At 42.2% G+C, this 45620-nt stretch carries 35 protein-coding genes and 1 tRNA gene; 23 read left to right on the top strand and 13 right to left on the bottom strand.

Annotated features, from left to right (window positions below; all coding sequences use genetic code 11):
• Positions 1-76: 76 nt before the first annotated feature.
• A complete protein-coding gene (locus IQ246_RS11775; RefSeq protein ID WP_194003166.1) occupies positions 77-946 on the bottom strand; it encodes a DUF5895 domain-containing protein in 870 nt (289 codons plus the stop codon).
• A 500-nt stretch (positions 947-1446) separates the two neighbouring features.
• Here IQ246_RS11775 and IQ246_RS11770 point away from each other — a divergent pair, with 500 nt between their 5' ends.
• Positions 1447-1812 carry an alr0857 family protein gene (locus IQ246_RS11770; RefSeq protein ID WP_194003164.1) on the top strand — a complete coding sequence of 122 codons (366 nt, stop codon included), beginning with the start codon at positions 1447-1449 and terminating at the stop codon, positions 1810-1812.
• A gap of 144 nt (positions 1813-1956) precedes the next feature.
• On the opposite strand, the gene IQ246_RS11765 is transcribed toward IQ246_RS11770, so the two are convergent.
• From IQ246_RS11765 to IQ246_RS11755, 3 genes are all read right to left on the bottom strand, one after another.
• Positions 1957-5619, bottom strand: coding sequence for a response regulator (locus IQ246_RS11765; protein ID WP_194003162.1), 3663 nt, complete (start codon positions 5617-5619; stop codon positions 1957-1959).
• 735 nt (positions 5620-6354) lie between these two features.
• A complete protein-coding gene (locus IQ246_RS11760; RefSeq protein ID WP_194003160.1) occupies positions 6355-7302 on the bottom strand; it encodes a general stress protein in 948 nt (315 codons plus the stop codon).
• A 59-nt stretch (positions 7303-7361) separates the two neighbouring features.
• A complete protein-coding gene (locus tag IQ246_RS11755; RefSeq protein WP_194003158.1) occupies positions 7362-7640 on the bottom strand; it encodes a GlsB/YeaQ/YmgE family stress response membrane protein in 279 nt (92 codons plus the stop codon).
• A 292-nt stretch (positions 7641-7932) separates the two neighbouring features.
• On the opposite strand from IQ246_RS11755, the gene tnpB reads away from it, so the two are divergent.
• Complete coding sequence (tnpB, locus tag IQ246_RS11750; RefSeq protein ID WP_208492126.1) at positions 7933-9159, top strand: IS200/IS605 family element RNA-guided endonuclease TnpB; 1227 nt, start codon at positions 7933-7935, stop codon at positions 9157-9159.
• A 68-nt stretch (positions 9160-9227) separates the two neighbouring features.
• Here the strand turns inward: tnpB and IQ246_RS11745 are convergent, their stop codons facing one another.
• The gene (locus IQ246_RS11745) at positions 9228-10343 is read right to left on the bottom strand and encodes a hybrid sensor histidine kinase/response regulator (RefSeq protein ID WP_194003156.1); all 1116 of its coding nucleotides are present in this window, start codon (positions 10341-10343) and stop codon (positions 9228-9230) included.
• 725 nt (positions 10344-11068) lie between these two features.
• Between IQ246_RS11745 and IQ246_RS11740 the strand changes: the two genes are divergently transcribed.
• Positions 11069-11788 carry a response regulator transcription factor gene (locus IQ246_RS11740; RefSeq protein WP_194003154.1) on the top strand — a complete coding sequence of 240 codons (720 nt, stop codon included), beginning with the start codon at positions 11069-11071 and terminating at the stop codon, positions 11786-11788.
• Positions 11789-11834: 46 nt separating this feature from the next.
• Here IQ246_RS11740 and IQ246_RS11735 read toward each other — a convergent pair.
• Positions 11835-11906, bottom strand: a tRNA-Gly gene (locus IQ246_RS11735).
• 607 nt (positions 11907-12513) lie between these two features.
• Between IQ246_RS11735 and IQ246_RS11730 the strand changes: the two genes are divergently transcribed.
• From IQ246_RS11730 to arsC, 14 genes are all read left to right on the top strand, one after another.
• On the top strand, positions 12514-13389 hold the full coding sequence (locus IQ246_RS11730) for an Npun_R2479 family HD domain-containing metalloprotein (RefSeq protein WP_194003152.1): 876 nt from the start codon (positions 12514-12516) through the stop codon (positions 13387-13389).
• 141 nt (positions 13390-13530) lie between these two features.
• Complete coding sequence (locus IQ246_RS11725) at positions 13531-14646, top strand: ABC transporter permease (RefSeq protein ID WP_194003151.1); 1116 nt, start codon at positions 13531-13533, stop codon at positions 14644-14646.
• Positions 14647-14823: 177 nt separating this feature from the next.
• On the top strand, positions 14824-15666 hold the full coding sequence (locus IQ246_RS11720) for a YaaW family protein (protein WP_194003149.1): 843 nt from the start codon (positions 14824-14826) through the stop codon (positions 15664-15666).
• Positions 15648-16994 carry an O-antigen ligase gene (locus IQ246_RS11715; RefSeq protein ID WP_194003147.1) on the top strand — a complete coding sequence of 449 codons (1347 nt, stop codon included), beginning with the start codon at positions 15648-15650 and terminating at the stop codon, positions 16992-16994. Before IQ246_RS11720 ends, IQ246_RS11715 begins: the two co-directional genes overlap by 19 nt.
• A 1021-nt stretch (positions 16995-18015) precedes the next feature.
• Entirely contained in the window at positions 18016-18537 is a 522-nt protein-coding gene (locus tag IQ246_RS11710) for a Ycf51 family protein (RefSeq protein WP_194003145.1), read from the top strand.
• A 695-nt stretch (positions 18538-19232) separates the two neighbouring features.
• Complete coding sequence (locus tag IQ246_RS11705; RefSeq protein ID WP_194003143.1) at positions 19233-20531, top strand: iron-containing alcohol dehydrogenase family protein; 1299 nt, start codon at positions 19233-19235, stop codon at positions 20529-20531.
• On the top strand, positions 20528-21760 hold the full coding sequence (locus IQ246_RS11700; protein WP_194003142.1) for an aspartate aminotransferase: 1233 nt from the start codon (positions 20528-20530) through the stop codon (positions 21758-21760). Before IQ246_RS11705 ends, IQ246_RS11700 begins: the two co-directional genes overlap by 4 nt.
• Before the next feature lie 85 nt (positions 21761-21845).
• Complete coding sequence (locus IQ246_RS11695; RefSeq protein WP_194003140.1) at positions 21846-22130, top strand: hypothetical protein; 285 nt, start codon at positions 21846-21848, stop codon at positions 22128-22130.
• Entirely contained in the window at positions 22127-22522 is a 396-nt protein-coding gene (locus IQ246_RS11690; RefSeq protein ID WP_194003138.1) for a type II toxin-antitoxin system VapC family toxin, read from the top strand. The genes IQ246_RS11695 and IQ246_RS11690 overlap by 4 nt, the downstream gene beginning before the upstream one ends.
• A gap of 450 nt (positions 22523-22972) precedes the next feature.
• Entirely contained in the window at positions 22973-23296 is a 324-nt protein-coding gene (locus IQ246_RS11685) for a helix-turn-helix transcriptional regulator (protein ID WP_194003136.1), read from the top strand.
• A 196-nt stretch (positions 23297-23492) separates the two neighbouring features.
• Complete coding sequence (locus IQ246_RS11680) at positions 23493-24551, top strand: PstS family phosphate ABC transporter substrate-binding protein (RefSeq protein ID WP_194003134.1); 1059 nt, start codon at positions 23493-23495, stop codon at positions 24549-24551.
• Positions 24552-24554: 3 nt separating this feature from the next.
• A complete protein-coding gene (locus tag IQ246_RS11675; RefSeq protein ID WP_194003132.1) occupies positions 24555-25250 on the top strand; it encodes an MIP/aquaporin family protein in 696 nt (231 codons plus the stop codon).
• 90 nt (positions 25251-25340) lie between these two features.
• Positions 25341-26009, top strand: coding sequence for an arsenical resistance protein ArsH (arsH, locus tag IQ246_RS11670; RefSeq protein WP_194003174.1), 669 nt, complete (start codon positions 25341-25343; stop codon positions 26007-26009).
• A 39-nt stretch (positions 26010-26048) separates the two neighbouring features.
• Entirely contained in the window at positions 26049-26444 is a 396-nt protein-coding gene (gene arsC, locus IQ246_RS11665; RefSeq protein ID WP_194003130.1) for an arsenate reductase, glutathione/glutaredoxin type, read from the top strand.
• A 248-nt stretch (positions 26445-26692) separates the two neighbouring features.
• Here arsC and IQ246_RS11660 read toward each other — a convergent pair whose 3' ends face one another.
• Complete coding sequence (locus IQ246_RS11660) at positions 26693-31204, bottom strand: PAS domain S-box protein (RefSeq protein ID WP_194003128.1); 4512 nt, start codon at positions 31202-31204, stop codon at positions 26693-26695.
• A 1-nt stretch (position 31205) separates the two neighbouring features.
• On the bottom strand, positions 31206-31535 hold the full coding sequence (locus IQ246_RS11655) for a helix-turn-helix transcriptional regulator (protein WP_339379261.1): 330 nt from the start codon (positions 31533-31535) through the stop codon (positions 31206-31208).
• Between the two features lie 228 nt (positions 31536-31763).
• Here IQ246_RS11655 and IQ246_RS11650 point away from each other — a divergent pair, with 228 nt between their 5' ends.
• Positions 31764-32801 (top strand): 1-acyl-sn-glycerol-3-phosphate acyltransferase, encoded by a 1038-nt coding sequence (locus IQ246_RS11650; protein ID WP_194003126.1) that lies wholly within the window; start codon positions 31764-31766, stop codon positions 32799-32801.
• Here the strand turns inward: IQ246_RS11650 and IQ246_RS11645 are convergent.
• Together IQ246_RS11645 and rppA are read right to left on the bottom strand one after the other, a co-directional pair.
• Entirely contained in the window at positions 32771-33139 is a 369-nt protein-coding gene (locus IQ246_RS11645; protein WP_194003124.1) for a Uma2 family endonuclease, read from the bottom strand. The two genes, IQ246_RS11650 and IQ246_RS11645, sit on opposite strands and share 31 nt — an antisense overlap.
• A 481-nt stretch (positions 33140-33620) precedes the next feature.
• Positions 33621-34319, bottom strand: a complete 699-nt coding sequence (gene rppA / locus IQ246_RS11640) for a two-component system response regulator RppA (protein ID WP_194003170.1) — start codon at positions 34317-34319, stop codon at positions 33621-33623.
• A gap of 135 nt (positions 34320-34454) precedes the next feature.
• Between rppA and hisG the strand changes: the two genes are divergently transcribed.
• The 4 genes from hisG to IQ246_RS11620 all read left to right on the top strand — a co-directional run bounded on the left by hisG (position 34455) and on the right by IQ246_RS11620 (position 40345).
• A complete protein-coding gene (hisG, locus tag IQ246_RS11635) occupies positions 34455-35099 on the top strand; it encodes an ATP phosphoribosyltransferase (protein WP_194003168.1) in 645 nt (214 codons plus the stop codon).
• A 727-nt stretch (positions 35100-35826) separates the two neighbouring features.
• Positions 35827-37638, top strand: coding sequence for a GAF domain-containing protein (locus IQ246_RS11630; protein WP_194003122.1), 1812 nt, complete (start codon positions 35827-35829; stop codon positions 37636-37638).
• A gap of 17 nt (positions 37639-37655) precedes the next feature.
• The gene (locus IQ246_RS11625) at positions 37656-38081 is read left to right on the top strand and encodes a response regulator (RefSeq protein ID WP_208492127.1); all 426 of its coding nucleotides are present in this window, start codon (positions 37656-37658) and stop codon (positions 38079-38081) included.
• 5 nt (positions 38082-38086) lie between these two features.
• Positions 38087-40345 carry a response regulator gene (locus tag IQ246_RS11620; protein WP_194003118.1) on the top strand — a complete coding sequence of 753 codons (2259 nt, stop codon included), beginning with the start codon at positions 38087-38089 and terminating at the stop codon, positions 40343-40345.
• A gap of 111 nt (positions 40346-40456) precedes the next feature.
• Here the strand turns inward: IQ246_RS11620 and ychF are convergent, their stop codons facing one another.
• The 3 genes from ychF to IQ246_RS11605 all read right to left on the bottom strand — a co-directional run bounded on the left by ychF (position 40457) and on the right by IQ246_RS11605 (position 43561).
• Positions 40457-41548, bottom strand: a complete 1092-nt coding sequence (gene ychF / locus IQ246_RS11615; protein ID WP_194003116.1) for a redox-regulated ATPase YchF — start codon at positions 41546-41548, stop codon at positions 40457-40459.
• A 32-nt stretch (positions 41549-41580) separates the two neighbouring features.
• Complete coding sequence (locus tag IQ246_RS11610) at positions 41581-41766, bottom strand: hypothetical protein (protein WP_194003114.1); 186 nt, start codon at positions 41764-41766, stop codon at positions 41581-41583.
• Positions 41767-41989: 223 nt separating this feature from the next.
• Entirely contained in the window at positions 41990-43561 is a 1572-nt protein-coding gene (locus tag IQ246_RS11605; protein ID WP_194003112.1) for an alkaline phosphatase, read from the bottom strand.
• A 185-nt stretch (positions 43562-43746) separates the two neighbouring features.
• On the opposite strand from IQ246_RS11605, the gene IQ246_RS11600 reads away from it, so the two are divergent.
• Positions 43747-45219, top strand: a complete 1473-nt coding sequence (locus tag IQ246_RS11600; protein ID WP_194003110.1) for an aminotransferase class I/II-fold pyridoxal phosphate-dependent enzyme — start codon at positions 43747-43749, stop codon at positions 45217-45219.
• The last annotated feature ends 401 nt before the right edge of the window (positions 45220-45620 follow it).

Raw genomic sequence — 45620 nt, 5'->3', positions numbered from 1 at the left:
GGCATGGGGTATGGGGCATTGGGCATTGCTTCTTCTTCCCCACTCTCCGACTCTCCAACTCCCCAACTTTCAGTCCCTAATACGGCGGATAAGCGAAATCATCTTCATCAGCGTAAACGTAAGAGCTAGAAACCCCAGCCATCGCCATCTTGGGTGTTTCTAGTTTTACGACTTCCTTACCAAAATCTTTGTGTTCTTCAAAAGTCTTGCAGATTATTGCAGACTCAAGCGAATCTGAAGCAATCAGGTATTGTGTTAACGTCCCAACTGTAGGATGTTTGTAATCCACAGTTGAAGCAACTAGAACTGTATTTGGTTCAATGCCTCTTTCTTCACACTCAATTATGGGAGAAAAAATCCCGTGAGCGTGGAATAGGGGGCCTTTTGGCGTTAAAGGTTGCTTGCGGTATACAGCATAAGCCTTTTCTAGTTCAGCAACAAACCCACCGACGACTTTACCTTGTTGGAATTCGCAATAGGTTTTGCTGAAACTCGCTCCAGCTACGCCATTAAGAGTTAATTGTAGTGGTGATTCATGTAAAAACTTTTTATTTTCGCCTACTAAAAAAATTAGATAGCGAGTAAAGGTTTTAAACTTAAGTTTATCTGCTAAAAAAGCATCATAATTCTCTTTCAGCGTACCCAGTTTTAGACCAGTTTCTCGATCTTTGACAGACAATGGGCCTCTACGCACTATAACTAATTGGGGAGTGCTCGTGATCAAGACAGTCTCGACTCCAGAGCTAAATTCATGCTCCACCTGCTGCCAATTATCATCTGGTTGAAAGCCAACAGCATGGGCATTATCCAGCTTAATCGCCAAACCATGAGGCTGAATGCCATCTGTGCCATACCGAGGATTAATCATCTGACACCAAGGGATGACTTGAGAAGGCGGTGCATTAAATTTTTCGTCTTCAAAGTCGAAATTAGCAGATGCTTTCATCGTTTTAGGCTATACAAGAAGTGTTTTGTTGAACAAGTTTATCGGTGGGGTACTGATGCTGGGGAGCCAGCTGGATGCAAAAAGAAGTCTGAGCGACTTTCTAACCATTAAAACTTTGGCAGTTTTCCATTTTAGCAAGTGGCGTCAAACTGGTATAGTAATTTTCCCAGAGTAAGTCAGAATTAATCTCTGTTGCAATCCCTGTTTAGTTTTTTTACAACGTCTTTGAGGAAATCTGCAAATCACTTCAGGGCTTCTTTGATAAGAGGCAGGGGGTAGGGGGAACTAAAGGTACAAAGCTCACCCGCAAGTGGCGTGATTTTTCCCCCTGCTCCCTTGCTAAGAGCGCCCCTGCTTTTCATTTACCCGGCGTTTATCCAGTGAAATTACTCAGGTCATTCTGTATTTATATTTATAAATAAGGAAACCAAAGCATAGAAACCAGAATTCCAACTGATAGATAGGTAAACAACTAAAAATTTCGATATAAATTAGCCCAGATGTTGAAACTAACCTACACAGAAAATAGCTTTAGCTTAGAGATACTCAACGAATCTTTAGAAAATTGGGTGAATACACGAGTAATCCTGGCTCTGCGATCGCATACAAAGATTTATATTGAACCAAGTACGGCTACTTTTCTACTTCCAGCGAACTTGCCCTATCTGGCTGATGTCGCTCAAGAACATGTTGTGCAACTCTGCTCTTGTGATGCTGATTCTGTAGAAGTTATTCTTAAAGGTACTTGGTTGACATCTGACGCAGACAGTGAAGTAGGTATTTTTGTGACTGCACTGAGTGAATCTGCTGAGTTATTGCTTAACCATCTTTCACAAAGCGAGCAATTTTGTCAACTGGGAGTATGAGGGTTGTAAAAGTTCAAGTCTGTGCCTCTACGACGCGCAGAGGCACAGTTTTGCGTAGTAAAACCTCTTAGAGGCCTTTATGACTCGTTGAACTCACGTTAACTCGTAAAAAAGCGGGGCATAGCCCATTACGAATGACGAATTCTACCGATACAGCCAAACCCGCAGTAGTGAAAGCAGTTGCTCAGTATCCACAGGTTTGGTAATGTAATCAGAGGCTCCAGCTTCGATGCACTTGTCGCGATCGCCTGGCATGGCTTTGGCAGTTAAAGCAATAATTGGCAGTGAGCGGAACTGCTGTTGCTGGCGGATGGCGCGAGTTGTTTCGTAACCATCCATTTCTGGCATCATTACATCCATTAAAACTACATTAATATCGGGATTAGCTTGCAGCATGTCAATGCCATCTCTGCCATTTTCTGCAAATAGCACCTGCATTTGATAACTTTCTAAGAAACTAGTGAGAGCAAAAATATTACGCAGATCATCATCCACAATCAGAATTTTCCGATTAGCTAGCACTGGATCGGTTTGGCGCAGTTGCTCTAATATCTGACGTTTAGGTGCGGGCAAATCTGCTTGCACTCGATGCAAGAATAAGGCAGTTTCATCTAATAATCGCTCTGGCGATCGCACATTTTTAATGATAATGGTCTCTGCCAGTCCCTTGAGCTTGCTTTCTTCTTGCCGATTTAGTTCTTTGCCAGTGTAGATGATAATTGGCAGTTTCAAAAGGCTGGATTCTTGCTTAATCTGCTCAATCAGTTCAAACCCGCTCATATCGGGCAAACCTAGATCCAGTACAATACAATCAAAGCGATTTGCTCGCAGAACTGAGAGTGCTTCTGCTCCGGTACCCACTGCCGTACTCTGGACATCGCTATTGCCGATTAGTTCGATAATACTTTGGGCTTGTACAGGGTCATCTTCTATAACTAAAAGATTTTTTACCTTACGCTCAATAAAGCCTTTAATTTCAGTTAATACCTGAGTTAAATCTTCTGGAGAGACAGGTTTTTGCAGGTAGGTAATCGCTCCTAGTTGTAATCCCCGTTGCTGTCTATCATCACCAGAAAGGATGTGTACTGGTATATGTCTGGTGTCTGGATCGCGTTTTAGACGATCCAGTACCGACCAACCGTCCATTTCTGGCATGTGAATATCCAGTGTAATCGCATCGGGCTTAAACTGTTGCGCTAGTATTAAGCCTTGTTTACTATGTAGAGCAACAAGCACTTTAAAGCCTTGCTGACGTGCCATTTCTAGTAAGATGCGGGCGAATTTGTCGTCATCCTCAATTACGAGCAATATGCGATCGCCACTTTGAATTGTTTCCCGATCATCTGCGACTTCATTAGGCCAATTGGGGAGTTGCTTCCCTGATAGAGATGAGTCTGGGGGTTGGCTTCGTGTATGTGAGATTTCGGAAATTGCAGGCTGATGCACAGAAGTCTGAGGCTTAGTTTCCTCCCTTTTCCATTGCTCCTGAGTAGTTTCTCCACTTTCTGAATAAGTCTGCGGTAGGTAAAGAGTAAATGTGCTTCCCTCTCCTGGCTGGCTGACTAGCCCAATTCTCCCTCCCAACAGCTGAGCAAGCTCCCGGCTGATTGACAAACCTAAGCCAGTTCCCCCAAACTTGCGGCTGGTTGTGCCATCTGCTTGCTGAAATGCTTCAAAAATAATCTTCTGTTTCTCGACTGGAATGCCAATACCTGTATCGCTGACTGCAAAGGCTATCGTCTGATTGCTGCTTTGTCCTTTGCCATCGAGTTGTGCAGCCTCCGCAGCCATGCTAATTTGTAGCTTTACGCCTCCCTGCTCAGTGAACTTTAAAGCATTAGCCAGCAAGTTTTTCAGCACTTGTTGGAGGCGTTTCGGGTCATTATAAATTGCATCTGGCAAGTTATCGTCTAATTCAATTGCAAAACTGAGTCCTTTTTTCTGGGCAACTTGACAGAAAGTCTGCTCTAAAGAACTCTGCAAATCCCTCAAGTGTATTCGTGAAATCTCTACCGACAAAGTTCCTGACTCGATTTTTGCCAAATCTAAAATATCATTGATCAACTCCAGTAAATCAGTTCCAGCAGAGTAGATTGTCCGACTATATTCCACCTGCTTGTCTGATAAATTGCCCCCAGAGTTATCTGACAATAGTCGTGCTAAAATCAGCAAACTATTGAGCGGTGTCCGTAACTCATGGGACATATTCGCTAGAAATTCTGATTTATATTTTGAAGACAATGCCAGTTGCTCAGCTTTATCTTCCAAAGACTTTCTTGACTGTTCAACTTCCTGATTCTTGCGGGCGACTTCTCGGTTTTGCACCTCTAACAATTCTGCTTTTTCTTCTAACTCTTCATTTAGCTGCTGTAATTCCTCGTTAGATTGCTTCAAGAGAAATCTTGATTCCTCTAAATCGTGTGCTTGTTCTTCTAAGCGTTGATTGCTTTGCTGTAGTTCTTCTTGCTGGGTCTGCAATTCCTGTGTTAAATTCACTGATTCTTGTAGCAGTTGCTGAGTTTTCTGGTTGGCAGCGATATTATTCAAAAATACACCCAGAATTTCAATAAATTGCTCTAAGAATGTCAAATATAACTCGCTAAAAGGCTGAAAAGACGCAAGCTCAATTACGGCTTTCACTTGCGTCTCAAACAGTATAGGCAACACAATAATATTGAGCGGTAAACCTTCTCCCAACCCAGAACTGATGCGAATATAATCACTGGGAACTTGAGTCAAAAGAATTCTTTGTTTTTCTAGAGCACACTGTCCCACCAGTCCTTCACCCAAGCGAAACTCATTTGATAGGTGTTTGCGTTCTTTGTACGCATAGCTACTCAATAACTTCAGCATAGGCTGGTTGTCTACTGAGTCCATTATGTAAAAAACACCCTGTGGTGCTCTAAGCAGTGGGGCAAGATTTGATAATATCAATCGAGACACACTTTCTAGATTTCGCTGACCCTGAAGCATTTGGGTAAATTCAGCCAAATTAGATTTGAGCCACTTTTGCTCCTCATTTTTCTGAGTTGTATTTTGCAGATTAATAATCATCTGGTTGAAAGTTCGCGTTAATACGCCAATTTCATCCTGGCGATCGCTGTGTGGCAAACTTACTGATAAATCCCCATCCCGAATATTTTCCGCCATATCAGAAACTTGTTTCAACGGTTTTGAAATATGTCGGGTTAGGAAGAATCCTACTAAAGCTAAGATTAAAAAAGATGAGGGAATACCATAGACAATGCTAGCGATAGTTTGTTGGGTAGCTACTTGTGCTTTTTCAGAACGCTGCTTCAGCAGTACATTTTCCTCATTTTCCATCGCCTGGAACAGTTTCTGAATCTGATCCATTAACTGCTTGCCACTGTCTGTCAGAATAGCTTTCTGAGCCGTTTCCAAGCCTTGGCTTTGCCGTATATTAATCACATTCTTCATCACAGCCATTCTTTTGGTTATCAATGGCTGTAACCTATCAAGCCGATTTTGTTGATTAGGATTATCTGCTGTTAACTTCTGAAGTTCTCTAATTTGTTGATCTAACCTTTCGATAGCAGCGCTGTAAGGTTCCAGATAGCGCTGTTCGCCAGTAATGATGTAACCGCGTTGGCCAGTCTCAGCATTTATGAGCTGAGAATTCAGCTTATCTAGCTGATTTAAAACCTGGTAAGTATGTTTTTCTTGGTCTGAAGTTTCAATTAATTCATTGGTGCTTTGGTAAGAGATTAGACCAATTGTGGTAAGAATTGCCAGGCTCAATGCAAAACTTACTCCAATTTTGGTTCCAATCTTCAAACTATTTAACATTTTATAAGGTAATTATTTACGCTATCTCTCTTGATATTATGACTATTCTAATTAACTCTATAGTAATCCGATTTGATTCGTGAACTGACTCGTAGAGACAGGGAATGGAGAATAGGGAATGGGGCATGGAGAAGAAGTAATAAAGATGTACTGAATTTTTTTCATAAATCAAATATGATTCCTATAGAATCCGAAAATATGTAATACTTCGTTTAATTGTGATTAAGCTAAATTTTTAAAGATATTTGTAATATCTTTTCTCACATTTCTTGGCAATTGTCAATTTTGTTTAGTATATTATTCTAGATATAGCATTTCCTAATCTGCTGAGGTACGAATTTATCAGTGTTTATCTGTCTTGGAAAGTTTCCTAGGTTGGAAAACCCGCCTACAGAGCTTTTCACTGTTTTGAAAAGTTTTGCATTCCTGTTAACCGGACGCGCAAATTTTTAATAGATTATAATTATAACGGACAGGAAATTCATAGATAAAGTTGCGATCGCTTTGTCTTAATTTATATATATTTATATAAATATACTATAGCAATTCTCATTTGAATAAGTACACGGGTAGGGGCACGGCAATGCCGTGCCCTGTGCTTAATTATTTTTTTATACCTTACTCATGCGGAAACCGCTATTATATAGAAATCCTAATTTAAATATGTTTAAAAATTATGAAGAGCAAACTGCTTATCCATCATACCCCTACACCAATTTGGAATTTATCACTTAACTAAAAGTAAGTTTTGTTATTAATAACCTGGTAATCATTTTTAGTCGCATTAACTATGGGTCGGCTATAAATGCGAAAATATTGAGCTCTATGACTTTCTAAAATAGTTCTTGCACCTGCTATATGAATATCAGTACCATTCAGCAATACTAGATAATCACCAAGAGTCACTCGATGTTCATAATATTTGGCTAAATCGTCAGGAATTTTTAATGCAGCATAGTTATCCTTGGAACTGCTGATATATACTTCAGTAAGACCAGTAAGAGTACCAGTATCTTTCGCAACTACTGTGACATGACTCATCGGAAAGCCGGCCGCTTTGAGTTCAGTAAGTGCTTTTTGGGCATCTTGGCGCGTAGAAAAAATACCAATTCCATATTTATAGCGGCTACTTGGGGGTAGAGTTATCTCATAAACACCCCACTTTTGAATGCCCCGATGGTGGAATATGTTTTTAGAAAACTGAATCTCTGCTTCTGTAGCTGTGACTATTACTAAATAGTAACCTTTCGATACTAGATCGCTGTAAGCCTGGGCTTGCGCTTCAGGAATTCCTAAACCTATCAAAGCCCCTGTCAAACTCCCTGCGGCTGCACCAATCACACCACCAGCCAAGGCAGTAGCGATCGCTGTCGCTTCAGCCCCGGCTAGCATAATTGGCCCTATTCCAGGAATTGCTAAAATACCTAGACCAACTAGTAAGCCAGTCAGACTCCCTAATGCACCTCCAGTAACTGCTCCAACAGCAGCACCCTCCTCAGATATATTGCCAGTATTTTCTTTAACTTCAACACCAGCAATATTGCTTTGCTCTTCTGCATTTCGCGCAATTACAGAAACTTTATGCATTGGAAAATTAGTAGCTTTTAGTTCCTGAAGCGCTAATTCTGCATCCGAACGTCTAGCAAAAATGCCTACAGATCTTCGCTCTTTTTCTAACGTCATTTTATCTGTTTATTGCTGACTAGCAATTTTTCACAATGGTGTTAGCTAAGCTAAGAAAATTACACAGCTCTGCGAGTCAGTAAACCCCAAATAAAAATTAGTAGCATCGCACCAAGAACAGCAAACAAAACACTTCCAATCGATAAAGCTCCTACGGATGCTGCTGCTGCTGAACCACTTCCCAGTAGGACTTGTCCTAGATAACCTCCAAGTACCGCTCCTAAAATTCCCAATATAATGGTAGACAAAATGCCACCACCTTGGTGTCCTGGATAGAAGAATTTGGCTAACGCACCTGCAATTAACCCTAAAACCAACCAAGCAATTATATTACCCACAACAAATGTCTCCTGTTTTCGTGTAAGTGCGGTTTGAATCGCTTTTGACTTTTTTATCTTAGAATTTAGCTGCAAAATTATTGATCTATCTAGCGAACTAATATCGAAAATCTTTAGATATTATTTGAATCCTCATAGGTTTCAGTGTTCACAGATATTATCTGTGAACACTATTTTATTTTTGATGCCTTCAAGCCGCACACTCGTGACTTTCAGTCATGAGTTAGGCGCTCTATCTATATTAAGTGTGACTTGGTGTTAAAATTAAAACGTATTCAGCAAATTCAAGAAATTGTCATCCATCCAAAAAGCATTTAAAGTTGCTCTCATACCCACACACAATCAAGAAGTCTTAATCAATAAGACAATTGGTTGTGCCAGATATGTGTACAACCGCTTTTTGGCGCTGAAGAAAGAGTTATATGCAAGTGAGGGAAAAACTTTAAACTACAACACTTGTAGTCAACAGCTAACTATACTCAAGAAAGAAATTGAATGGTTGAAGGAAGTAGATAAGTTTGCTTTACAAAATTCACTGAAAAATTTAGAGACAGCATACAAAAACTTTTTTGCTGACTTCAAGAAGATTAAAGGGAAAAAGGGTGTAGGTTTTCCTAAATTTAAAAAGAAGCATGGGTGTAAACAGTCTTACAAAACTAATCTCACCAACGGCAACATTCAAATTATAGAGAATCGTTTAAAGCTTCCGAAAGTAGGTTGGGTAAGATTCCACAAGTCTCAATGCATTACCGGAAAGCTTGTAAACGTTACTATTAGTCGCACTTCATCTGGTAAATATATTGCTAGTATCCTGTGTGAAGCTGAGATAGATAAATATCCCCAGGTAACACCAAATATTGGCTTAGACTTAGGGCTGAAGTCTTATCTAACTACTAGTAATGGTGAAACAGTAGATAACCCGAAGTATTACAGAACTCAAAAAAGAAAACTACGTAAGGCACACAAAAAGCTATCCCGCAGTGTAAAAGGTAGTAGTAATAGAGTCAAAGCGAAAATCAAGCTGGCTCATACCTACGAACGGATTACGAATTTGAGAGATGACTTTCTGCACAAGCTGTCAACTCGGTTAATCAAAGAAAACAGCATTATTTGTATCGAGGATTTGCGAGTTGCCAACATGGTGAACAATCACAGACTAGCACTGAGTATTTCAGACGCTAGTTGGTCTAAGTTCGTTACCATGCTTGAATATAAAGCTTTGTGGCATGACAGAATTGTGCAGAAAGTTGGTACTTTTTATCCCTCATCTCAAACTTGTAATCATTGTGGTTTTATCAATCCACTAGTCAAGGATTTAAAGTTGCGTGAATGGTCTTGCCCTAGTTGTGATAACTACAACTTGAGAGACGTGAATGCAAGTTCAAATATTTTAAGTGAGGGGTTGAGAATTTTAACAGCCGCCGTGGGTATCCCGGAGGCTCTAAACGCCTGTGGAGAACTTGTAAGACCTGGAGCAATTCAGGCAAAGATCGTTGAAGCAGGAATCACGCGACTTTGAGTCGTGTGAGGTTCAATGAAAAATACTTATTAAGCCGATACGTTTTTTCATCATTTGCTTGGGTATTTCTATTTGTTGGCAGCCACAGGTAGACGTATAGTGAATGTACTACCCTGTCCTGGTTCAGATATTACATGAATTGTGCCTTGATGTGCTTCGACAATGCAGCGAGATAGATATAATCCCAAACCACTACCGGAACGCTGGTGTTTACCCTGGCGAAATCGCTCAAATAATATTGCCTGGTCTTGTTTAGAAATTCCCGGCCCTGTATCTTGAATATCAATAGTCACATTAGATGCAGTGACATGGCAGTGAATATCTACAAAACCTTTATCTGTAAATTTGATGGCATTGCCTACAATATTTGTCAGAACTCGCCGCATCTCTACGCGATCGCTCATTACAATGCTTCCAGGTTCGTCTTGATCAATTGTTTTTTCTGCTAATTCAATGTTTAGAGCTAATCCTTTTTCTTCTGCTAAGGGAGTTAACTCCTGAGCAACTTCACTAACCAATTCTTGAATATTGCAGGGAGAAATTTTTAAAGTTTTACAGCCAGCCTCATGACGATAAACTTCTAGCAAAGTGTTTACCATTTCCAGCAAGTCTTGGTTACTGCCAATCATGGTACTAATTATTTCTTGCAATTGTGGTGAAACATCGCAAAACCTACCTTCTAGCAGTAATTTTAATATCCTGTTGGAGGCTACTAGAGGTATGCGTAAATCGTGAGTAAAACGGGAGACAAAATCGGCTCGCAGATTAGCCATCTGATCTCGTTCGTCGATACTATGCTTGAGGCGGAGGAGCGATCGCACCCGTGCATGTAGTTCATCTGGATCGAATGGTTTACGAATGAAGTCATCTGCACCAGCATCAAGTCCTTCCACAACGCTAGACTCATAGTGAGCTGTAATTAGCAGAATCGGGATAAACGGTAACGCCTGATTCTGTCGGATGCGTCTAGCAAATTCATAGCCATCTATTTCAGGCATCATCACATCTAACAGTATTAAGTCTGGCGGCGATTGCTCAACCATACTCAAAGCAGTTTTACTGTCTTCCACCAAGATAAGTTCATAGTTCTTATCCTCTAGGACTGCTTCTAAGATCAACAAATTGTCAAAAACGTCATCTACAACGAGAATTCTATCTTTTTTGGAAGTTTTGGTTAAAGACATGGCTAATAAAAAAAAGAAGTGCTTGGCTATCCCTAGCAAATCTAGTAATAGCTTACTTCACCAGCGTTAATATCATCATGATCCATAAGTTCGTTTAAAGTTTTCGGAATTGAGAATCATATTTTTCTCAATATTTTCACTGTATATTACAAATAATACGTATTAAATATAACAACGCAAAATATTTTAGATTATTCCTCTAATTGACTAACCAATATTTGTATTTTAGTCTTTGCTTGAGGTAGTTTAGTCCATTTTATATTCATGGTCTTAGAGGATGTTTGAAAAGTATTAGGCGAATAGAATTCGCTACTACACAAACGAACGCGAACAGCGTCTCGCAGAGAAGTCCACCTCCGTGGACTAATGAAAATCAAGGGTTTTTAACTCACAGAGGTGGGTTTTGATTGTGTAGCCGCGACTTCCAGTCGCCCGGTGAGTAATAAATTAGACTTTTCAAACAACCTCTTAGGTATATTAATAGTCATCATTTTCTAGTCACTTTACATGAGAATAATGTATAAAAATATTTTTTGACGAAATTACCTTCTTATATTCAAGCACTACCTTAAAAAAGGTTATAAAATTATGTCGTTTGTAACTGATGATATATGAAGTTTTGTGAACAATACCAAACACCTTTCTTTTCGGATAAAATCCCGAATAGAAGAACCAAGCTATTTTCATCTGTAGTTTTAGATAGATAACAGTCAAAATAACCATCCATGAGTGAAATAAAGATCCTCGTAATTGAAGATCACAACCTTACCAGAATCGGCTTACGGGCTGCTTTACAAACCCAAGCAGAAATGAGCATTGTTGGGGAAGCAGCTAATGCAGCAGAGGGAATAGAGCTTCTGAAAACTCTCAAGCCAGATGTCGCCACCATTGACATTGGTTTGCCTGACATGGATGGTATAGAACTAACACGTACATTTAGGCAATACCAAGCAGAGACTGAAGACTACACAACAAAGCTGCTGATTTTAACAATGCAAAATAGTGAGCAGGCTGTTTTAGCGGCTTTTGCAGCAGGTGCAGATTCTTATTGTATGAAGGATATTGAAAGTGAGAAATTGGTAGAGGCAGTGCAAACGACCTACGCAGGTAGCTCATGGATCGATCCAGCGATCGCAGATCTCGTACTGCGCCAAATACGTCAGGATTTTCCTGATGGCAATAGTGGGACATCTGGGAAAAGAGTTTTAATTGACGGTATTGACCCAGAAATTGAAAGAACTATAGAAAGCTATCCCCTAACTCATCGGGAAATGGACGTTTTGGAGTTAATTGTTGCTGGATGTGACAATGCAGAAATTGCTAAAAGGCTTTACCTAACTGTCGGTACTGTAAAAACTCATGTTCGAGGTATTCTAAATAAACTCTGTGTTGCTGACCGCACGCAGGCTGCTGTACTTGCTTTGCGTGCTGGGTTAGTACAGTAAGTTCAATACCTCTTTAAGTTTAGATAGCAATCACTAATTATTTGAAAGCGGGTGATGGGACTCGAACCCACGACGTTCACCTTGGGAAGGTGACATTCTACCACTGAATTACACCCGCAAATAACTGTTGGTTTTATTTAAACCAATGGCTATCATACCACAATTTGGCAACTCACTAATTTAGAATTATTTAGATTTTTAGCTCGTAGGTGGCAGACTGATAACTTTATATGGGTTTGGTGGTTTATTACCAAACCATTATTGCGCTGACACATGACATTAAATGAGATTTTTTCATAGTTTTTAGTAGCTATTTATACGAAAAACACTTATTGATCTAAATAACTTGATCGCCTCGTATACACTTTGTAAGTCACACACCTTATGTATCTGGATCACCGCGAACCAGTGATTAATATGAAAAACTGATTAAGCTAATGTACATTTATGCAATCAGAGTAATACAGCAAATAGGTAATTTAATATACTGTTGTTCACCTGTCAATACGCCCTTGAGAAGTCCTTTGAAACCTTTACTCTACAAGGCAAACGCAGCATATTATCTAATCTAAGTATACAGAAAACTAGCGCCCACACCTATACCTGAGTTACAAATAAGCAATCTGTATTGTCTTAAATTCCAGCAAGGGCGACCGTAAATTATGAAGTTTTGAAATCAATCAATAAAATCAGTAAATAATTGCTATCTACTTGAGTAACCAGATATGTTCAATGCCACTGAAATTCTAATTGACGCCTTTGTAAATCAAATCCGCGAAGGTTATCGCCGCACCTATGGCTGCTTAAAAAACGAATATGAGGATATTATAGCTTGGGCTGGTAATATGGCTTTGGAAAACATTGCCAATAGTGACGCCCTTTATCACAACGTTGAACACACTGTTCTAGTCACCCTCGTGGGTCAAGAAATTTTACGTGGCAAACACATCAGGGAAGGTGGTGTTTCTACTGAAGACTGGTTGCATTTTATCATCTCCTTAGTATGTCATGATATTGGCTATGTTAAGGGAGTTTGCCGACAAGACCGAGAGGCATCAAGCTTGTACGCCACAGGCAAAAATGGCAGAATGATTACTCTAAATCCTGGGGCTTCGGATGCTAGTCTTACACCATATCATGTTGATAGAGCAAAGCTGTTTATTGATGAGCGTTTTGGCGGTCACAAATTGATAGACGGTGAGGTAATTAAGAGCAATATTGAATGGACTCGGTTTCCCGTACCAAGGGCAGAGGATCATCAAGATACAAATAGCTTTGCAGGGTTAGTACGTGCTGCGGATTTGATTGGGCAATTAAGTGATCCGCGTTACTTAAAGAAAATTACTTCTTTATTCTACGAGTTTGAAGAAACGGGTATGAATAAAGTTTTGGGCTATCAAACCCCTGCCGATTTACGCCATAATTACGCCAAATTTTACTGGCATGGCGTCTATCCTTATATCAAAGATGGACTGCATTACTTATCACTAACGCAGCAAGGAAAACAAATTCTTGCTAATTTATACTCAAATGTGTTTGTTGTAGAACACGAAAAACAACAAGAAGAACAGCGGTATTTAGTTGAGCAGCTACATGCTTAAATATTAGTCAAGAGTCAAGAGTCAAAAGTCAAAACTTTAAAATCTACACTAAGCCAGCTGATTGATCCTTGACCCTTTTACAGACGCGATTAATCGCGTCTCTACTCTTGACCTTTGACCCTTAGCTATTGACTCAAAATTATGGATTGGTGGCGACGACTCAAGAAAAATCCTTTGGCACGATTTGGGGCAATCTTACTGCTAGTTTTCTATTTTGCAGTAATTGCGGCTGATTTCGTGGCTCCCTACGACCCTTATGCTTCTCAACCCAATGGTTCGCTACTGCCACCAACTAAGGTATACTTGGTTTCCCAATCAGGGCAGTTTATTGGCCCTCATATTTATCCGACGACTCAGGGAGATACAAATCTAGAAACAGGCGATCGCCAACTGATCGTAGACTTCACAAAGCCCTCACCTTTGCGTTTACTTGTCTCTGGGCCAGAATACCGTTTGCTGCAAGTAAGTTTACCTGTACCCCCCACCTGGGATGAAGCCACAATTATTCCCGGTATACCCTTGAATTGGCATTTATTTGGCGCAACAGGTACAGCAAAATTTAACATTTTAGGCACTGATGATCAAGGTCGCGATCAATTTAGTCGCCTGCTGCATGGCGGTCGCATCAGTATGTTTATCGGGATTTTTGGTATTATCATTACCTATCCCCTTGGTCTGCTGATAGGTGGAATTTCCGGCTATTTTGGCGGTGTTACCGATAGCATTATCATGCGTTTAGCAGAAGTGCTAATGACTTTCCCCAGTATTTATCTTTTAGTTACCTTGGGAGCAGTCTTGCCATCTGGTTTAAGTAGCACCCAGCGTTTTGTGTTGATTGTGGTGATTACTTCGGTTATTAGCTGGGCTGGCTTAGCACGAGTAATTCGCGGACAGGTATTATCAATAAAAGAGCGAGAATTTGTGCAAGCAGCACGCGCAATGGGTGGGAACCCACTATATATCATACTCCGCCACGTTTTGCCGCAAACAGCCACCTATGTAGTTATCTCCGCGACTCTTGCGGTTCCTAGTTTTATTGGCGCAGAAGCGATACTAAGTCTCATCGGCTTGGGCATTCAACAACCAGACCCCTCTTGGGGTAACATGCTTTCTTTGGCAAGCAATGCTTCTATTTTGGTGCTGCAACCTTGGCTAATCTGGCCGCCAGCAGTGCTAATTATCCTCACAGTATTAGCATTTAACCTACTGGGTGATGGGTTGAGAGATGCACTAGACCCCCGTAGTTTGCGAAGATAGGCTCAGGGCCGCTGCACAATCTCAACAAGAGCAGTCTATTATCAATAGAGTTGAAATCAAATGACAAAGCGCAAAGTCTGATCTAAGGCTTCCTTACATCAGACTTTGTAACAGAGGACAAAATAGCTAATAGTAGAATAGGGTACAGAAACGCTGCACAGAAGGGAGGAAAGGAAATTGGATGAGATGAGGATGGCGCTAGAGCTAGCAACCGAAGAAGAATTGCAAGATTTAACGGCAATTTTATTTAGTCGTAAGTTCAATCCCCTAGACTATGTTCACACACCGGAACCTATCGAGGTGCAAAGCCAAGACCGTAAAGCTTGGCTAGACGCACTAGAAGATCGCTTCCGCTTTTTGGCGGCAGATGGGATGACGGTATTGCGGGGACGCACAGAGCAGGTAACTTACCGACAAGCTCTAATTCAAGTATGTAAATATCTAAAAATTCCCTATTCTAATCAACTAGGAACTGTTGATTTAGAAGCAGAGGTATTTTTGCATCTGCTTGGACAGGTGTGGAAAAAATTGCCGGAACAGGAAAAGCAAAAATTGACTGTACGTGTGCAACGTCAGCTTATTAAACCAGAATTAAAACAGCCGCTACCACTTTTATTGCAACGTGACCCTTTGGGATTGCTTTTTAAAGGAGGTAGTGCGATCGCTGTCACTTCCCTGCTCCAACCACTGGTGCTCAAACAAATTGCCCAGCAATTTGCCATACACTTTGCCACGTATGAAGTAGCTAAACAAACAGCACTTACAGGATCAAATGCGGCTAAAGCGCAGTTTCAAAACTATGTAGCTATGCAAATGGCCCGGCGGGGTATGACTTTGAATGCAGCCCGTTATGGCGCAGTTCGTAGTATGTTCGCCGTGATTGGGCCGATGATGTGGGCTTGGTTTTTTGCAGATTTGGGGTGGAGAGCGATCGCTACTAACTACGGTCGAATTATCCCTACTATTTTCGCTTTAGCACAAATTCGTCTCACTCGTGCTGAATGTTGGGAGCCAGCTTGAACAAGGCTTTTTATCATCCTGATCCTAGTTTACAATCCTCTTGGAACTTAACTCAATTGGGACTTTTGGTTTTTCCATTGAGTCCATTTTTGGGGGCTGTGGGTTTAGGTTTTGCAGTGTTACTAACTTGGCTGCAAAAATCCCGCACAATTAACCGCCGCCCCCTCAACTGGGGATTTGCTCTTTTGAGTGTATTACTGATCATTACCGCTGGATTTGCCCATAACAAAACAGAGGCTTTCCTTGGCTTATTTAATTTCTTACCATTCTTTTTAGTTTTCGTTGGCCTTAGCGCCCTAATTCAAACACCTGCTCAATTGCGCCAAATGGCTTGGATTTTGGTGCTCGGTTCCTTACCACTGACAATTATGGGTTTGGGACAGTTGTTTTTAGGCTGGACTTTGAAATTACAGTTTTTGTGGATTGTCTTAGAGTGGACGATCGCACCAGGAGGAGAACCATTCGGCCGCATGGCCTCAATCTTCATGCACGCTAATAGCTTTGCGGCTTATCTGGTGATAGTTTTCACTCTGGGATTAGGGTTGTGGCTGGAGAACTATCAGCAATTAAGGGTCAAGGGTCAAGAGTCAAGGGTTAAGGGTCAAAATTTTCTCCCTCTCCCTCTCCTCTTCCTAACTGTGGCGGAGATTTTAAATTTCATCGCTTTGATTTTTACCAACTCGCGGAATGGATGGGCGATCGCTATTTTTGCCTGTTTAGCTTACGCATTCTATCAAGGTTGGCGCATTATTGTGGGTAGCGTTGTCGGTATAGTCACTAGTGTCCTTTTGGCGGCTTTTGCTCCCTCACCAGTCGCTCAATTATTTCGCAGAGTTGTTCCTGCTTTCTTTTGGGCGCGATTAAACGATGATATGTATCCAGATAGACCAGTCGCTTTAATGCGAAAAACTCAGTGGGAATTTGCCTGGTCTTTGACTCAGCAGCATCCCTGGACTGGCTGGGGCTTACGCAGCTTTACCACACTATATAAAGCGCAAATGCAGATTCCCTTGGGTCATCCCCACAATTTGTTTTTGATGCTATCTGCTGAAACTGGTTTTCCAAGTACTCTCTTGTTTTGCGGCTTACTAGGTTGGATTTTAATTACAGGTTTTCAACTGCTGCGAAAGTCAAAATATATAGATAAACAAGACAGATTAATATTTTTCAGTTATCTTTTGGTCTTTATCGGTTGGGTGCTATTCAATACAGTAGACATAACTCTATTTGATTTTCGTTTGAATATGCTCTCATGGTTACTTTTAGCTGCTATTTGTGGAATAGTTTATCACTATGACAAAGATATAGTAATCCCATTTGATTCGTGAATTGATTCGTAGAGACAGGGAATGGAGAATAGGGAATAGGGAACAGGAAAAAAGGGAGTTAGAGGTGTACGCAGTTTTTTCACTTAATCAAATAGGAATCCTATAGTAGGCTTGTAGATCATTAAAACTAGTCAGTTAAACAATGGCAAGCAGCAATGATATTTAGAATAACCCTCAGTTGTTTTTCCGTGTATGCACGGGGGACAGTTAGAGTTTTAAGTTAATATTATTACTATATTCACGCCTGTGAGTGTGGCTAATGTCGAATTAGCCACTGTTGCTGATTGTTGGGAAGGTGTAGGAACAATCCTTCTGGGGTTTTCTTGCATGACGGGCATCTCTTGTAGATGCCCTTTTGTATGTCTATTATTTTTACTCAATTAAGCATATTTTTAACAAAATTATATTAATAAAACTAGTATAAAAATTCTAATAATGCAGCAATTATGTGTGAACAAAGCACAGTTATAGGACTAATGTCTTGCTTAGTGCGAAAAAGAAAAAACCTTATCTTTTCAGAGTGGAAATGGAAGCTTAAAAACATAGTGCATTTGCACTGCTGTTCCAACGAGACCAATGTGGATATTTGAGTGGTTTATTAGACACACAAACGAGTGATTTTGACACTCTACAGATGTACGGAGCTTATTCAAAAATCAAATAGGATTCCTATACCATCTCAGGTAAGTAATTCATCCAGGACTTACGCAAGTGTCATATTTTTAACGCCAGAGGTTGTCCAGAGTCAAAGGTCAAAAGTCCAAAAAACCTTGATTATTGAACGCCACTTGCTTCTCCTGTGGTCGCCGCTGCGCGAACAAGTCAAAAGAGCGCAAGGGCGCAGTGGCTCCCCTTGACCCTTGACCCTTGACCCTTATACCAGAAGCCTTGTGTGCCAGTTGCGTAAGTCCTATCATCAATAACTTCCATCAAGTAATGGCTGCGGCAATACCTATGGTGTAAGCAATCGGTAAAATGAGTGTGTCGGTAATGAAAAAAAGACGCCTCAGTAACCAACCTTATGCTCACAACAGCTAACTTTCTTCAGTACACCCAATGGTCGGGTATTGCTACCTTGGTATTTGCGGCTCTAGCAGTTCTGGCTTTTATTCTCAAATGGGGCATCCGCTTTCGGCTTGTGGGTACGACTGGCTTTATGCTGGTGCTGACGGGTGGTTTATTTGCACTCTCCATAGTCCCTTTGAGTCGTACTGTCATTCCCGGAGCAGTGCGGTTCACTCTAGTTTATGACAATGGGGCAACACAAGCAGTAATCGCCGTATCACCCCAAATTTCCCCTACACAATTAGAAGCGACTTTACGTCAAGCAGCTAGTAATCTATATTCTTATGGTCGCTTGGGTACAAGAGAAGATAACCAGCTGACAGTTCGTGGCCGTACCATTATCCACCCAGAACCAGGCATTTCTGTACCAGTTTACTTGGGTGAGGTAAAGCGATCGCTCGTTTCTCGTGAAAGTTCGGAAATAGCAGTCGAAATTTACCCGGATAAATTCGCCCTATTGCCAAAATCCACTGCTTAATTCCGTGCTGGGGTGATAGGGTACGCCCAAAGGGCGACGCCAAAGGCGAACGAAGTCACAAGCGTCACCCAGAGGGCTGGTCGCCAGATATTACCAAACTTATAGATCTGCTGCTACTTGGTAAAAACAATTTACTTTTACCAGGATGATATAATTTTTTGTAATTTATAATACAATAATTAATATTTTTCGATTAAAATATGAATTATGCATTGACAAAAAATACAAAACATGATTTAAGCTGAGAAACCATATCTTTCGTAAGGGCACAGCATGGTCTATTTGCGATCGCAGGATAATTAAGAAAAGCCTGAAACAACCTATTTTAGTTAATCCACATCAGGATGCATTTGTACAGTAATGAATGAGCTTACTTCTAACGCATAACACCTAATTAGCAATTCTCGATAACTTTTCTTAGGAATCTGAGAGTGGTAATGTTAATTAATTATACGGTTATTCAAAACTTTGATATTGATAGTTCGGAATTTAAGGCGAATGACAATCCTAGATTCAAGCCACTTATTAAACGGCTCAACCAGTCAGCAAGAGCCTTTGTATATTTCATCGACAACTAAAACCTAGTTGAGTTAGGTGCAAGCTAGTAGCCATCCTGGAATCAGCGTGGCAACAAAAATCCCTAACTGTAAATTTAATTTGATTAAGAAATATCAAGTTTTTGCCAAACTAGTTATATGCCTAATCAATCTTCTACTAAAATGCCCCCTACTCAAACTTCTAGTTCGTTATTTACGCTCACAGTTTCCCCAGCCAAGGTAATCCGCGGTTGCAATGTGCTGCAAGCAGCTGCAAAAGAGATCGCCCTTTTGGGAAATCGTCCCTTAGTTGTGACAGGTGATATATCACGGCTAGTCCTTCGGGGGTTCGCAATTGACGGAAACCGCCTTGGTGTTGGCGGAGCCTCTGGTAGAGAAGACTGCGATCCACTTACTGCTGGACATTTACGTACTCTTGACAACAGCCAAAAGAGTTGGCGAGAAAGTTTAGAAGAACATCAGTTAGATATTGCTCAAGCCTCTTATGGTGTGGATTGTTGCGAAGCTAGTCTGAAATCTTTACAGAAAGCCGCAACAGAACATAAAGCTGATGTAATTATCGGTGTTGGTGGCGGTAAAGCACTAGATACAGCTAAATTAGTCGCGCAGCAGTTGCAGTTACCAGTAGTGACAATTCCTACCTCAGCTGCTACCTGTGCCGCGTGGAGCGCTTTGTCAAATGTTTATTCGGAAACAGGAGCGTTTCTTTACGATGTTACATTGTCTCGATGTCCCGATTTACTGATACTTGACTACGACTTGATTCAAACTGCACCACAACGCACCCTAGTAGCTGGAATTGGTGATGCGATCGCCAAGTGGTACGAAGCTTCAGTTAGCAGCGGACACTTGCAAGACACCTTAATCATTGCCGCAGTCCAACAAGCAAGGGTTTTGCGAGATATCCTCTTGCAAAAATCAGTCGCCGCCCTCAAAGAACCTGGTAGCGAAGTTTGGCGAGAAGTTGTAGACGCCACCGTTTTACTCGCTGGGGTAGTTGGGGGACTAGGAGGGGCGCAGTGTCGCACCGTTGCTGCCCATGCTGTGCATAATGGTTTAACTCATATTTCGGGACATGGCAGTATTCACGGTGAAAAAGTTGCTTTTGGGATCTTGGTGCAATTGCGGTTGGAAGAAATGCTACAAGGCAATCAACTAGCAGGCTCGGCGCGGCAACAGTTATTAAAGTTCTATACAGAAATTGGACTGCCGCAAAAATTAAGCGATTTGGGATTGGGCAATATCACATTAGGCGAGTTGCAACGGTCGACTGAAATTGCCCTATCTCCTAATTCTGACATCCATCGACTACCATTTAAAGTCGCACTGGAACAATTGATGGCTGCAATGGTTTCCACCACTGCACCAATAGAAAGCAGAGACTCGATTAATAGTCGAGTCTCGACAAGAGGAAAGAGTGATGAGGTTGAGGAATGAGTTTGAATTGGATAGTCCCAGCAGAACGCATACAGACATTGCCACCTTACGTGTTTGCCCGTCTAGATGAACTCAAGGCTAAGGCACGGGAACAAGGGCTAGATTTAATTGATTTGGGCATGGGAAACCCCGACGGCGCAACGCCACAACCAGTGGTAGAAGCAGCGATCGCGGCTTTGAGAGATCCCGCTAATCACGGTTATCCTCCTTTTGAAGGCACTGCTAGTTTCCGTCGTGCCATCACTAACTGGTATCATCGCCGCTATGGTGTGATTCTCGATCCCGATAGCGAAGCTTTGCCCCTATTGGGTTCTAAAGAAGGATTAACCCATTTGGCGATCGCCTACATCAATCCTGGTGATGTCGTTCTGGTTCCTTCTCCCGCTTATCCAGCACATTTTCGCGGCCCAATAATTGCTGGTGGTAAAATCCATAGCCTGATTCTCAAACCAGAGAATGACTGGTTAATTGATTTAGCTGCCATTCCTGACGAGGTTGCAAGACAAGCCAAAATTCTCTATTTCAACTATCCCAGCAATCCCACTGCTGCCACTGCACCCCGCGAATTTTTTGAAGAAATCGTCGCCTTTGCCCGCAAGTATGAAATTCTGCTGGTGCATGATTTGTGTTATGCCGAGTTAGCTTTTGATGGTTATCAGCCAACTAGCTTGCTAGAAATTCCCGGCGCCAAAGAAATTGGTGTGGAATTTCACACCTTATCTAAAACCTATAATATGGCTGGTTGGCGTGTAGGATTTGTGGTGGGGAACCGCCATGTAATTCAAGGTTTGCGAACTCTCAAAACCAACTTGGATTATGGCATTTTTGCCGCTTTGCAAACAGCAGCAGAAACCGCCTTACAATTACCAGATGTCTATTTGCATGAGGTACAGCAACGCTATCGTACCCGCCGCGATTTTCTGATTCAAGGATTAGGACAGTTGGGTTGGGATATTCCTAAAACTAAGGCGACGATGTATCTTTGGGTGAAGTGTCCTGTTGGTATGGGTTCAACAGATTTTGCTCTCGATGTATTGCAGCAAACTGGTGTTGTCGTCACTCCAGGAAACGCCTTTGGAGTTGCAGGTGAGGGGTATGTGCGGATAAGTTTGATTGCAGACTGCGATCGCTTGGGTGAAGCTTTACATCGCTTTAAGCAAGCTGGTATCCGCTATCAGCCGGAAACCACAGTTTCTAATTCCGAAGCGATCGCCGATCTCGTTAGTTGAATAGAGTCAGAAAACCCAACATTACATGACTAAAATTTTGGCTGCTCATGTTTGATATCATGTAAAAAAGTAGAAAGAGTTAAAAATGATTGGTACGAATATTTACATCAGTCAAGAAACTCAAGAATCTCTAATTAAAGCTGCTGCTTTAAAAGAAATGTCTGTTGAAGAACTAGCTTCTTCTATTTTGAGGGAAAGTATTGAAGAAAAATTTGGGCAAATTAGGTATTCTTCTGAGAATCAAGGCAAATTTGCCGTTAATCCTCTTGTAAGAATGCAACCCTATGCTTATTTGGCAGATCCTAGTGAACCCGTTATTTCTCCTGATGATTGGGAAATGAATCAGAATTTTGAAGTGAATGATTTGTGATCATTCTTGATACTCATATTTGGGTTTGGTGGAATCACAATGATTCAAAATTGACGTCTCCCCACCATGAAGCAATAAATAGGGAAAGACCTCATGGTTTAGGTGTTTGCTCTATAAGTTTGTTAGAGATTAGCAGACTAGTTACCCAAAATAAGTTAATTCTTCCCTGTTCGATTCAAGAATGGTTTAATATTGCTTTTGCACAAGAAGGAGTACTTCTTCTATCAATCACTCCCCAAATTGCCATTGATTCATACTCACTTCCAGGTAATTTTCATAAAGATCCAGCCGATAGAATTATCGTTTCAACAGCAAGAATGTATGATGTTCCTTTGGTGAGTGTAGATGAAAAAATACTTGCTTATTCTAATGTAAAAAGAATTCTCCCCTGAGATGACAGCACATTTTAGGTAAATGAAGTACACATAATAAAACCCGAAACCCTGTAGAGACTTTACATCTACGGTCTCTACTTATGATTCATGAAAATGCCAACTGCTGTAAGTGCGTGAACCGCTAATTTTACAGTGTAGGCGTTGCTCTCAAAAATTGGTAAATCCATAGAAGCTAGGACTTACGCACTGTACAAATAGACCATCATGTGTATTAACTAAATTTGGTTGTTTCAGGCTTTTTATAACTACCCTTTGATGGTTGGCGATCGCTTCAAAAGCGTCGAAAAACCAATCTCTAATGGCTGAAATTCATATCCCATGTTTGGTATTTTCTGTCAATGCGTAAGTCCTAGAAGCATAAACAGCAATGCCCACGCTACAATCTCTGAATCTGTATTTTCTACTTCAGAATAGAGAGAGCATCCTTTTATCGACGAAATTGAATTCATGCAAACTTCCGTTACTACTATCCCTCATTTAATTGCTGTGGGATTTCATGCTCTTTCCGAACCACTCAGGATTAGTGTGCTAGAACTGCTAAGACAGCAAGAACTGTGTGTATGTGACTTGTGTGAAGCCTTGGGAGTAAGTCAGTCGAAACTGTCTTTTCACTTGAAAACTCTTAAGGAAGCTGGCTTAGTTCACACCCGTCAGGAAGGGCGCTGGATTTATTACAGCTTGAATATTTCCCAATTTAGGGTTTTAGAAGAATATTTAGCAAATTTTCACCATAGTAGTGTGGCTACGCCCGCACTTTCTCGCTGCGATTAGTTAATACTCCCACTTGGGGATACCTCTGCGGTGTTTGCAAATATTGGTGCAATCATGGTTAATGACCTTGGTAAAGATAATGCATCAAGTTTTATTGATGAATTTTTGTGTATAGTAGCGGCATACTTATTGACATATCAATTTTTTTTGAAATGATATAAATATACCTTTGATATCAGCTATACAGGTGAGGTCAATGAAAGCAGTAGCAAGAAAATTGGCTCTCGCAGTTGGAATTTTGGCTTTTGCGACAAGTTGCACAAGCACATCCAATTCATCTACTCAAACTCAGCAATCGCCAAATGTCACACAAGTTAGTGATTCCACGAAGGCAAGGACGATCAAGATTGATGGTTCGAGCACAGTTTATCCGATAACGCAGGCGATCGCGAAAGAGTTTCAAGCCGACCCCAGGAATAACGCCCAAGTTCAAGTTAACTTTTCTGGAACTAGTGGAGGATTTGAAAAATTCTGTACTGGAGAAACAGATATTAGCAATGCCTCTCGACCGATTTTGAAAGCAGAGATGGAAGCTTGTAACAAAAATGGCGTAAGGTATTACGAGTTCCCCATTGCCTTTGATGCGCTTACCATCGCCGTTAATCTACAAAACGACTGGGCAAAAGATATCACCATCGCAGAATTGAAAAAGATTTGGGAACCTACTGCTGAAGGGAAAATCACCCGTTGGAACCAGGTACGTGCGTCTTGGCCAGATCGTCCACTTTCTTTGTACGGTGCAGGTAAGAAATCTGGTACTTTTGACTATTTCACAGAAGCAATAGTAGGAAAAGTTAGAGCTGGTCGCAACGATTATACAGCTAGCGAGGATGATGAGGTTTTAGTAAAAGGGATTAGCAAAGACCCAAATGCTTTAGGTTATTTTGGCTACGCTTATTACGAAGAAAACCAAGGTAAATTAAAAGCTGTTGCTGTAGACAACGGCAAAGGGGCAGTGTTGCCATCACGTCAAACAGTGGAAAAAGTCCAGTATCAGCCACTGTCTCGACCTTTGTTTATCTACGCTAATTTTGAGTCTGCACAAAAGAAACCGGTAGTGAAAGACTTTATAAATTTCTACATTGAGGAAGCACCAAAGATAGTAACCTCCGTAGGTTATGTACCCTTACCATCTGAAGGCTACCACCTGAATAATGTTCACTTTTATGATGGAAAGGTGGGAACAGTTTTTGATGGTGAAGCTCAGCTAAATCTGACGCTTGGGGAGTTATTACGAAAACAAGCGAAGTTTTAGATAATGAAGTCATTTTTAAAGGAAGTTTCCCAATGCAGACGGGAGGCTTTAGCGGAAGGAATTGGCACTTTTATTTTGGTTTTTGCAGGTACTGGCGCAGTCATGGTAAATGACCTCAGCCAAGGTGCTGTTACCCATATTGGTATCAGCTTTGTTTTTGGTGCAGTCGTTGCGGCGTTGATTTACGGAATCGGGCATATTAGCGGCGCACACTTCAACCCCGCGGTGACATTAGCATTTTGGACAAGTGGTTTTTTCCCTAAACAGCGAGTTTTGCCGTATATTTTGGCACAATCAGTAGGTGCGATCGCAGCTTCAGCTTTTCTGCTAATTAGTTTGGGACGAGTTGCCAATTTGGGGGCTACCTTACCACTGAATGACAATTGGTTGCAATCTTTGCTGTTAGAGTTTGTTCTCACCTTCATTTTGATGTTGATCATTTTTGGTTCTGGACTTGATCGCCGCGCACACATCGGTTTTGCTGGGTTGGCGATCGGGTTAACTGTGGGAATGGAGGCGGCGTTTATGGGGCCAATTACTGGTGCAAGTATGAATCCGGCGCGTTCATTGGGCCCTGCTCTTGTGGGAGGAATTTGGCAGCATCACTGGGTTTATTGGGTTGCACCAATTTTAGGAGCGCAATTAGCAGTCATAGTTTATGGGCAACTTTCTAATGGTTTTCGAGATTTCAATGAATAAAGAAAGCTGTCATTTGTCACCAACGAATGAATACGAAGTCTGATTTCAACAAAGAAGAATTACGTGATTTAGAAATGATTAATGATTTCCATGACTCCTTTTGATCATCCACCAAGAATATTGTTTTTATATGGCTCTTTACGAGAGCGTTCCTATAGCCGCTTGTTAGCAGAAGAAGCTGCAAGAATTATGGAGGGATTTGGTGCAGAAGTCCGGTTTTTTAATCCTCTGGAATTACCTATTTATGGTAGTGTGCCGGAGACTCATCATCAGGTACAGGAATTACGCGAATTGAGTATATGGTCTGAGGGTCAAGTGTGGTCTACTCCTGAGATGCACGGCAATATTACTGGCATTCTCAAAAACCAAATTGATTGGATTCCTTTAAGTTTAGGAGCAGTTAGACCAACTCAAGGTAAAACTTTAGCAATCATGCAAGTAAGTGGTGGTTCTCAATCTTTTAATGCTGTGAATACGCTGCGAATTTTGGGGCGTTGGATGCGGATGTTTACGATTCCCAATCAATCTTCGGTGGCGAAAGCTTACCAAGAGTTTAACGAAGATGGAACTATGAAAGATTCAGCTTACCGCGATCGCGTCATCGATGTGATGGAAGAACTCTATAAGTTTACCCTGCTGTTGCGTGACCAGGTTGACTATCTAACAGACCGCCATAGCGAGCGTAAGGAAAAAGCAGCGCAGGAAGCTATCAAGGTAGCGAATAGCGCGCTGGAAGTTAATGCAAATAAAAGTTCATAAAAGTTTTCTATTATCAAATGATCAACAACTAAAAATATCATGAAACGAGTAATGTTTGTTTGCAAGAAAAATTCCAGACGTTCCCAAATGGCAGAGGGTTTTGCTCGTACTTTAGGAGCAGGTAAAATTGCTGTTAGTAGTTCTGGGTTGGAATCCAGTCATGTAGACCCCAAGTCGGTTGATATTATGTCGGAAATTGGCATTGATATCAGCAATCAAACATCGAAACCTTTAAGTGATTTCAAGCCCGAAGATTACGATGCAGTGATTTCTTTATGCGGTTGTGGGGTAAATTTACCAGAAGCTTGGGTGTTAAGAGATGTATTTGAAGATTGGCAACTTGATGATCCAGAAGGGCAATCAATTGAAACTTTTCGCCGGGTTCGTGATGAAGTTAAGGAACGAGTTGTCAAGTTAATTGAGTCTCTTGGTTAGCTGCTGCTTTTATTGTAACGTCAGGCGGCAGCCCTCTTTAATTCATTCCCATGCTGAGCATAGAAACGAGAATAAGGTGATACCAATTTAAAAAAAAGAATGTGACAGATAAATGACGTAGAGACGTTGCATTGCAACGTCTCTACTACCAAAATATTTGTTGCAATCATTAATTGAATCGGTATGAGTTAATTTTTGTCAGTCGATACGATCGCATTGCAAAGTTTATTAGAGGTATGAATTATAGTCTATTCGTGTAAAACTTGCTGTAAGCTGGTTTGCAGGTTGCTATGACCATCAATCAGGTTAGCGATCGCGCGAATTAACTTAGCTGGCTCTACTGGTTTAGTAATATGCTGCTGAAATCCAGCGGCGATCGCCTGTTGGTAATCAACTTCACCAGCGTAAGCAGTTAGAGCGATCGCTGGAATTTGCCCTCCTTGCTCTGGTAGCATGGCTCTGATTTGACGCATCAGCATATAGCCGTCTACTTCTGGCATTCCAATATCGCTTAACAGCAGATGTGGCTGGAACTGGGGTATAACTCGTAGTGCTTCCATTGCCGACGCCACCTGAATTACCTCTGCACCAGACTGCTTTAAAATAAAAGCAATCAAATCTCGCGTATCATCTTCATCATCCACAAGCAGAACTTTCAGCCCATTTAGATGCGGAGAATCATCAGGTTGTCGATCAATTTCATGGCTTTTTGAATCAACTTTCATCAGCGGTAGCAGGACTGTAAAAGTTGCGCCCTGTTCCTCGCCTAAACTTTCTGCTTTGACTGTGCCGCCATGCAGTTCTACGATGTGACGAACAATAGCTAATCCTAACCCCAATCCCCCGAATTTCCTGGTAGTTGCGCCGTCGGCTTGTCGGAAGTAGTCAAATACATAGGGTAAAAATTCAAGGCTAATTCCCTTACCTGTATCACGAACTTGTAGCTGAGCCTGAGAACCAGAGGACGCTAAACTAATTTCTACCTGTCCACCTTGGGGTGTAAATTTAATCGCGTTAGAAACCAGATTCCAGACGACTTGCTGTAAACGATTTGAATCGCCCGCCACCTTTGCGATGTTTGGTTCAAATACAGTTTGAAGGTGAATCGATTTGGCTTCAGCGGCTAGACGTACGGTTTCTATGGCTGCGGCGATCATAGATGTCAGATTTACTGGACTAACATTCAGGCTGAGTTTGCCTTGCAGAATGCGAGAGACATCTAGCAAATCTTCGATTAGTTGGGTTTGGAGCTTGGCATTACGCTCAATGGTTTCGAGAGCGCGATCAGTGGTTGCTTGATCATACTTTTTAGTTCGCAGTAACTTCGACCACCCCAGGATCGGGTTGAGTGGTGTGCGAAGTTCGTGAGAGAGAACTGCCAAAAATTCATCTTTGATGCGATTCGCTTGAATCAATTGCTCTTTGCGCCGCTGTAACGAAGCCATGAGTTCAGCGCGTTCCAAAGCGATCGCTACCTGATCTGAGGTGGCTTGCATCAGAGCAATCTCCTCTGGGGTAAAATGAGTGCGGGAGAGGCTGGCAAAGGAAAGTACGCCCAGCAGTTTGCCTTGAGCAATTAACGGTTGACCTGCGTATGCTGTAATCTTTAAAGAGCAGAGAATATGTGCTCTTGGATGGGTAGAGTGCAGTACATCGTTAACGACCATTTGACGTCGTTCCTCTGCCACGACTCCACACATCCTTTCATTAAATTCCAGGTATTCAATTTCTTGAAATACTTCATCAGTGATGCCACTCCAAGATACTAAGCGAAGTCTCTGCTTATTCTCGTGCGTATCGATGAGATAGTGGAAGTAAAAATCCAAATCCATCTGCGCCGAGAGTTTGCTGAACAAGCTGTTCATTAGATCCAACGGACGTTCGGTTGAAAGCAAATCACTGGCTGTTTCCGAAAGAAGTTTGAGACGTTCACTGCGCTCTTGCAAGGCTTGCTCTGCAAGCTGACGTTCACGAAGGGCGCGTTCCCGTTCGGTGATATCAATTGCAACTCCTCCTACTAGTTGATGCTCAGACGCATCGGCAATTGGAAACTGATACACCAAAAATTCACCAATTGTGCCATCTGTGCGGGGAGCAGACTTGATCGCCTCTACGACTTGATTGGTTTCGGCGACTTTTCTGATGTTATCGAAGAACGGTTGAGCGATTTGGGCTGGGTATAACTCAAAGATGTTTTTGCCGATTGGCTTGTTTGTTGATAAATCGAATGTACGCAAATACGTTTGACTTAAATACAGTACACACCCATCAGCATCTGTAATCCATGCTGGTGCTGGACTGTTGTCCATAAAAGCTTGAAATTGTTTTTCACTCTGGCGTAGCGCTTTTTCAATTTGCTGGCGATCGCGTAGTGCGGCTTGCTGTTCGCTAATATCAAGAATGAATGCAACTGATTTGTGCCTAGCTGCTCCTAAAAGAGTGTAGCCAATTACAACCGGGATGCGGGAACCATCCTTACGAATGTATTGTTTCTCATAGGGAGTACAGGCTCCCTTAGCCTTGGCTTCGGCGATCGCTAGTTCATCTAAATAAAGATACTCTGGGGGAGTCATTTCAATCCAGCATAGTCTGCCGGCTTGGAGATCTTCACGGGTATAACCGACAATTCGCAAGAACTCATCATTGGCTTCACTAATGCCACCATCTACATCACCAAAGAGAATCCCAACTACATTGGCTTCTACAAAACTCTTGAGCTTCTCCTCACTATCTTTAACTGTGGCTTCTGCCTGTTTGTGAGCGGTAATATTCATGATGCTCACCAATACACTGTCAAATTTGGTCGCTGGCGGCGGAAACGTAATTGTAAAGATAATATTGAGGCGCTCTCCTTGAAGAGTTTGCAGAATTGTTTCCGACTCCAAGTAGGTTTGTTCATCAGTAATTGCCAAGAGTTCTTTGACAAATACCTCTAGGGTTTCTGGTAAAAATATTTGATGCAGCGAAGTCAAGAGATCATTTTTTTCTTGAGCGCCAAACATTTGCACAGCCGCATTGTTTGCGTTGACAATTCTTACCATGCCAACTGCTTGTTGAATGAAGTCAGGATGTTCGGCAAAAAAGGTGCGAAAATTTTGAACGCCTTGGGTTTTCAAATCATCAAGTGCTGCTTTGACAAGAGAAAAATCTTGTTCAAAAATCGACACGCCTGTGGCTTCAAATATATAGCGGTATTTTTTCTCCTGTTCTTGAAGTGCCTCCTCTACTTGTTTGCGTTCGCTGATATCTGTAGTGCTGCCAACTATGCGTATGGGTTGTCCATTAGCGTCCCGTTGCACCACTATCCCTTGATCTAGTACATAAATATACTGATTATCCTTGTGACGAACTCGATACTCATTGACATAGCGATCGCCATTTGCCAAGGCGACTATCGCCCCGTCTTGTGTACGCTGCAAATCCTCTGGATGGACAAGCTCACGCCACCAACTGCTAGTTGGTTGGGCTTCGGTAAGAGAATAGCCCAAAATTCGGGTTAAACCCTCGGTTCTTTCAACATTATCTTGTTCTATATTCCAGTCATAGATCAGACAATTGACCGCAGCAGCAGCTAACTCGAAACGCTCGTTAGCTAACCTTAGTCGCTCCTCCTTCTCTTGCAAGGTTTGTTCTGCTAACTTGTTTTTGCTAATGTCGCGGAAGAAAATGTTAAGACCATCTTCAAAAGGGTAGGCATGAATCTCAAACCACTGGTTGTGCTTGGGTGGAAAGTAGTAGTGATGCTCGAAATGGAGGGGAATTTGTTCCGCCATTGCTCGGCGGTACTGGTGCTCTATATTTGTCCCTACGGATGCAGGCCACTCTTCCCAGTGCGACTTCCCGATGATCTCTATCCTAGGTTTGCCGTTAATTCGCTCTGCTTCTGCATTCTGGTAGATAATCTGCCAGTCACGGTCTAGCGCCACAAACGCATCGCTCATGGTTTCTAGGGTACGTGTGATTTGTTGATTGGCTTGCTGTAGTGCTGCTTCTGCTTGTTTGCGTTCGCGTAGCGCAGCTTGCCGATCGCTCAAATCAACAACAAAACCAATGAACGTTGCTTCAGAGTCTCCCACAAAGGCAGAACCGAGCAAAACGGGAACGCGAGAGCCATTTTTGCGGATGTATTCTTTTTCAAAGGGCTGGCATATTCCGGTAGTTTTGAGTTCTTGTACTGAACTCTCACTCAAATGAAGGTGCTCAGGTGGAGTCATCTCCCGCCAATTCATACGGTGAGTGGATAAATCTTCTTGCGTGTAGCCAACCATCTTCAGAAAGGCATCATTGGCTTCAATAATTGAGCCGTTTATATCAGTGACAATGACCCCAATGATGTTGGATTCTAGCAGTCGGCTAAATCGCATTTTGCTGTTTTGCAGCAACTTCAAGTTTTTTTCTGCCTTGCGTCTGGCAGTTCGCAACTCTGAGGAGAGTATGGTAATTAGGAGGGATACTAGTGAGAACGTAATGCATCGTACTAAGATGCTCAGGCTGATGATCTCAAACGAGTAAACTGGCTCAATCAAAAAGTAGAGAGCAACTACAACAGATAAGGCGATCGCCAACACTCCCGGTACTATGCCGCCATACCAGGCACTAACTGCCACAGCAGCATAAAACAATGTAAATACACTCGGCTCAAGAACTGGCTGTAATAGTGGCGTCAGCAATAGCGCCGCCATGACTGCCAGAATCATCACACCATGAGTTAGTAACCGAGAGCGTATCATCAAAATTTTTTCGGGTACTGTCAGCGTCATCTCAGGAGTCCTCCCCCTGTTCCACTTGTGGTAAATACTGCCTCAGTAGTTTTTTGCCTGGTTCACCCATGTTCTGTAACATTTCCTCAATTAGCTTTAGTGCCATTGGTGAAGGCACTGTATTCCCGTTCTCCCAGCGATTGACTGTTCGCAGCGAAACCCCCAACTTGGCTGCAAACTTCTCCTGAGAAAGATCAAGTTGCTGCCGAAGTTCACGGATTAAATCTGATATTTTGAGCGGCTTTCTTAATTCCATAGTAGGAAGAATAAGACACGTGTCGCGCCATTTGTCTCCAGCTTGGGGAAGATTTTGAGTGTAGTGTTGCGACACCTGATTGAGAACAAAAGTACTGTATGTTTATGCTTTATCTGACACTTTGCTTTTATAGCTTTTACCAAAATATCACTGCTTTTGCCAAAAAATACCTGATTTTTTAACTTTTGCCAGATATCTAGCTTCTCAGATATGTAGTTAATTTTACTTCTTGGGTAAGATGTCAACGGCAAAGCTATTAAGTTAAGATATACTGCTAAATGTTGCCTAATCTGCACTAATGTTGTGATTAATCAACACTCAGAAAAACTCCTAAACACTAAACTGGAAGAAGCTTCCGATAAAGGCTATAAATTTAGCTGGTTTGATTGGTTGTGTCTCTGGTATCCTCCGGGCTGGTTGATTTTATTTAACCGCCACTGGCAGCATTATAACGTCGATCCTGATGGTTGGAATTGGTTAGAATATGGATTATTTTTAATTCCTGGCGGATTTTATCTAGCAGTAATGATGCGTTGGTTGCGTCTTGGTTGTCGTTCACCACGAACAGAAGTAGGGGAATTTAATCCAAAGTATCAACAAGCTTTTCGTGAAGAAGTTCTTAGTTTTATAGCTAAATATTATTTTCGTGGGGAATTGCAACAAATTGATAACTTGCCACAAACAGGTTCAATGATTGTGGCGATGAATCATGCAGGGATGTGTTTTCCTTGGGACTTTTTGACCTTGGGTTATTTATTAGGCAAAGCACGAGGTTGGATAGTGCAACCTTTAGCGGGTGTACCATTATTTGAACATCCTTGGGTGATTTGGTGGCTACCACCCAAATGGGCACAGGTTTTAGGTGCTGTGCGAGCAGAGATCGGTGATTTTGAAGAGGCGATCGCCAACAGCCAAAGTAAAATTATCCTATACGCACCCGAAGGTTTACGCGGCCCTTTTAAAGGTTGGAGAAAACGCTATCAACTGCAAAAGTTTGATATCAGCTTTATTCAGCTGAGCGATCGCTATCATATTCCCATTCTCCCAGTTGTTTGCATTGGTAGTGAATCTCTACATCCTTGGACAGTTAACCTTAAAAAATTGCAAGGATTATTTAAATTACCCTTCTTGCCTTTCTCGCCTTTGATGCTTATCTTAATTTTGTTTCCCTCAATGGGAGTTTGGGCAATGAGAACACGTCTGCGTTACTTTATTCAACCTTTGGAAAAGGATATTAATTCAATTAAAGGGCGTGGAGCAGCTTATCGACAAGCACAACAACTACGAGATAAATTACAAATTCAACTTAATTATTTACTTGGCAAACCGATGAAGCGCTGAACTTGAACGAATATATCAGTAAACGCTAGGGGAGCAATAGTGCCTGTGGTTAGTATTAGTTCAGTTGTGTATTGTCCATTTTTTAAATCTCGAAATACATGCATCTGAGCAGTTTTAAGATTAACAACCCAATATTCAGCAATACCTGCTTCTGCGTAAATGTCTTTTTTATCACCTAAGTCTTTGCTCAGGGTGGCCTTAGAGAATTCGATAATCCAGAAGATGTCTTCGGGGTAAGGATGGTATTCTAAGTAGACCTCGCCTAAAGGTTTGACAATGGCAACTTCTATTGCTCGGTGATAACGTTCAATTGTCCATTTATAGGTAGTTACAGTCATTTTTGTTCTACCGCTAAAGCATCGATTCAGTAATCGCAAAAACCCGATTTCTTTTCGGTAAAACGACCAATTATCGTTGACTGTAGAGACGTTGCATTGCAACGTCTCTACGAAATAATCGGTTTTTCTCGCTCCTATCTTCAGTAAACCACAAACTTTTCAAAACCAACGTAAAAACAAGGGTTTCAGCCATTGTGAATCTGGAGTATTCACCATTGCTTTTAGAGGGATCAAGCGATCGCTCGCTTGAAGGTAGCTAGGGGTATCGTCTGAAATCCTCAATTTAACGTTGTTTTGTGAGTTCTGTGAGATCCCTGGTTTTAGCTGAAATGTCCAGGTGGTAACACTTCTAAAAAACTTTTTGGTTTACTGATCTTGAATACTGAATCGGTGTTCTAGACAAGAGGATTGGTTTAATTTTAGTCTATAGTGCAAATTCGTGGTTTTAGATTGGGCACTCAAACAGAACGAATAAAATAATTTAGGAATTTTCTATTGAGGAAGCCCCGAAGCGATAGCCTTTACCGTATACCGTGTGAATCAATTGAGAGTCTCTACCCACCTCAATCTTACGGCGCAACAGGCGAATTAATGCCGCGATCACATTACTACTGGGTTGTTCGTCATCTTGCCACAGATTTTGCAAAATCTGAGCGTGAGTTAGCAGTTGTCCAGTGTGTTCCATAAAGTATTGTAGTAGCTGGCTTTCTTTTTGCGATAGTTCAATGATGCGTCCTTGACGATAGGCTACTTGATTTTCACAATCAAGTTCTAAATCCGCTACAGTTAGCCTTCCGCCGATAGTGTCGTAAGTTTGGGAACCGGAACGGCGCAACAAAGCACGAACTCTGGCTAATAACTCTCGTAGTTCAAACGGTTTCACCAAATAGTCGTCCGCACCAGCATCTAAACCTTCTACACGGTCATCTAGAGTATCTTTGGCTGTGAGAAACAGAACGGGAGTTGTTTTGCCTTGGCGTCGCAATTGTTGACAAATCTCTAATCCCGTTTTTCCTGGTAGCATCCAATCTAAAATTAGTAGGTCATAACTGCCTGCTTGTGCATATTCGCTACCACTTGTACCATCATAAGCGGCATCCACAGTATAACCCTCGCGAGTTAACAAGCGACTTAGAGGGTCAGTTAGTTCAACTTCATCATCAACTAATAAAATTCTCATACTGCTTATGGTAAGCATATAGAGATATTCTCATTAATGAACCGCCCTTGGGGTTCGCCAGTCTCCATCGTGATGGAAACCGCCAAGACTGGGGCTGGACTCACCGAAACGCCAACAACGATACTAAGAAAAAGAATGCTGACAGTTGCATTGCCAAAAGGGGAACTACTTAAAAATAGCATCCGGTTGCTACAATCTGTGGGATTAGATTTTAGTGCCTTTTTAGATTCAGGGACTCGCCAACTTCAAATTCCTGATGCTAGCGGACAAGCTAAAGGGCTGCTAGTACGGGCGCAGGATGTGCCAGTTTATGTAGAATATGGTCAGGCACAACTGGGCATTGTCGGTTACGATGTGCTGCGAGAAAAACAGCCGCAAGTTGCACATTTGGTAGATTTGCAGTTTGGGCATTGTCGTATGTCAGTAGCGGTAAAAGCATCCAGTTCTTACCGATCGCCTTTAGATTTACCACCAAATGGTCGAGTGGCTTCTAAATATGTGAATTGCGCTCGTGAATATTTCCACAGTTTAGATTTACCTGTAGAAATAGTACCACTGTATGGTTCAGTAGAGTTAGGCCCAATTACCGGGATGTCCGAGGCGATCGTCGATTTGGTTTCCACAGGGCGAACTTTGCGAGAAAATGGTTTGGTTGAGATTGCCACTTTGTATGAAAGCACAGCCCGATTAATTGCTCATCCTCTGAGTTATCGCCTGAATATGGGTAATCTCAGCGATGTGATTGGCAAACTGCGGGAGGCGGTTTTAGTACGGGTTTAATTAGTAGTGCCTCTTGAACAACACGCAGCATTCCCCACCCTCAACTCTTGGTAGACACCTGGTGAAAAAGAATGTAGAGACGTAGCAGTAGAGACGTAGCAGTGCTACGTCTCTACAAGGGTTTTGGATAATGCATATTTAATTTCTGGAGATGTCTAATAGATGATTTCAGCATTTGGTTGCGAAAATATAGGCTTGCATTAAACCTTTGTGTTCCTTTGCGCTTCTCTGGGTTTCCAAATACTAGTTTTTCAACGCAGAGGGACGTAGAATTTTGCCAAATTTATTCGCTATGAATTAATTCAATGTTGTACTTAGTAACCTTGAATGACAAAATCTGTCGCGGTTAGAATAGAATTAGCAGTCAACTGAGTAAGTAAACCGCCACCGCCAAAACCGGATTCCGTACCATATTATTTGATACACCTTCAAAATGAAGCTGAACTATGGGGATCCAGGCGAATTGAGTATTTAGTAGAACTACAGGGTAATTGCGATCGCATAGATAATAGATATCAGTAAATTCTAGAATTGTTGAGTTCTTAGTCTCAACAGGAAAACGGCATCGCAGTTTCAATGTACGTTAAACTTTTAGAATACATACACAAAAAAGTCTGAAAGTCACAAGGCAACTCTCGAAACTTTAAATGTGGGTTGCTATTAAGTATTCCTCTGCTTTTTACCAAAATTAAATAGACAGCATACTTTGATTTATTAAAAAAAGTTAATGAAAGCTGAACGCACTGATGAAGATGCGGTGAGACTAGAAGCTCTCCGCCAGTATCAAATTCTTGACACCGAACCTGAAGAAGCCTACGACAGCCTTGCCCAATTAGCCGCATATATTTGTGGCACTCCTATGGCCTTGATCAATTTCATTGATGAACATCGTCAGTGGTTTAAGGCAAAAGTGGGTTTAGATGTACTAGAAATGCCCTGGAATGTTGGGTTATGTTATCTTTGCCAAGAACGGCGGGACATTGTAGTAGTTACAGATACATTAGCTGACGAAAAGTTGGCAAAGAATCCGGTGGTGATTGCCGAGCCTTATGTGCGGTTTTATGCAGGTGTGCCCTTGATTACTGCCAAGGGAGACATGCTAGGAACTCTGTGTGTGCTTGATCGAGTTCCACGAGAACTGAGCCAAAAACAAATGGAGGCGCTTCTGGCTCTGAGTCGCCAGGTGCTCAACCAGTTAGAGCTAAGGCGAAATTTAGCGAAAGTATCCCGTTTTGCTGAGGAACTAGAGCAAACGGAGACATCCTTACGTCAGAGCGAACGGCGATCGCAACTATTTGCGGAAATCACTGTAAAAATTCGAGAAACTTTACAAATAGAGGACATTCTCCGCACCACGGTGACAGAGGTACAAAAACTACTACAAGCTGACCGAGTATTGATTTTTCAACTATGGGCTGATGGTTCAGGAACAGTGGTACAAGAGGCAGTATTGCCTGGTTGGCCGGTAATTTTGGGAAAAAATCTTTTCGATTCCTGCTTTAAAGAAGAATACCTGGAGAGATATCGCCAAGGAAGAGTCAGTGCGATTGAAGACATTGAAAGCGCTTACATTCGACCATGCCATCGAGAATTTCTCCAACAGTTTGCTATCAGGGCTAATCTGGTAGTGCCGATTCTTGTCAGGGAAGGTATTTGGGGCTTGTTGCTAGCTCATCAGTGTGCCACCCCCCGGCGGTGGAATAGCTTTGAGACAGAGTTATTACAGCAGTTGGCTAACCAAATTGGCATTGCTATATCCCAAGCACAATTGTTAGCAAAACAAACCTGCTACAGTCAGGAACTAGCCCGTTCTAATAGCGAATTAGAACAATTTGCATACGTGGCTTCTCACGACTTGCAAGAGCCGTTGCGGATGGTGACTAGTTATTTACAACTGCTAGAGCAAAGATATAAAAGCAAACTAGATGCCAATGCCGATCAGTTCATCGCCTATGCTGTAGACGGAGCACACCGAATGCAGACTTTAATCAACGATCTGTTGAACTATTCGCGGGTTAGCACCCGTGGACAGCCCTTTGTACCAGTTGATTGTAGTGCTGTTTTAAAGCAGGCGATCGCTAATCTCCAAGTTGCAATTGAGGAGAGTGGTGCAGTTATCACCCACGACCTTTTACCCGAAGTGATAGCTGATGCTACTCAACTGACACAGGTTTTCCAAAACCTCATCAGCAACGCTATCAAATTCCGTCAAAATCTGCCCCCAAAAATTCACATTGGTGTACTCAAGGGGGGTGTAGATGCGGATAAGGAAAGTTTAAATATTATCCCATCAGAAGATGAATGGTTGTTTTGGGTGCGCGATAATGGAATTGGTATAGAATCCCAGTATGTCGAACGCATTTTCGTAATTTTTCAGCGCTTGCACGGTAGAGCCAAGTATTTGGGTACTGGTATCGGTCTAGCAATTTGTAAAAAAATTATCGAACGCCACGGCGGCATTATCTGGGTTGAGTCGGAACCGGGTCAAGGCTCGATTTTCTACTTCACAATTCCAGATAAAACAGGTAAACAATCGTGAGTGTAAAATCAGCGATTATGCCTATAGAGGTTTTGTTAGTAGAAGACAATCCTGGCGATGCCCAACTCACTCGCATCGCTCTGGAAGATAGCAAAATCTCGATTCATCTAAATGTGGTCGAAGATGGGGTAGAGGCAATGGCCTTTTTACGAAAACAGGAAAAATACGCAACAGCGGTACATCCAGATATTGTACTGCTCGATTTAAACCTACCCAAAAAAGACGGGCGAGAGGTACTGGCAGAAATCAAATCGGATATCAACCTCAAGCGTATTCCTGTGGTCATTCTCACGACTTCCCAAGCCGAAGAAGACATCATCAAAGCCTATAACCTGGCTGCCAACTGCTACATTACTAAGCCCGTTGACTTCGATCAATTCGCTAAAATTGTACAATCGATAGAAAATTTTTGGTTTGTGATCGTCAAACTGCCACCGGAGTGATGGATATGGCAGACGAAATTATTAAAGTCTTATTAGTAGAAGATAACCCTGGCGACGTCTTTTTGTTGCAGGAGTTCTTAAATAAAGTTGGCACAGTTCGAGTTGAATTAATGCCTGTTGAGCGGCTTTGCGAAGCGCTCAATTATTTAGCAAAAGAAAGTTTTGATGTAATTCTCTTAGATTTATCTTTGCCAGATAGCCAAGGACTGGAAACCTTCCTTAGAACTCATTATCAGGCGAAAGCAACTCCGATCATCGTATTGACAGGTATAGACGATGAAACCCTAGCAATTAGGGCCATGCAGGAGGGAGCGCAGGATTATTTGGTGAAAGGGCAAGTAACTGGCGACTTGCTAGTACGCTCCATGCGTTATGCGATTGAGCGTCAACGAGCAGATGAAGCACTGCGACATAGTGAGGAGCGATTTCGCGTCGCCCTAAAAAACTCCCCAATCTTTGTCTACCACCAGGATAGGGAGTTACGTTATACCTGGGTTTATAACCCTTCCTCTTGGTTAACTGTTGAGAACATGTTGGGCAAACACGACTCGGATATCATGCCTGCTGAAGATGCTCAACGTCAGATTGCGATTAAAAATGGGGTGCTGAATACGGGCATAGGTACGCGAGAAGAAGTATCTATTACTACTGCAACTGGAACTCGATATTACGATTTGACCGTAGAGCCATTACGGAATGAGTCGAAAGAAGTTGTAGGAGTGACTTGCGCTAGTATCGATATTAGCGATCGCAAACTAGCTGAAGAAAAAATTCGGGAACAAGCTGCATTACTTGATGTCACCACTGATGCAATTTGCGTGCGAGATTTAAACAATCAAATTCTCTTTTGGAACAAAGGTGCAGAAACACTTTACGGTTGGCAAGCTACAGAGGCTTGGGGCAAAAATGCTAGTGAGCTTTTGTATGACGAACATTCACCGGAAATGGAAACGGCTCTATTGCAAGTCATCAGTAAAGGCAAGTGGCAAGGTGAGTTAACTAAACTTACCAAAACTAACAAAGAAGTTCTTGTAGCCAGTCGCTGGAGCTTGGTGTACGATGAGCGGGGAAGTCCCAAATCAATTCTCACAGTTGATACCGATATTACCGAGAAAAAACAACTCGAAGCCCAACTGTTTCGTGCTCAACGTCTGGAAAGCATCGGCACCCTGGCTAGTGGCATTGCTCACGACCTCAACAATATTCTGACGCCGATTCTCGCGGGAGCGCAACTACTACCCCTAAAATTCCCCGATGCTGATGAGCGGACTCAGCATCTGTTAGAAATTCTGGAAATGAACGCTAAACGCGGCGCTGATTTAGTCAAACAAGTTCTGTCATTTGCGCGAGGTGTAGAAGGGAAGCATATTACGTTGCAACCCAGACATCTAATTATGGAACTTGCCAAGATTCTCAAAGAGACGCTGCCAAAATCTATTGAAATCCTTACTGATGTACCACAGGATTTGTGGACGGTTTCTGGAGATAGCACACAGATGCATCAAGTGCTGATGAATCTCTGCGTTAATGCCCGTGATGCCATGCCCAATGGGGGTACTTTAATAATCTCTGCGGAAAATGTGTTTTTCGATGAAAATTATGTCCGCATGAATCTGGAAGCCAAAATTGGGCCTTATGTATTGATTACTGTCTCCGATACTGGAATTGGCATTCCTGCGGAAATCTTAGATAGAATTTTCGAGCCATTCTTTACCACAAAAGAAGTGGGAAAAGGCACGGGATTGGGACTTTCCACCGTAATCGGGATCATCAAAAGCCACAGAGGTTTTGTAAATGTATATAGCGAAGTAGGAAATGGCACTTGCTTTAAGGTCTACTTACCAGCCGCAGAGGAAATGGTAACACTTAACGCTAAAAGCTTAGCACTACCCCCAGGGCATGGAGAATTAATTCTGATTGTGGATGATGAACCCGCCATTCAAGAGGTTACTAAAACATCTCTGGAAACTCACAACTATAAGACCATAATTGCCGATGATGGCATTGAGGCGATCGCACTATACGCCAAACATACGGAGGAAATTAGTGCTGTATTGATGGATATCATGTTACCATCACTAGATGGTTTAACCGCCATTCGGACTTTACAAAGAATTAACCCACAAGTCAGAATCATTGCCACCACAGGGCTAATGTCCAGTAATAAGATCAGCACAATAGCTAGTATTGGTGTCACTACATTTTTGTCAAAACCTTACACCGTCAATGAATTATTGCTGGCTTTACAGAAAGTAATGTCGTGAGATCAGGTTGCTTTGGTAAAAAAGAGCGATCGCTGTGAATTGCGATGGATCTAACATCAGGCATCAGGCGATCGCAACTTAGTGTGGGTTACGGCAACTTATCAGTTACATCTACACATTAAATCGGAATAACAACACATCCCCTTCCTGCACAACGTACTCTTTACCTTCACTACGAACTAATCCTTTTTCCTTTGCAGCATTCATTGCACCAGTCGCCACTAAATCTTTATAAGCAACGGTTTCAGCGCGAATAAATCCTCGCTCGAAATCAGTATGAATTACACCCGCAGCTTGTGGTGCAGACATTCCCGCATGAATTGTCCAAGCACGGGTTTCTTTGGGGCCACAGGTAAAATATGTCCGTAAACCTAAAAGGGCGTAAGTAGCACGAATTAAAGATTTCAAGCCACCTTCTTGTACTCCCAGCGATGCCAGGAAATCGGCTTTATCTTCTTCTGGTAATTCAACTAATTCAGCTTCAACTTGAGCAGAAACTATCACAACTTGGGCATTTTCGGTTGTTGCAATTTGCCGAACTTTTTCAACAAAATCATTACCCGTTGCCAACTCATCTTCAGAGACATTAGCAGCATAGATAATCGGTTTATAAGTGAGCAAGTCTAATCCTTTAATAATCTCTGCCTCTTCTTCACTCAAGCTCACCTGGCGTACAGATTTACCCTCATTTAAAGCAGCAGCTAATTTTTCCATCACTGTCACTTCAAACTGTGCATCTTTGCTAGTACGAGCTTGTTTGCGAGTGCGGTCAATTCGTCGCTCTATTTGGGCTAAATCTGATAAACCCAATTCTATATTAATGATTTCAATATCTCGCGCTGGGTCAACAGAACCGGCAACATGGATAATATCGTCATTTTCAAAACAACGCACTACATGGACAATAGCATCGACTTCCCGGATGTGGGACAGGAATTGATTACCTAGTCCCTCACCCTGACTTGCACCTTTAACCAAACCAGCAATATCTACAAACTCAACACGCGCTGGGATAATTTGTGCCGAACCAGAAATTTGAGCGAGAACATTTAACCGCTCATCCGGTACTGCGACAACGCCGACATTCGGTTCAATCGTGCAAAAAGGGAAGTTAGCCGCTTCTGCTTTGGCATTAGCAACTACAGCATTAAATAAAGTAGATTTTCCGACGTTGGGAAGTCCGACAATTCCGGCTCTTAGCATTTTGGATTTTGGATTAAAGTATTAAAGATAATTCAAACAGGTTCAGGTATGGTTTGGGGAATTGGCCCTGGAACCGGTTGAGGAATGGGAGCAGGTACTGGTTCTGGTAAGGGTTGAGGAATCCCTGGCCCTGGTACAGGTTCGGGACGTGGTAAGGGATTCGGTTCAGGAGTGGGGATCTGTGGTTCAGGTATAGAAATAGCAGTGGGATTAATCATGGTGGGTCTAATTAAATTATTCGACTTTCCCAAGCTAGATGACAACCTCAAATTCTGACATCCTCCCAAATAGCTATACTATCCTTTAATAATTTACCGCTATTGCTATCAATTGCATCTGAACTAATGTAGAGACGTTGCATTGCAACGTCTCTACACGATCGCACTAGAACCCAGCGCAGATGGAATCTGGGGGGTTCGGCTTATGGATATTCAGATTTGGTCACGTCCGATGTGCGCCGGGTTGACCGTTTTGAACTACAAACGAAGCTAGGGTGCTAATAGAGGCATTAAAATCAGTAATGCTGGATACAGCGCGATAGTCACTTTGCCAACGTTCTGGAGTGAGGTTGCAACGGACGTAGCCCCGAAATGCACCGTCGAAAAACTTGGTGTGAGGATTGTCACTCAAAGCAGCTTGAACTGGGGCAATAAATGGGGACGGAAAGTCAGAAGTAATCGAAGTTCCTACGAACTCTGTGCCAACTGTCGCTGAGGTTGGTTGACTAAAATCAAGCTTCAGATCGTGTACCCAACTCGAATGAATGTCTCCAGTAATTACCACAGGGTTGGATGGTTGCCGTTGGTTCAGGAAACTCAAGAGCCGATTACGTGCAGCTACGTAGCCGTCCCACTGATCCATGTTGAACACTTCTGCGTCTGGGCTGGCATTAAAATCGTATTCAGCCAACATCGTCTGTTGAGCAATCACGTTCCAGCACGATCGCGACTTGTCTAACCCCTTAAATAACCACTGCTCTTGCTCTGCCCCTGTCATAGTAGCATTTACATCAAAGGCTTGGACACAACGGGGTTTGAGTCCGTCATCACAGGGTTGATCAGTGCGATACTGGCGCGTGTCTAGTACGCTGAACTCAGCTAAATCACCATAAGTGAACCGTCGATACAACTGCGTGTTTGCTCCGTTGGGCAACGAAGACTGACGCAGTGGCATGTGTTCGTAGTAAGCTTGGTAAGCATTGGCTCGCCGCGCCACAAATGCTTGCTGGCTTTGGTCATCTTCGGGTATCAAGTTGGCGTAGTTGTTGTCAACTTCATGATCATCCCAAGTGACTATCCAGGGAAAGGCTGCATGAGCAGCTTGCAGATTCACGTCAGTCTTGTACAAAGCGTGGCGGTTGCGATAATCAGTAAGGGTGACTATTTCTGGGCTGTTATGTTGGCGTGGCCCACCAGATTGCGGCCCATATTCGTAAATATAATCACCAAGATGCACAACTAAGTCCAGGTCTTCATCAATTAGATGCCGATAGGCTGTGTAGTAGCCGTTTTGCCAATCTTGACAGGAAACGAAGGCAAAGTTTAGTTGTTTGATGTAACTATGGAATGCGCTAGCTGTACGAGTTCGCCCAATGGGGCTAACTTCATTACCTACTTTAAATTGGTACCAATACCAACATTCAGGCTCCAGCCCACGTACATCCACGTGTACCGAGTGTGCTAATTCTGGAGTCGCCAGCGTTTTCCCTCGTTGCACCACTTTCCTCATATTCTCGTCAAGCGCAATTTGCCACCGCACTACAACATTTCTTAGTGGCATTCCACCGCCAAACAGTGGAGCGGGAGCGAGTCGTGTCCATAACACAATACCATCTGGCAAAGGATCACCAGAGGCGACGCCAAGACTGAACGGATAGTCAGAAAACCTCGATTTCGCTAATGCTGGAAGCCCTTGGCTAGTTACCGCTAACCCGGTTAAGAATCCTGCACCCAGCAAAAAACTCCGCCGTCTGCACCGATTGGATAACAGATGAGCGTAATTTCTCAGTTCCATATTCACCCCTACTTTTAGATGTCGATACTGTTGGCATTCAGGAGGGTCAATTGCCAGTAGCACAAAAAAATTTAGTGGCTTTTTTTGACTTATCCCCAGCGTGCTCAAGCAAATAAAAGGAACATAGCAACTCAGGCTCAAGTAAGGATTAAGGTAATGTTAAGTTTGACTTTTGTGGGAGACTAATGCTCAATCAAAACCAAACACCCTTATTAGACGCCTTAAAAGCTAATGCAGCACGTCCCCACGCTCCCTTTTACACCCCAGGACATAAGCAAGGTGAGGGCATTTCTCAACCATTAGCTGATTTACTGGGTAAAGCTGTATTTCGCGCTGATTTAACCGAGTTGGCAGATTTAGATCATCTTTTTGCACCCCAAGGCGTCATCCAGGAATCGCAACAACTGGCGGCTGAGGCCTTTGGCGCATCACAAACATGGTTTTTAGTCAATGGCTCTACCTGTGGAGTGGAGGCGGCAATTCTCGCTACCTGCGGCGCGGGCGATAAAATTATCCTGCCTCGAAATGTGCATTCTTCTGCGATCGCGGGTTTAATTCTCTCTGGTGCTATGCCAATTTTTGTTAATCCTGAATATGATTCAGCTTTAGATATTGCCCACAGCATTACGCCTAGCGCTGTGCAATCTGCGCTCCAACAACATCCCGATGCTAAAGCTGTATTCGCAATTTACCCAACATATTACGGTGTTTGTGGCGATTTGAGCGCGATCGCTCACATTACTCACCAATACAATATCCCTTTACTAGTTGATGAGGCTCACGGCGCACACTTCGCTTTTCATCCAGAATTACCCACCCCAGCCTTAGCTGCTGGCGCTGATTTAACTGTACAATCCATCCATAAAGTACTTGGTGCTTTGACACAGGCATCGATGCTGCACGTGCAAGGTAATAGAATAGATAGCGATCGCATCAGTAAAGCTTTACAGCTTGTGCAGTCAACTAGTCCTAGCTATTTACTTTTAGCTTCCCTGGATGCAGCACGTCAGCAAATGGCACTGCACGGAAACATGCTGATGTCTCGCACTTTGCAACTTGCAGAGGAAGCTAGAACCAGAATCAGCCAAATTATTGGATTATCTACTCCCCTTGTTTGCAAACAGGGGATGAGTTCATCTGGCTTTGTAGCTTTAGACAAAACACGACTAACTGTCACAGTTTCTAATTTAGGTCTAACCGGGTTTGAGGCAGATGAAATTCTAGATGAAGAATTGGGTGTTACCGCTGAATTTTCATCACTGCAACATCTCACTTTTATTATTAGTTTGGGCAACACCTATGCCGATATTGAGCAACTAGTGCAAGGTTTCACTATTCTTGCCCAAGGGTATCGCCACAACTTGACTTTAAGAACCCCAATCTGTCAAAATCTTGTAAGTAGAATGGGATATTCTGGGCATTATTCTCCTCGTGAAGCTTTTTTTGCTGTTAGTGAAACATTACCTTTAGCCAAGACAAGCGATCGCATCTGTGCAGAAATCGTCTGTCCTTACCCTCCAGGAATTCCCGTTTTAATGCCAGGAGAAATCATTACCAAATCTGTTCTTGATTACCTGCAACAAATCCAGACAATGGGAGGATTTATCAGCGGTTGTGTCGATACTAGTCTACGCACGTTAAAGGTTATGAAAGAATGAGTAAGTAGGTAGACGTAATTAAATTTAAGATAAAACTTTTGTTCGTAGTGAGCGATTTATCGCTCTATACAAGGTTTTTAAGGGCTAGAGCCGCTTACTACAAGCTTTGCTATAATTAAACCCTTCTACTTAATACTAATAGGTTCAAAATAAATGAAGATAAAGCTTTTAGTTCCAGCAATAGTACTTTCAATAGTAACTATTTTTAATGGAGTTGCTTTGGCTCAGATTCCAAAGAATCCAACTACACCTACTACTAATACTCAAGAAATAGGGTTCTACCGATCCCCTTATGAAAAAAAAGTATTTTAAACGAGAAAAAAGAGCTAATAACAAACAAGAATATAGCGCTACAAGCTAAGTCTGACAAAGGTTAATGACTTTTAAAATTTTTTGAAGAT

This window comes from aff. Roholtiella sp. LEGE 12411, from assembly GCF_015206995.1.
In the GTDB taxonomy this organism is placed as follows: domain Bacteria; phylum Cyanobacteriota; class Cyanobacteriia; order Cyanobacteriales; family Nostocaceae; genus Komarekiella.
The sequence above is the reverse complement of the archived record's forward strand: the minus strand, read 5'-3'. Positions and strand labels throughout refer to the sequence as shown.

Bases quoted from the DNA above. Each gene is read 5' to 3' on its own strand.
- IQ246_RS11775 (WP_194003166.1), bottom strand. From the start codon at position 946: ATGAAAGCATCTGCTAATTTCGACTTTGAAGACGAAAAATTTAATGCA.
- IQ246_RS11770 (WP_194003164.1), top strand. From the start codon at position 1,447: ATGTTGAAACTAACCTACACAGAAAATAGCTTTAGCTTAGAGATACTC.
- IQ246_RS11765 (WP_194003162.1), bottom strand. From the start codon at position 5,619: ATGTTAAATAGTTTGAAGATTGGAACCAAAATTGGAGTAAGTTTTGCA.
- IQ246_RS11760 (WP_194003160.1), bottom strand. From the start codon at position 7,302: ATGACGTTAGAAAAAGAGCGAAGATCTGTAGGCATTTTTGCTAGACGT.
- IQ246_RS11745 (WP_194003156.1), bottom strand. From the start codon at position 10,343: ATGTCTTTAACCAAAACTTCCAAAAAAGATAGAATTCTCGTTGTAGAT.
- IQ246_RS11740 (WP_194003154.1), top strand. From the start codon at position 11,069: ATGAGTGAAATAAAGATCCTCGTAATTGAAGATCACAACCTTACCAGA.
- IQ246_RS11730 (WP_194003152.1), top strand. From the start codon at position 12,514: ATGTTCAATGCCACTGAAATTCTAATTGACGCCTTTGTAAATCAAATC.
- IQ246_RS11725 (WP_194003151.1), top strand. From the start codon at position 13,531: ATGGATTGGTGGCGACGACTCAAGAAAAATCCTTTGGCACGATTTGGG.
- IQ246_RS11715 (WP_194003147.1), top strand. From the start codon at position 15,648: ATGTTGGGAGCCAGCTTGAACAAGGCTTTTTATCATCCTGATCCTAGT.
- IQ246_RS11710 (WP_194003145.1), top strand. From the start codon at position 18,016: ATGCTCACAACAGCTAACTTTCTTCAGTACACCCAATGGTCGGGTATT.
- IQ246_RS11705 (WP_194003143.1), top strand. From the start codon at position 19,233: ATGCCTAATCAATCTTCTACTAAAATGCCCCCTACTCAAACTTCTAGT.
- IQ246_RS11700 (WP_194003142.1), top strand. From the start codon at position 20,528: ATGAGTTTGAATTGGATAGTCCCAGCAGAACGCATACAGACATTGCCA.
- IQ246_RS11695 (WP_194003140.1), top strand. From the start codon at position 21,846: ATGATTGGTACGAATATTTACATCAGTCAAGAAACTCAAGAATCTCTA.
- IQ246_RS11685 (WP_194003136.1), top strand. From the start codon at position 22,973: ATGCAAACTTCCGTTACTACTATCCCTCATTTAATTGCTGTGGGATTT.
- IQ246_RS11680 (WP_194003134.1), top strand. From the start codon at position 23,493: ATGAAAGCAGTAGCAAGAAAATTGGCTCTCGCAGTTGGAATTTTGGCT.
- IQ246_RS11675 (WP_194003132.1), top strand. From the start codon at position 24,555: ATGAAGTCATTTTTAAAGGAAGTTTCCCAATGCAGACGGGAGGCTTTA.
- arsH (WP_194003174.1), top strand. From the start codon at position 25,341: ATGACTCCTTTTGATCATCCACCAAGAATATTGTTTTTATATGGCTCT.
- arsC (WP_194003130.1), top strand. From the start codon at position 26,049: ATGAAACGAGTAATGTTTGTTTGCAAGAAAAATTCCAGACGTTCCCAA.
- IQ246_RS11660 (WP_194003128.1), bottom strand. From the start codon at position 31,204: ATGACGCTGACAGTACCCGAAAAAATTTTGATGATACGCTCTCGGTTA.
- IQ246_RS11645 (WP_194003124.1), bottom strand. From the start codon at position 33,139: ATGACTGTAACTACCTATAAATGGACAATTGAACGTTATCACCGAGCA.
- rppA (WP_194003170.1), bottom strand. From the start codon at position 34,319: ATGAGAATTTTATTAGTTGATGATGAAGTTGAACTAACTGACCCTCTA.
- hisG (WP_194003168.1), top strand. From the start codon at position 34,455: ATGCTGACAGTTGCATTGCCAAAAGGGGAACTACTTAAAAATAGCATC.
- IQ246_RS11630 (WP_194003122.1), top strand. From the start codon at position 35,827: ATGAAAGCTGAACGCACTGATGAAGATGCGGTGAGACTAGAAGCTCTC.
- IQ246_RS11625 (WP_208492127.1), top strand. From the start codon at position 37,656: ATGCCTATAGAGGTTTTGTTAGTAGAAGACAATCCTGGCGATGCCCAA.
- IQ246_RS11620 (WP_194003118.1), top strand. From the start codon at position 38,087: ATGGCAGACGAAATTATTAAAGTCTTATTAGTAGAAGATAACCCTGGC.
- ychF (WP_194003116.1), bottom strand. From the start codon at position 41,548: ATGCTAAGAGCCGGAATTGTCGGACTTCCCAACGTCGGAAAATCTACT.
- IQ246_RS11610 (WP_194003114.1), bottom strand. From the start codon at position 41,766: ATGATTAATCCCACTGCTATTTCTATACCTGAACCACAGATCCCCACT.
- IQ246_RS11605 (WP_194003112.1), bottom strand. From the start codon at position 43,561: ATGGAACTGAGAAATTACGCTCATCTGTTATCCAATCGGTGCAGACGG.
- IQ246_RS11600 (WP_194003110.1), top strand. From the start codon at position 43,747: ATGCTCAATCAAAACCAAACACCCTTATTAGACGCCTTAAAAGCTAAT.